The sequence below is a fragment of the Pseudomonadota bacterium genome, from assembly GCA_016719885.1.
Taxonomy (GTDB): domain Bacteria; phylum Pseudomonadota; class Gammaproteobacteria.
The window spans coordinates 113,724-170,637 of sequence record JADJYF010000013.1 but is presented as its reverse complement, the minus strand read 5'-3'; the positions used below and the strand labels follow the sequence as shown (position 1 = coordinate 170,637).

Below are 56,914 nucleotides of genomic sequence, written 5' to 3'. Positions count from 1 at the left end.
CGCTGACCAAGGCCGGCCGCGAAATTCGTGGCTGGATAGTCGACACGCCGCTGCCGGCCAAGCTGCAGAGCGCCATCGAGGCGGCCTATGCCGACATGACCGCCGGCGCCGGCGGCCAGTTCTCGGTGGCGGTGCGCTCGTCGGCGACCGCCGAGGATCTGCCGGAGGCGTCCTTTGCCGGCCAGCAGGAAACCTTCCTCAACGTCGTCGGTCTCGACGCCGTCACGCACAAGATCCGCGAAGTGTTCGCATCGCTCTTCAACGACCGCGCCATCTCCTACCGCGTGCACCAGGGCTACGATCATCACGCGGTGGCCTTGTCGGCCGGCATCCAGCGCATGGTGCGCAGTGACATCGGCGCCAGCGGCGTGATGTTCACGCTCGACACCGAGTCGGGCTTTCGCGACGTGGTGTTCATCACCTCGAGCTATGGTCTCGGTGAAATGGTGGTGCAGGGCGCGGTCAACCCCGACGAATTCTATGTCTACAAGCCGTCGCTGGCGGCCGGCAAGCGCGGCATCCTGCGGCGCAATCTCGGCAGCAAGCAGCTGCAGATGGTGTACGCGCCGCCCGGCAGCCACAAGGGCCACAGCGTGTTGACCGAGGAAGTGGCCGAAGCGCGGCGCAAGCGCTTTTCCATCAGCGACGACGAAGTCGAACAGTTGGCGCGGATCGCGATGTCCATCGAGGCCCATTACGGGCGGCCGATGGACATCGAATGGGCGCGCGACGGCAACGACGGCCAGCTCTACATCGTGCAGGCGCGTCCCGAGACCGTGCAGAGTCGCAACGGCCAGGTCATCGAACGCTTCGATCTGAAACAAGAGGGCGAGGTGCTGGCCGAAGGCCGCTCCATCGGCCAGAAGATCGGCGCCGGTCGCGCGCGTGTCATCGCCAGCGTCGAACAGATGGACAGCTTGCAGCCCGGCGACGTGCTCATCACCGACATGACCGATCCGGACTGGGAACCGGTCATGAAGCGCGCTGCCGCCATCGTCACCAACCGCGGCGGGCGCACCTGCCACGCCGCCATCGTTGCGCGCGAACTCGGTGTGCCGGCCATCGTCGGCTGCGGCGACGCCACCGAGACCGTCAGCGACGGTGAAATGGTGACGGTGTCCTGCGCCGGCGGCGACACCGGCTTCGTCTATCGCGGCGCGCTGGAATTCACGCGCGAAGAGATCTCGCTCAACGCGATGCCCGATCTCAAGGTCAAGATCATGATGAACGTCGGCAATCCCGACCGTGCGTTCGCCTTTGCCAGCCTGCCGCATCGCGGCGTAGGCCTGGCGCGGCTCGAGTTCATCATCAACCGCATGATCGGCATCCATCCGCGCGCGCTGCTCGAATTCGACACCCTGCCGGCCGATCTCAAGAACACCATCGCGCCGCTGATCGCGGCCTATCCGAGCCCGCGCGAATATTTCATCTCGCGCCTGATCGAAGGCATCGCCACCATCGGCGCCGCGTTCGCGCCGCAGCCGGTGATCGTGCGCCTGTCGGATTTCAAGTCGAACGAGTATGCCAACCTGATCGGCGGTCAGCGCTACGAACCGCACGAGGAAAACCCCATGCTGGGTTTCCGTGGCGCGTCGCGTTACGTGGCCGACTCCTTCAAGCCCTGCTTCGAAATGGAATGCGAAGCGCTGCGCTACGTGCGCGAGCAGATGGGCTTGACCAACGTCGAAGTGATGGTGCCCTTCGTGCGCACGGTCAGCGAAGCGGCGTCGGTGGTGGAACTGCTGGCGGCCAATGGTTTGAAGCGCGGCCTGCATGGGCTGCGCGTGATCATGATGTGTGAACTGCCGTCGAACGCGCTGCTTGCCGACGAGTTCCTGGTGCACTTCGACGGTTTCTCCATCGGCTCGAACGATCTGACCCAGTTGACCCTGGGCCTCGATCGCGACTCGGGCCTGGTGGCGGATCGTTTCGACGAGCGCAACGACGCGGTCAAGGCGCTCATGAAGCGCGCCATCGACGCCTGCCGCAAGGCCGACAAGTACATCGGCATCTGCGGCCAGGGCCCGTCGGACCACGAAGACCTCGCCGAGTGGCTGCTCGACCAGGGCATCGAGAGCATGTCGCTCAATCCCGATACGGTGGTGAGCACCTGGCTGGATCTGGCCAAGCGTTGAGGGGATTGGGTGGGTTGTCACCGACTTGAAGGTGCGAATTCCGCACATGAAAGGGGCGCCGTGCCTGTGAGTCAGAATTCGCACCTGACATTCGAAAAACGCGACGGGGTGCTCAGGCGCCCAGCAGCTTGAGCTGATCCTCCAGCACCGTGCGTTCCTGGGCGCTCAGGTTGTGATCGGCCAGGCGCGATTCGACCAGTGAGCGCGGGATCAGTCCCCGTATCATGAGCCGACGTTTTTCTTCCGGCAGGATGTTGTCGCGAAAGAAAATGTCGCCGACCGGGATCAGCCGGCTCTCGACGATCATCGACACCTCCCCGAGCAGCGCGCGGAAGCCGTTGTAGGGACGTGCCAGGCGCTCCTCGGCGAAATCGATCTGGGCCACGCCGTCGTTGTAGATGGCGCGCATCTCCTTCTTGTAGCGTTCAATGATCACCGAGTTGACGGTCGCCTCGATGCGATCCTCGATGGTCTGCAGGCGCTTGTTCAGCAGGTGCTGTATCACTTCCAGCAAGGGGCGTGAGCGTGGCACATGCAGGTAGATGGCAAGCAGGTCCTTGATGCCGAGCTGCTGGTAGATGTCGCTGGTGAAAGCGAGGTTGCGCTCGTGGGCGAGTGCGTCATAGCTCTCGAAGCCGAGTACGGCGAGTACGTCCGACAGGTCCTGGATGCGCGCATTGAAGCCCAGCGCGCAGATCAATTGCGGGTAGGTGAGGCCGAGACTCTTGGCCACCTGGCGCGTGCGCGCCACGCCGCCGCCGGGACGCTCCGGCTGGCCGGTCGCCGACTTGTACAGCGTTTTCAGCAAGGCTTCGCTGGGCGCGATAAGAAGTTCCTCGAACTGGCTCATCGAAGTGGCGGAAGCTCGTTGTGGGTGGACGGGTGCGGACCGGGCGATGGTAACTCAGTTCGATTCGGCGTGCGCATCGTCGAGATCGGTGGTGTGCTTATCGGCGTCGCGCAGCGCCTGCTGTAATGAGCCCATGCGACGCACCCAGGGACTGTTGGCGCGCAGCGACGCGGGCAGCGCGGCGCGCGCGCTTTCGGCGCTGGCGCGGTCGACGAAACTGCCGACGATGGCGCTGTAGGCCTGGCGCGCGCGCGGGTGTTCGTGCACACAGGCGGCGTCGCCGCTCGCGATTTCGCGCGCGAGCATGGCTTCGAGGACGGCAGCGCTGCCGCCGCTCGCAATCTGCACGGTGTAGGCGTTGGCGGGTTGGGCCATGACCCAGTCGTTGCCGCGCAGCTTCAAGGTCGACGAGGTTGCCGGGGGAGTGGCTGCGGCGGGCGCCTGGGGCAGGGCGGCGAGGGCGTCGGCCGCCGGTGCGAAGTGGGAGGCGGCTGCCGCATACCAGCGGCGCGCGGTGTCGAGAGCGCCGGCCTCGCGCGGCGCGCGTGCGTACAGCGTGGCGAGATTGTATTGCGCCGGTGCGTAGCCCTGGCTCGCCGCGCATTCCAGCCAGGCGCGCGCGGCCGCTTCATCGCGGGCGGCAAGTCGCGTGCCGAGCGCATAGCAGGCCAGCACATGGCGACCACGCGCGGCCGCTGCGAACTCGGCGTCGATGGCGGCATCGTCGGCCTTGGCCCACAGCAGCGTGAGGCCGAGATTGTAATGCGCGTCGAGGTGACCCCTGGCGGCGGCGCGCCGCCAATAGCGCTGCGCCGTGCCGACATCGCCGTCACGATAAGCCAGCACGCCGAGCTCGAAGATCGCCTGCGCGTCGCCGGAATCCGCTGTCGCCGCCTCGCCGGGTAGCAACTGCGCGAGCGGCTCGGCGCCTGGCGGCAGGCTCAAAACCAACAGTGCCATCAGCCATGGCAGGGAACGATGGGTCATGCCTGGGAGAGGGCTCGACGCGCGCTCGAGCTCAGCGCGATGCCATCATGGCTTTGGCCAGGGCATAGATCTCCGGCGCGTCGAGCACCTGGTCGTTGCTTTCGAACAGCTTCGCGATGCAGGCGCGATGCACCTCCAGCTTGAAGCCGCCGAAGCCGATGGCGCCGTAACACAGCTTGCCGTGCTTGGGCGTGGCGCGATCCATGAGGTCGATACCCTGGATGCCGAGCGGCGGCGTGGCGTTGGCGTCGATCAGGATCTCGAGCTCGGGCAGGTCTTTCCACATGTGCTCCGGCAGCAGTTGCACGCCGGCCGCGCCGGTCGCGAGCAGGATGTTGGCGCCGCGCAGCGCTTCGCGCAGGGATTCCGGTTCGCCGGCGGCGGCCGGTTGCAAAGCCACGCCGAAGCGGCGACGCATGGCCTCGCAGGCGGTGGCGGCGCGGTCGACACGTCGCGAGGTGAGCACGACATCGGCGCCTTCCTGGGCCAGCATCACCGCCGCGCGCTGACCGACAGGACCGGTGCCGGCCAATACCACCGCGCGTTTGCCGGCCAACTTCATGTGCTGGCCGATGTAGGCGACGGCTGCCGCGGCGGTGCTGTTGCTGCCGTTGGAGTCGAGCATCACCGAGACACGGAAGTCGCCGAAGAAATGGTTGCGGATGGACGCCAGCACCGCCTCGCCTTCACCCATGTTGCTGCCGGTGACAAACAACGCGGTGTTCTTCTTGTGTCGCGGCGGACGCGTGAAGACCGCGCCGTCGACCATGGTGCCGACCGTGCTCGGCTTGATGTTGCCGCGGCATGACACGTGGTCCGCGCCGCCGTCGTAGGCGACCACGGTGTCGAAAGTGTTGGGTATCGGATCGGTGTCGAGCTGAAACAGGATTTTTTTCATGGCGCGCTCCGCGTGGACCGATGGCTGGCGGCAACGTAGCGCGCGCGGCGGTGCGCGGCAAGCCGCTCGGGCCTGGTGTCAGCCATACGCCGACGCATGCCGCGTCGCGTCGAACCTCGGTCCGTCAGGCGTCTTCGATGCGCATGGAGAAGTCGATGGCGCGCACGTTCTTGGTCAAGGCGCCGACCGAGATGAAGTCCGCGCCGACCGTGCCGAGCGCCGCCAGCGCATCCAGTTCCACGCCGCCGGAAATTTCGATGAGGGCGCGACCGGCAACGTGCGCGGTGGCGGCGCGCATGGCATCGAGCGTGAAGTTGTCGAGCATGATCATTTCCACGCCGCTGGCCAAGGCTTCGTCGAGTTCCTGCATGTTCTCGACTTCAACCTCGATACGCAGCGCCGGGTGCGAGGCGCGCAAGGCGCGCACCGCCGCCGTGATCGAGCCCGCCGCGGCGATATGGTTCTCCTTGATGAGGATGGCATCGAACAGGCCCATGCGATGATTCACGCCGCCGCCGGCGCGCACCGCGTATTTCTGTGCGTTGCGCAGGCCGGGCAGGGTCTTGCGGGTATCGAGAATGCGGGTGCGGCTGGCGCCCAGCGCCGTGACATGGCGGCGCGTGACGGTGGCGGTGGCCGACAGTGTCTGCAGGAAATTGAGCGCACTGCGCTCGCCGGTGACAATGGCGCGCGCCGGTCCGCGCAGACGACACACCACGTCATCCGGCGCGAGCGTGGCGCCTTCGGTGAACAGCCAATCGACGGTCACTGCCGCATCGATATGGCGGAACACGCTGTCGAACCAGGGCGCGCCCGCCAGCACCGCCGCTTCGCGGCACACCACGCGCGCAGTGCACATGCGCGATGCGGGAATCAAGGTCGCGGTGACATCGCCGCTGCCCACGTCCTCGCGCAAGGCGAGACGCACGGTGTCGTCGATATCGTTGGGAAGCTCGAGTGCGGGCAGGGCGCTGGACATGATGTGGGCTGATCCAAATACGGGTTTGCTGGCCATCGGTGCGCGCCAACCTGGCGCGGCCACGGCGCCCGGTGGCGGTGAATATTGTGACGTCGGGTGCTAACCTTAAGGCCCATCCGCCGCGTAGAGTGGATGGCCATCGCCGGCGCGTCGACTGGCGGGTATCTTACAAGGATCCACCGTGAACACCGCAATTCGACTGCCCATCGTATGCGAAGCCGTGGCCGCTACGCGCGCCGTGCCCAGTCTGTGGGATGACGTCGCGCGCGGGCTGTTCACCACGCCGCGTCAATTGCCGGCCAAGTATTTCTACGACGAGCGCGGTTCGCAGCTGTTCGATCAGATCTGCAACCTGCCCGAATACTACCCGACGCGCACCGAGAGTGCCCTGCTGGCGGAAGTATCGGACGACATCATCGCGCGTGCGCGGCCGGCCACCATCATCGAACTGGGCAGCGGCATGTCGCGCAAGACCCATCACCTGCTGAAGGCCTGCGCGAAGCATGACTGCCATGCCAGTTACGCTCCGTTCGATGTGTGCGACGAGGTGCTGCTGCTTGCCGGCGCACGGCTGATGCACGAGTTTCCGTGGTTGAAGGTACACGCCCTGAGCGGTGACTACGGCGCCGGTCTCGATCACCTGCCGCGCCGCAGCGAGCGCAACCTGGTGGCCTTCCTCGGCGGCACCATCGGCAATTTCACCGCTGCCGAAAGCCATGCCTTCCTTACGGAACTGCGCGCGTTCATGGGGCCGGACGATCGGCTGCTGCTCGGCGCCGATCGCGTCAAGCGCCCTGACATGCTGCATGCGGCCTACAACGACTGCGCCGGCGTGACGGCCGAATTCAACCGCAACGTGCTGCGGGTCATCAATCGCGAGCTCGGCGCCGACTTCGATGTCGAACGCTACGCCCATTACGCATTGTTCAATCCGGTCGAGTCGCAGATCGAAATGCACCTGGTGGCGATGCGCGCGCAGCGCGTGAAGTTCGCCATCAACGACGCGCTGCTGGAACTCGTCGAAGGCGACTCCATCCGCACCGAGATCAGCCGCAAGTTCACCCGCGCGTCGCTGGAGGCAATGGTGCGCGATGCCGGCTTCGCCATCGAGCAGCACTACGAGTCGCGCGCGCCGGCGTTTTCGCTGGTCCTCGCCCGGCCGACGTGAGCAGCGCGGTGATGAGCGACGGCCTGCACCGCGGTTGGTTGCGCGACGCGCGCTGGGTGGCATCGCCGAACTGCGACGCGCGACCGGTTGGCATGGCGATCGATCTGGTGGTGGTGCATGCCATCAGCCTGCCGCCCGGCGAATTCGGTGGGCCGCATGTCGAACAGCTCTTCACCAACACTCTCGACGATCGCGCCCATGACTACTTCGCGGGCCTGGAAGGCCTGCGCGTATCGGCGCATTTCTTCATCACGCGCGACGGCGCGCTGACGCAGTTCGTCGATGTCTTCGCGCGCGCCTGGCATGCCGGCGTGTCGTGTTGGGAGGGGCGCAGCCGCTGTAACGATTTCTCGGTCGGCGTGGAACTCGAAGGCTGCGATGAACGGCCTTTCGAGGACGCGCAGTATGCGCGCCTCGAGGCCTTGATCGAGTCCCTCTACGAGCTGTTGCCCGCGCTCAATCGCGAGCGACTGGTCGGACACAGCGACGTCGCACCGGCGCGCAAGACCGATCCCGGTCCATATTTCGATTGGGCGCGATTGCGCGGCGGACTGTCGCGATGAACTTCCTCGTGGCCCTCGCGGCCATCATCATCGAATTCACGCTCGCCGGCGTGGTGAGCCTGCGCTCGCCGCATTGGAGTGGCGCGTGGGCGGCGCGACTTGCCGCGCTATGCGCCGATCTGCGCTGGTACCGCGGCTGGCTGGGTGCGCTGCTGCTGATTGGATTACCGGTCATGGCCGTACAGCTGGTGGGCGACTGGCTGATGGGCGTTTCGCACCTGCTATTCATTCTGGCCAGCCTTGGCCTGCTGGTGTGGATGCTCGGGCCGACCGATCTCAATCGCGAACTCGAAGAGTATCGACGGTCGCTGCTGTTGGACGCCGAGGAGCGCGCCGCCACGACGCCGGCCTTCACCACCACCACCGCGGGCATCGATTTCGGGCCGGCCACGGGTGACGCGGAGTTCGATGCGTGCCGTGCGGAGCTCGCGGCCGTGGCGCTGGCGGCGGAGCGTGCGTGGTTTGCGCCGCTGTTCTGGTTTTTCGTCGGCGGGCCCGCCGGCGTGGTGGCCTATCGGCTGGCGGCCAGTCTCGAGCGTGCGCCGCAGGTCGACTCCAGCATGGCAGCGCCCCTCGCCTTCTTGCACGAAGCCCTGGCCTTCGTGCCGGCGCGCATCACGGCCTTGAGTCTCGGCATCGCCGGTACGCTGGTGCCGGTGCTGGAAGCGGCGCCGGCGGCCGGCATGTTCCGCTGGGGCGCGAGCGCCGCGCTGGTGGCGCGATCGGCGCTGGCGGCGACCGACGATGGTCGCGTGCGCGAAGGCAGCGGCGACGATGCGCATCTTGCGCGCCTGCACCAGATGCGCGCGCTGGTGCGCCGTGCGCTCAACGTGTGGATGGTGCTGCTGGCCGTGATCGCGGTGAGTTGAAGAGCGGCGCCGCCGCGCCGTCGCTCAGCGCCGGTCAAGATAGTCGCTGACGCGCAGCGCGCGCTGACCGTCCTCGTCGCAGACCAGAACCGCGTCCTGTTCATACCAGTCGCCGAGCACGATGCGGCGCCGCCCATCCGCGTATTCGTGAAATGCCGGCCGGTGGGTGTGACCGTGGATCAGGAGTTCCAGCCCGTACTGCGCCATCACCGCCGCGACCGTCGACTCTTCTACGTCCATGATGGCGTCGTCCTTGCGGCGCATGGAGGCCACGGTGCCGCTGCGCGTGCGATGGGCGATGCGTTGACGCCAGGCCAGCGGCGTCGACAGGAAGGCGCGACGCGTCAGAGGGTGACGCACCACGCGACGGAAGAGTTGATACTTGACGTCGCGCGTGCACAGCAGGTCGCCGTGAGTGAGCAGGGTGGGCGTGCCGTACAGGTCGATCACGGCGTAGTCGCGGAGCAGCCTGGCGCCGGTGGCGGCAATGAAACGTGGGCCGTATAGAAAGTCGCGGTTACCGTGGCCGACGTGAAGTTCGACGCCAGCCGCGCCCAGGCTGGCCAGCGCGGCGACGACTTCTCGATTGGGCGCGGTGTCGTCATCGTCCCCGAGCCACACCTCGAACAGGTCGCCCAGGATGTACAGCGCCCGCGCGCGCTGCCGTGCGACACGGTCGATGAACTCGAGAAACAGCGCGAGTTGCGCCGGTCGCGCGCTGGCGAGATGCAGATCGGAAACGAACAGCGTCGTCATCGCCAGGCGCGATGCCGAATGTCAGGCGCTGACGACCTCGGCGCTCAGGATCTCGACCGTTTCCGCCGGCACGTCGCCATGCGGGCCGTGCGAGCCGGTCTTGACGCCCTTGATGGCATTGACGGTGTCCATGCCGTCGGTCACGCGCCCGAACACGCAATAGCCCCAGCCGCTCGGCGTCGGGCTCGAGTGGTTGAGGAAGTCATTGTCCTTGACGTTGATGAAGAACTGCGAAGACGCCGAATGAGGATCGGAGGTGCGCGCCATGGCGATGGTGCCGTTGTCGTTGCGCAGGCCGTTATTGGCTTCGTTCTTGATCGGCGCGAGTGTCGACTTCTGTTTCATGTCACGGTCGAAGCCACCGCCCTGGATCATGAAACCGTTGATGACGCGGTGGAAGATCGTGCCTGCGTAATGACCGCTTTCGACATAGGCGAGGAAGTTGCGGGTGGTTTCCGGTGCCGCGACGGCATCGAGTTCGAGCGTGATGTCGCCCATGTTGGTGGTGAGTTTGACAACTGGCATGCGGGTCTCCGGCGCTGGGCGCGGTCATGGGTGGCTGTGGGTGTGCCGTGCCGCGTGGGCAATGGCGTCGCGCGCGCTAGCGTGCAGGGCGCCATGGTGCCGGGAGCATGGCGAGCACGCAAGCACGCGCCGGCGCGCCGCAGGAATGATCAGTGGCGTGCATCGCAGCCCTTTGCGGGCGACGAATTGGCGCCCCGCGCATTGACCCGGTGGGGAGGCGTGCGTATCATCCCCGCTCCCGTCGGGCAGGCATGGCTTTACGACGCCGGGGCATAGCGCAGTCTGGTAGCGCACCTGCTTTGGGAGCAGGGGGTCGGGGGTTCAAATCCCTCTGCCCCGACCATGTCGACCTGGGGCAGCGGATGCGCCCACGGGTGTGCAAGGTCGGACTGGATGATTGTGCTCAGGGCTTCCCATGCGCCTGTAGCTCATTCGGATAGAGCATCGGCCTTCTAAGCCGAGGGTAGCAGGTTCGAATCCTGCCAGGCGCGCCATAACATATGAGTGGCAAGCCGAAAGGGCGAAGCGATCTGCACGGGCAGGTCGACACCGGTAAAGGTGTGTGCGGCGTCTTTTCTGCTTAGTGCTTCAATGGTGGACGTAGCTCAGTTGGTAGAGCACAGGATTGTGGCTTCTGTGGTCGTGGGTTCGATCCCCATCGTCCACCCCATTTAAGCGTTTTTCTCGGGCCGTTAGCTCAATTGGTAGAGCAGCTGACTCTTAATTAGTAGGTTGTAGGTTCGATTCCTACACGGCCCACCATTTTTTCTTACCCCCGCAGAGCGGCTGCTCAGCCTTTCGCCACGCCGCCGGTTTTCACGGTAGTGGTCGACATTGAATTCCCCACACGAACACGAATGACGGCGCCGCGCGCTGCCTGATTCGACGCCCGCGTGTCGGCACCGTCCCCGACGCCGAGTCTCACGACGCGATAGTCTTCAGGCCTCACCGGGCGCTGGTCGTGCGTCGCCATTCAAGCAGCCCCGGCGACCGGCACACTGTCCAGCAGGCGTGCGCAGCCCGCACTGGCATCGGCGCCCAGCTTGAGCAGGCGGGCATATTGGCGCGTGAGCTGCGCCGCTTCGTCCAGGTGGATGTGGAGCTGCTCGACGCTGATGCTGACGACCTGGGCCGCGCGCTCGAGCAAGTCGGTCAGCGCGGCGATGAAATCATCGGGCGTTTCCTGGGTAGCCAGCAGGCGGCTGATAGCGTTGGCGAAGGCCGCGCACAGCTGCAGGCGCTCGCTGTCGCTCGTGGCCGGCGCCAGCTTGCCTCGCGACAGGGGACGCATGCCGGCAATGATCGCGTCCGACAATTTCCAGCGCGTACCGATGCCCGCGCCGAGTTCATGGTAGGCGACGCCCAGCACCGCTCGCGATTCGGTCAATTCGTCACTATGCAGACGCTCCGCGCGCTGCACGATGGCGCTGAACTCCTCGGGGAAGTAATGGACGGTGAGCGTCCGCCCGAGTTGATTGAACAGTCCGCAGGTGAAGGCATCCGCGCGATTGGCGACCTTGAACTCGCCCGCCAGACCACGCGCGAGCACCGCGCCGTGAAATGATTGCAGCAGGGCTTCGCGCAATTCGGGTGAGCCGAGTTCGAATTCGTTTTCGAGCAGGGCACTGGTCACGCACATGCGCACCTGTTCCACGCCGAGCATCGAAACGGCGCGGGCCAGCGCCGTGATTTCGGTTTTGCCGTAGAACGCCGAATTGGCCATGGTCAGCACCCGCTGGGTGAGGGTGATGTCCTTGGCGATGATGTTGACCAGCCGGCTGGCCGGCGCGGTGGAGTCGTCGGCGGTGATCTCCAGCAGTTCATTGATGTGCTGTGAGAGCGCCGAAAAACCACGCTTGACGCTCATGCGACGCATGAGGAAATCGACCGTGCCGTGCTCGGCGTGCTCCGTATTGTCGTGGCCGGTGCGCGGCAGGCGGTATTGATCCAGCGCGTTCTTCATGGCGCGCGCATGGCGGAAACGCATTACCGGGTCGCGCGCCGAAGCTTCCTTCAGCACCTCGAGAATCTTGGCGTCGACGACCATGCCCAAGGCGTCACCGTCGATGGCCGGCTCGCTGAGGATGGCTTCGATGATGGAGCCAGGCGACGGCTGATCGAAACGGCGTCTGCCGGTCAGCATTTCAAAGAAGATGCTGGCCAGCGTGTAGACGTCGGAGTGCGAGCCGCCAGGCAGATGGGCAAACGGTTCGGGCGCCATGTAGCGCAGCGTGCCGGTAACTTCGTCGTGAGGCTGGGCCTGGCGCAGCACCGACAAGCCGAAATCGGTGACCTTGGGAACGTTGTCGCGGGTCAGCAGGATGTTGCCCGGACTCAGGTCACGGTGCACGACGTCGTTTTCGTGCAGGTAGGCAACTCCGGCCAGGATCTGGCTCATCATCACCACTGCCTCGCCGACGGGCAGCGCGCCGCCGCGGTCGATCCTGGCGCGCAGCGACTCACCGTCGATGTACTCGAACACCAGGTAGCTCATGCGGTGATAGGTGCCGATGTCGTGCAGGGTGACGATGTTCGGATGCTGCAGGCGGCTGACGATGCGCGCCTCACCCGCCAGCACGCCTTCGTTGTCGGTGGCGCTGGGTTTCAACAGCTTGATGGCGACCAGTCGGTCGAGATCGTTGTCGCGCGCAAGCAGCACCACGCCTTCGCCACCTTTGCCGAGCACGCGCTCGATCGCGTAGCGTCCAATGCTTTCCGGTAGCACTTGTTTGCGAGCTGTCGGCACAGGGTCTTCCGCCGCTGACTGGTCTGGCCAGCAGCGGCCGGGGCGGGGTAATCCTTTAGGCCGCGGTGAGCGCCGGGATCAATGTAAGCGCGGTTTGGAGGAGACCGCGACCGCTGACGCGGCGTCTTCGAGGCGCAGGTTGTGCGGTGCCACGCTGGCATGGTGCAGCACCATGCGCCAGCCAGCGGCCGAGCGGCGGTAGACGTTGGTGGCGAGCACCGGCGGGGCGACGAAGGTGGTGCCGGGCACGCGAATGTTTTCTTTTAGGAGGTGGATGCGCTGCTGCTCGTCGCCCATTATCACGCGTCCACGCAGGCTGAAGGAGCGCGGCAGGCTGTCGGTGAATATCAGGCCCCAGCTGTGGCGGATCTCGGCGAGCCCTGTCAGGCGCGGTCCGCCCGGATGGATGCACACCGCGTCGCCGTCATCAGCCCACACGCGCATCATGTCGTCGAGCCGGGCGGCGCTGAAGGCGGCGTAGAAGGCCTCTTCGGCATCTTCGGAGCGCTCGAACACGGGCGCGGCGCCGACCCGGAACTCAGCGTTTCTGCACGCCGGCCGCCGCCGGCAGCGGGTATCCGGCCTGGGTCAAGGCGTTGTCGAGCGCCGAACGGTTGTAACCCGACAGCACCGTGGCGCCCACGATCACCGAGGGAACCGTCAGGCTGCCGGCCTTGGCCTTCAGTTCGTCCTGGTTGGCGCTGTTGTCTTCGACGTTCTTTTCAGTGACCGGTATGCCGCGCGTGCTCAGGGCGTTCCTGACCAGGTCGCAAGCATCGCAGTTCGGTACGGTATAGAGGAAAACGGGGTTGGTGGCGGCCACCTCGGCGGCGGTCTTGGCCTTGTTGGGCGTCACGCCGGTCAGCTTCTTGTCGCCGGTCTTGGTGGTGCCCGGGGGGCATTTGTCACGAAAGGAACTGGTGCCGTCGGCGTCGACGCATTCCACCACTGTGACCGCCGCGAGGGCCGGCAAGGCTACCAGTGAGAGTAGCAGGGCGCACCCGGACATGAAGTTTTTCATCTTGCGTATCTCCCTCTAAGTAATGAAATTTCGTCCGCGGCCGGAGGCCGGCGAAGTATAGCAGCCGGGTTCGTCCGGTGGTCCTTTCCAGGGCTATCAAGTCGCCATGCCTGCTCCTATAATACCGACGCACAGCGATCGCCGCCGCTTCCGGCTGGGTCTGCGTGGCCCGCTTCCCCGTAGCAGAATGGCGGCAATGGCCGCAATGGACTTCCCAGTCGTGACCGTCGCCGCGACCGATGTACCAGGAAGGGCGAAAGTGGCGGAATCGGTAGACGCGCTGGTTTTAGGTGCCAGTGGGGCAACCCGTGAGAGTTCGAGTCTCTCCTTTCGCACCAATTTTGCAACGCAGTGTTTAACGCCGTCGGTGCGCATGGGCGCGCTCGCGGTATCGGCATGCTTATCGGCAGTTTGCTTCAAATGCACACATCTGTAGAAAAATCGACCACGCTCGAGCGCCGTTTGACCGTCGAGATCCCCGAAGACCGCATCGCCACCGAGGTGCAGACGCGGCTCGACAAGCTCTCGAAGAACGCTCGTATCCCCGGCTTCCGGCAGGGTAAAGCCCCGGCCAAGGTCGTCCGCCAGCAATTTGGTTCACGCGTGCGCGACGAAGTGGTGGGCGAAATCCTCCAGAGCAGCTTCGGCGAAGCGATGAACAAGGAAGACCTGCGGCCCGCCGGCCAGCCGGTCATCGACAAGGTCGAGAGCGCTGTCGGCAACGGCCTGCGCTATACCGCTGTCTTCGAAGTGTTTCCTCAGTTTGAGCTCGCGCCGCTCGAAAACCTCGCGGTGGTCCGCCGCACCTGCGAAATCGGTGACGCCGACGTCGACGCCATGATCGAGAGGCTGCGCGAACAGAACAAGGAATGGCTGGCGGTGGAGCGCGCCTCGGCCGACGGCGACCAGCTGTCCATCGACTTCCTTGGCACCATCGACGGCGTGCCCTTCGAAGGCGGCAAGGGCGAGAACTTCACCATCAACCTCGGCAGCGGCATGATGATTGAAGGCTTCGAAGCCGGCCTGACCGGCAAGACCGCCGGTGAAAAGGTGGTGCTCGATCTGCGCTTCCCCGACGAGTACCGCAACACCGAGCTGGCAGGCAAGCCGGTGCGTTTCGAAATAACGGTCAACAAGGTGTCCGAAGCCCTGCTGCCTGAGCTGACCGATGAATTCATGCAGAAGTTTGGTGTCAAGGAAGGTGGAGTGGAAGCGTTCCGCGCCGAGGTCCGTCAGAACATGGAGAAGGAGCGCGAGCGCGCCCTGCGCCAACAGTTCACGTCCGAGGTGATGGACAAGCTCGCCATCGCGAACGATTTCGAATTGCCGAGCGCCCTAGTGCAGTCCGAGGCGCAACGCCTGCGCCAGCAGGTCGCGCGCGAGATGGCGATGCGTGGCCTGAATCCCAGCAACGCCATTGCGGAATTTGAGAACTCGGTCCAGGCCCAGGCGCATAAGCGGGTCAAGCTTGGACTGGTGATGGCCGAAATCGTCAAGCAGGCGCAGCTGAAGGCCGATCCGGCCAAGGTCCACCAGACCATTGAAGGCATGGCCGCGAGTTACGAAGATCCGGCCGCGGTGGTCAAGTGGTATTACGAGAATCCGCAGCAGTTGCAGCAGATCGAAGGCATGTGTCTGGAGGACGAAGCCGTCAACTGGATCGCCGGCCGCGCGCAGCTGAGCGAGCAGGCAGTCTCGTTTGACGCTTTGATGAATCCGGTGCAGACTGACAACACGACCGAGGCAAGTACCTGATGTCGATAGAACATTCCGATTTTCGCATGCAGGCCAGCAGCCCGCGGGCGCTCAATCTCGTGCCCATGGTGGTCGAGCAATCGGCTCGCGGCGAGCGTGCGTACGACATCTACTCACGCCTGCTGAAAGAGCGCGTGATCTTCCTGGTGGGACCGGTCGAGGATTACGTCGCCAACGTCATCGTGGCGCAGTTGTTGTTCCTCGAATCGGAGAACCCCGACAAGGACATCCATCTCTATATCAATTCGCCGGGTGGCTCGGTGTCCGCGGGTCTCGCCATCTACGACACCATGCAGTTCATCAAGCCCGACGTCAGCACCATGTGCATCGGCCAGGCAGCCAGCATGGGCGCGCTGCTGCTCGCCGGCGGCGCCGCCAACAAGCGCTACTGCCTGCCGCATTCGCGCGTCATGATTCACCAACCGCTTGGCGGCTTTCAGGGCCAGGCCTCGGATTTCGATATCCACGCTCGCGAGATACTCAAGGCGCGCGACCGATTGAACGATATCCTTGCTTTCCACACCGGCCAGCCGCTGGAAAAGATTGCCGCGGATACGGATCGCGACCGTTTCATGAGCGCTGACGAAGCGGCAACTTATGGCATCATTGATGCCGTGCTGGCCAAACGGGAATCCGTGGCCGGCGACAAAGCGGACGCCAAGGGTCCATCTTCGAGGTAGTACCTGAATGAGCGATGGCAAGAACTCCAAGGGCGACGGCGACCGGCTGCTGTACTGCTCGTTCTGCGGCAAGAGCCAACACGAAGTTCGCAAACTGATCGCCGGCCCGTCGGTGTTCATCTGCGATGAATGCGTTGAACTGTGCAACGACATCATCCGCGAAGAGATCCAGGAAAAGAGCCCGGGCGGTCATGGCAGCAAGCTGCCGATCCCGCGTGAAATCAAGAATATTCTCGACGAGTACGTGATTGGTCAGCAGCACGCCAAGAAGATCCTGGCGGTTGCGGTGTACAACCACTACAAGCGCCTCGAAACGCGCGTCAAGCAGAACGACGTTGAACTGGCCAAGAGCAACGTGTTGCTGGTCGGCCCGACCGGCAGCGGCAAGACGCTGCTGGCGGAGACGCTGGCGCGTCTTCTCAACGTGCCGTTCACCATCGCCGACGCGACCACGCTGACCGAAGCCGGCTACGTGGGCGAGGACGTCGAAAACATCATCCAGAAGCTGCTGCAAAAGTGCGACTACGACGTCGAGAAGGCGCAGACGGGCATTGTCTACATCGACGAAATCGACAAGATTTCCCGCAAGTCGGACAACCCCTCGATTACGCGCGACGTGTCGGGCGAGGGTGTGCAGCAGGCGTTGCTCAAGCTCATTGAAGGCACCGTGGCTTCCGTGCCGCCGCAGGGTGGACGCAAGCATCCGCAGCAGGAATTCCTGCAGGTCGATACGTCGAACATCCTGTTCATTTGCGGCGGCGCGTTCGCCGGTCTCGACAAGATCATCCGCGACCGTTCCGAGAAGGGCGGTATCGGCTTCTCGGCCGAGGTCAAGAGCAAGGACGACAAGAAGACCGCCGGTGAACTGCTGCACCAGGTCGAACCCGAGGACTTGATTCGCTACGGCCTCATTCCTGAGTTCGTGGGTCGTTTGCCGGTGCTCGCGGTGCTGGACGAACTCGACGAAGAGCAGTTGATCCAGATCCTCACCGAGCCCAAGAACGCGTTGACCAAGCAGTACGGCAAACTCTTCGAAATGGAGTCTTGCGTGCTGGAGTTCCGCGAGGATGCACTACGGGCCGTGGCCCAGCGTGCCGTCGAGCGCAAAACCGGCGCACGTGGCTTGCGCTCGATCCTTGAACAATCGCTGCTCGACACCATGTATGAGCTTCCGTCGCTCAAGAACGCCACCAAGGTGGTGGTGGACGAGGGCGCGATCAAAGGCGAGTCCAAACCGCTTGTCATTTACGAAAGCGCAGAAATTTCCAAGGCGGCTCCAGATTAATCCTGGCGCCTCCGCCCTTGCCACCCGGGCGCACTCGCGCGCTCGTCGGGTGTTCTGCGACGCTTACCTGACCCATCCGCACGGGGCGTCATCGCTCCCGGCTCCCTTATTTTCAGTGCCTGGCCGCGGCGACCCTGCCGTGGCTGTTATGCGCAGGAGCTTTCCCTCATGACCGATTCCAACAATGTGCTGGCGGTTCTGCCGCTGCGCGATGTCGTCGTCTATCCGCACATGGTCATTCCCTTGTTCGTCGGCCGCGAAAAGTCGATTCGGGCTCTGGAACGCGCCATGGAAGACGGCAAGCAGATCCTGCTGGTCGCGCAGAAGAGCGCCGGCGATGACAACCCCCAGCCGGCCGACATTCACGCGGTAGGCACCGTCTCGAACATCCTGCAGCTGCTGAAGCTTCCCGACGGCACCATCAAGGTGCTGGTCGAGGGCGTGCAGCGCGCGCGCATCGTCGACTTCATTGAAACAGACGATCTGTACGCCGCCAACTGCGAGATGATCGAAGCGGAAGAAGTCAGTGGCCGCGAAGCAGAGGTGCTCAGCCGCTCGCTCATGACCCAGTTCGAGCAGTACGTAAAGCTCAACAAGAAGGTGCCGCCAGAGATCATTTCCTCCTTGTCGAGCATTGACGATCCGTCGCGCCTTGCCGACACCATCGCCGCGCACATGGCGATCAAGATCCAAGACAAGCAGGAAGTGCTGGAAATCATTCCGCTGCGCCAGCGCCTCGAGCACCTGATCCATCTGATGGAATCGGAGATCGATCTCCTGCAGGTTGAAAAGCGCCTGCGGGGTCGCGTCAAGAAGCAGATGGAGAAGAGCCAGCGCGAGTACTACCTGAATGAGCAGATGAAGGCCATTCAGAACGAGCTCGGTCAGAGCGAAGACGGCGTCAACGAGTTCGAAGAACTCGCCAAGAAGATCGCGCGCGCAGGCATGGCCAAGGAAGCCCGCGAAAAGGCCGAGGCCGAATTGAAGAAGCTGCGCATGATGTCGCCGATGTCCGCTGAAGCGACGGTGGTGCGCAACTACATCGACTGGATAGTGTCGGTGCCGTGGAAGAAGCGCTCCAAGACCAGCCGTGATTTAAATCGCGCCGAGGAAGTCCTCGAGTCGGATCACTACGGCCTGGAGAAGGTGAAGGAACGCATACTCGAGTATCTCGCCGTCCAGCAGCGCGTGAACAAGATGAAGGGCCCGATACTGTGCCTGGTCGGGCCACCCGGCGTCGGCAAGACTTCGCTGGGTCGCTCCATTGCCCGTGCCACCAATCGCAAGTTCGTACGCATGTCACTGGGCGGTGTACGCGACGAGGCCGAGATCCGTGGCCATCGTCGCACCTATGTCGGTTCGCTGCCCGGCAAGATCCTGCAGAACATGGCCAAGGTCGGCACGCGTAATCCGCTGTTCCTGCTCGACGAGGTCGACAAGATGGCGATGGACTTCCGTGGTGACCCGGCGTCCGCCTTGCTCGAGGTGCTCGATCCGGAGCAAAACAATTCCTTCAACGATCATTATCTCGAGGTCGACTACGATCTGTCCGAGGTGATGTTCGTGACCACCGCCAACAGTTTGAACATTCCCGCGCCCTTGCTCGATCGCATGGAAGTGATCCGGATCTCGGGTTACACGGAGGACGAAAAGGTCAGCATCGCGCAGAAATACCTGCTGCCCAAGCAGATCGAAAACGCCGGCCTCAAGCCTGCTGAAATCAAGGTCTCGGAGGCGGCGATTCGCGACGTCATCCGTTTCTATACGCGGGAAGCCGGCGTGCGCAACCTCGAGCGCGAGATGGCGACCATCTGCCGCAAAGTCGTGAAGGGCATACTGCAAAAGCCTTCCACCAAGTCCGTCGCCGTGACGCCCAAGATTCTCGACAAGTTTCTCGGCGTGAAGAAATTCCGCTACGGTCTCGCCGAGGGCGAGGATCGCGTGGGCCAGGTCACCGGTCTTGCGTGGACTGAAACCGGCGGCGACCTGTTGACCATCGAAGCGGTGACAGTGCCGGGTAAAGGCAAGGAGATCTACACGGGCCGGCTCGGCGATGTCATGCAGGAATCGATCAAGGCTGCCATGACCGTGGTGCGCAGTCGCGCTCGTTCGCTCGGTATCGAGCCCGATTTCTACGCAACCAACGACGTGCACTTCCATGTGCCAGAAGGCGCGACCCCCAAGGACGGCCCGAGCGCGGGTGTCGGCATGTGCACCGCGATGGTGTCAGCCTTGACCGCGATACCGGTCAAGGCCAGCGTTGCGATGACCGGTGAGATCACGCTGCGTGGTGAGGTGTTGCCCATCGGAGGTCTGAAGGAAAAGCTTCTGGCCGCTCTGCGTGGTGGTATCAAGCAAGTGATCATTCCGAAGGAGAATGAGCGTGAGCTCGCCGAGATCCCGGCCAACATCGCGCAGGAACTCGAGATCAAACCGGTGCGTTGGATAGACGAGGTGTTCCAGATCGCGCTGCAGCGCATGCCTGAGCCCTTGAGCGTCACGGACGCGCCCGCAACGGCCACGCCCGCCAAGGAAAAGTCTTCGAGCGAAGAGGACAGCGACGCGCTCAGAAGACACTGAGGCGCTCGTCACAGGCCGGTTCCACTCGGAACCGGCTTGCTTGACGCTCGTGATGGGCGCTTGATATAACGGCCGCGCATTCGCACGGGCACGCTCACGCAACCCACAATAATCTTCAGCGCGCAGCCGATCTGCCGCAGCTGACATTTTCACCGCGCTGGGACCAAGGGGAACGAACTCCATGAACAAAGCAGAACTTATCGACGCCGTCGCGCTAGCCGCAGACATCACCAAGGCTTCTGCAACCCGCGCCGTCGATGCGGTCTTCGACAACATCTGCGCGGCACTCAAGAAAGACGAGCAAGTCAGCCTGGTGGGCTTTGGTACCTTCGTCGTTCGCAGTCGTGCGGCGCGCTCGGGTCGCAACCCGCAGACCGGTGCGACGATTGAGATCAAGGCATCGAAAGTTCCTGGTTTCAAACCTGGCAAAGCGTTGAAGGATGCAGTAAACTAGCGCCCTTCCCAGAGCACGACTGCCTGGGTGCTTAGCTCAGCTGGGAGAGCGTCGCCCTTACAAGGCGAAGGTCGTGGGTTCGATCCCCTCAGCACCCACCAGAGTTAGCCATCGGAGTGGTAGTTCAGTTGGTTAGAATACCGGCCTGTCACGCCGGGGGTCGCGGGTTCGAGTCCCGTCCACTCCGCCAAATTCGATGGAATAGTAAACGGGCGCACCAGATGGTGCGCCCGTTGTTTTTGTAGACCCGTCCCCAGTCGTTCCCGAGCAGAGGGTCCCTGCATGCTGCAAACGATACGTGATCGAACCCAAGGGGTAATCGTCGCTGTCATCGTCGGTTTGATCTCGCTGACCTTCATCCTGTGGGGCGTTGAAAGCTATATCAATGCCGCCAAACGCGTGATCGTCGCCAAGGTGGATGGCAACGAGATCCCAATAGAAGAATTCCAGAATGCCTTGCAGCGTTTCCGGCGTCAGGCCGAGTCGATGCTGGGCGACGCCTTCAATGCCGCGGACTGGGACAAGCCCGAGGTCAAGACCAAGGCGCTCGACGAACTCATCAACGACCGCGTGCTGTCGCGCCTGGTTGACGACGCACGCGTGCGGGTGACCAACCAGCAACTGGCCCGGCAGCTCCTGGAGATTCCGGCGTTCCAGGACGAGAAGGGCGGCTTCTCCCGTGCGCTCTACGAACAGCGCGTCACGGCCATGGGCTTTTCCCAGCTTGGCTTCGAACAGCAGTTGCGCAGCGACATGGCGAAGTCGCAGCTGCGTAACGGCGTGGCGGCGTCCGAGTTCGTCACGCGCGAGGAAGCGCTGCGTATTGCCGCCTTGCGCAAGCAGAAGCGTGACATCGGCTATGCGGTGATCCCGGCGGCCGAAGTCGAAAAGCAGGTGACGGTGACCGATGCCGAGGTCAACGCCTACTTCGAAGCGCACAAGGAACAGTACCGCACGCTAGAGAAGGCCAGCGTCGAGTTTCTGGAGATTTCCGCGGCAGCCTTGGCGAGCAAGGTTGAAATCAACGACGAGAAACTCCACCAGTACTACGACGCCAACCAGGCGGCCTACACCCTGGCGGAGGAACGCAGTGCGAATCACATCCTCGTGCAGCTTGCGGCGAACGCGAATGCGGCAGACGAGGGCGCGGCGGAGAGCAAGGTCAAAGACATCTTGAAACGCGCACAGGGTGGCGAGGATTTTGAAAAGCTCGCCAAGGAACTGTCTGACGATGTCGGCTCCAAGGCCGAGGGCGGCTCAACCGGATTCTTCGCGCGTGGCGCAATGGCGCCGGAATTCGAAGAGGCGGCATTCAAGCTCAAGGTGGGCGAAATCAGTGCGCCGGTGCGCACCAAGTTCGGTTGGCACATCATCAAGTTGAAAGACATCAAGGCCGGCGGTCTGCAGCCTTTCGACAAGGTCAAGGCCGAGGTCGAAATGGCCTATCGCAACAGCGAGGCGCAGAAAGCGTTTTTCGAGCAGGCTGAGCAGTTCTCCAACCTCGTTTACGAGCATTCCGACAGCCTCGGCGTCGCGGCCGAAACCCTCGGCATCGCAACCCAGAAGACCGAGGTCATGAGCAAGGAAGAATTCGCCAAGAAATTCTCGGACAAGGCGGCCAATGCCATCTTCACCGCCGAAGTACTCAACGAGGGCATGAACAGCGAGCCAATAGAACTGCCAGACAGCCGCGTGATCGCGGTGCGCGTGCTCGAGCACGTGCCGTCGGCCATTCCGGAGCTGGCAGCGGTCAAGACCGAGGTCGAGGATGCTGTGCGCAATCAGCACCGTCGCGAATTGACCGAGGCGCTCGGCAAGGAATTGATCGAGAAGCTACGCAAGGGCGAGACCGTCACGGAACTGGTGAAAGGTCGTGGCTTCGGTTGGGAGCAGGAGGAGGGTGTCACCCGCGAGTCGGGCGACGTCAATCGTGCCGTACTGCGGGCAGCCTTCAGTGCCGAGGTCGCGGGTAACGAACCCCAATATGTAGGCATTCCCATCGGCACCACCGATTACGCGATCATTCGCGTCGCCAATGTGGTGGTGCCGGAAGAGAGTGAAATCGCGCGGGGCGATGTCGTGGCGATTCAGGGCGAAATCGTGAAAGGGCGTATGGGCGCGGCCTGGACCTCGTTCGTCGCTGCCGTACGCGGGGCCAGCGACGTGAAGGTCATCGCGAAAAATCTCTGAGTTTTGCGCGCGCCGGGCGGCTCACATGCCGCCCATGCCCATGATGTTGTAGCCGCAGTCGACGTAGGTGATCTCGCCGGTGATGGCCGAAGCTAGATCCGAACACAAGAACGCCGCGGCATTGCCGACTTCGTCGATGGTGACGTTGCGCCGCAACGGCGCGGTGTTCTCGACGTAGGTCAGGAACTTGCGCATATCCTTGATGCCGGACGCCGCCAGGGTGCGTATCGGCCCGGCCGACACCGCGTTCACCCGAATCCCTTCCGGCCCGAGACTCTCCGCCATGTAGCGCACGTTGGCTTCGAGGCTGGCCTTGGCCAGGCCCATGACGTTGTAGCTCGGCATGGTGCGCACCGCGCCGAGATAGCTCAAGGTCAGCATCGCGCCCTGGCGGCCTTTCATCAGCGGGCGCGCGGCATTGCCAAGCGCGGCGAAGCTGTAGGAACTGACCTCGTGGGCAACGCGAAATCCTTCGCGGGTGACGCTGTCCAGGTAACCGCCCTGCAGTTCCTCGCGCGGCGCGAAGGCCACGGAATGGATGAGGATGTCCAGATGGTCCCAGTAGTCGTCGAGGTGATTGAATACCGCCTGGATCTCCTCGTCGCTCTGCACTTCGCAGGGCAGGGTAATCTCGGATCCGAGTTCAGCGGCGAAGTCTTCGACGCGCGACTTCAATCGATCGTTCTGATACGTGAAGGCCAGTTCGGCGCCTTCACGATGCATGGCCTTGGCGACACCCCAAGCAATCGACTTATTGCTTGCCACACCGACGATGAGGGCGCGTTTACCTTGCAGAATTCCCATGGTCTGACTACCTTGCTGACTGATTATCGTGTGCCCCGCCTGGGGCCATCAAAGTGTACAGTGCCCGGACCGAGTTTATAATCCCGCAGCGCCTCCGAGAGCACGCGAACATGCGATTCCTGCCGCCGACCGCGCTGGCAATGGTCTGTCTGGTCATGCTGGCCGCGAGCATCGCGGGCTGCGGCGAGCAGCCGTGGAACGATCCCTATCGTGCGTCGGACTCGGGGCGCGCGGTTTTCTATGGCGCATTTGCCGAAAGACCCAAGCATCTCGACCCGGTCTCTTCCTATAGCGAGAACGAGGCGCAGTTCACCGGCCAGATTTACGAGCCAGTGGTGCAATACCATTTTCTGAAGCGCCCCTACCAACTCGTGCCCTTGACCGCGACCGCGCTGCCGGAACCGCGCTATTACGATCGTGACGGCCAGGCGCTGCCGGCCGATGCGCCCGCCGAAAGCGTCGCAGAGGCGGTGTATCGTGTCACGCTGAAGCACGGCATCCTCTATCAACCGCATCCGGCCTTTGCGCGGCGCGGCGATGGCAGCTACTACTACCATCACCTCACGCACGAGGATGTGAGGTCACGCGCCACGCTTGCCGATTTCACGCACAAGGGCAGCCGCGAGTTGACGGCTGACGACTATGTCTACCAGATCAAGCGGCTGGCCCATCCGCACTTGCATTCGCCGGTGGCGGGTTTGATGGGCAAGTACATCAAGGGACTGACAGCTCTCGGTGAACGGCTGCGCGCCGAGCAGGCCGACAATCATGGCTTCGTAGATTTGCGCAAGTACGACTTCGATGGCGCGCGCGTGATCGATCGCTACACCTTCGAGATCCGAATCACGGAGAAATACCCACAGTTCCGCTACTGGCTGGCGATGTCGTTTTTCGCGCCGGTGCCGTGGGAAGCGGACAGCTTCTACGCGCAGCCGGGCATGAAAGAGCGCAATTTCACGCTCGACTGGTACCCGGTAGGCACCGGTCCTTACATGTTGACCGAGAACAATCCCAATCGGCGCATGGTGCTGGAGCGCAATCCGAACTTTCGTGGCGAAGCCTATCCGGAGCGCGGCGCGCCCGGCGACGCGGTGGCGGGCATGCTGCGCATGGCCGGCAAGACCATGCCGTTCATCGACATCGCCTACTACAGCCTCGAGAAGGAAGAGATCCCGCAGTGGACGAAATTCCTGCAGGGCTATTACGACGTCGCCGCGGTGCTGCCGGACAGCTTTGACCAGGCCATTCAATTCGGCATGAAGGGTGAAGCGGAACTCACGCCCGGCATGCGCGAAAAGGGCGTCAAGCTCGTCACGGCGGTCGAGCAGGCTACCTCCTACATGGGTTTCAACATGGCCGACCCAGTAGTCGGCGGCGATAGCGAGCGCGCGCGCCTGCTGCGTCAGGCGATTTCCATCGCGGTCGATTTCGAGGAACTCATCTCGATTTTCGCCAACGGTCGCGGCGTGCCCGCCCATGGGCCGATTCCCCCGGAGATCTTCGGTTATCGCGCCGGCCAGTCGGGCATCAATCCCTATGTCTACGAATGGCGCTCCGGTCATGCGTCGCGACGTTCGCTCGACGACGCGCGCGCCTTGCTGCGCGAAGCCGGCTATGCCGACGGCCGCGACCCGGCGACTGGCCAGCCGCTCACCTTGTATTACGAAGCGATCAGCGGCGGGCCTAGCGGCAAGGCGCAGCTCAACTGGTACCGCAAACAGTTCGAGAAGCTCGGCATCCAACTCGTGATCCGCGTCACCGACTACAACCGCTTCCAGGAGAAGGTCCGCGAAGGCACGGCCCAGATCTTCAGCTGGGGATGGAATGCCGATTATCCCGATCCCGAGAATTTCCTGTTCCTGCTGTACGGCCCTAATGGCAAGTCCCACTTCGGCGGTGAGAACGCTTCGAACTATCACAATGAAGAATTCGACCAGCTGTACGTGCGCATGCGCGCCTTGCCGAATGGTGCGGAGAGACAGCGCCTGATCGACCGCATGGTGGAAATCGTGCGCAGGGATTCGCCGTGGCTATGGGGATTTCATCCCATGGCCTATGCGCTCAACCACGCCTGGTACGGCAATTCCAAGCCGAACCTCATGGCGCGCAACACGCTCAAGTACAAGACCGTGGACCCGTCGTTGCGCGAGCGACTGCAGCGTGAATGGAACCGGCCCTTGCTGTGGCCATTGCTGACACTACTGGCCTTGCTGGTGTTGAGCGCGGTGCCTGCGTGGCGCGGCTACCGGGCGCGGCAGCGGGCGGCGGCGCGATGAGCGCCTACATCGCGCGCCGCGTGTTGTACGCCTTGCCGATATTGCTGGGCGTCAACGTCATCACGTTCTTCCTGTTCTTCGTGGTCAATTCGCCGGACGACATGGCGCGCATGCATCTTGGCAGCAAGCATGTCACGCCGCAGGCGGTCGAGAACTGGAAAGCCGAGCGTGGCTACGACAAACCGCTGCTGTGGAATGCGGCCCGGGATGGCCTGCCGCGCGTGACCGACACCATTTTCTATCGCCATACGCTCAAGCTGTTCCTGTTCGAATTCGGGCAGTCGGACAGCGGTCGCGACATCGCCTTCGACATTTCCCAGCGCATGGTGCCGAGCCTGGTGGTGACCTTGCCGGTGTTCGTGTTGGAGCTGCTGCTCACCATCAGCCTGGCGCTGGGCATCGCACTGCTGCGCGGCACCTATTTCGACACCTGGGCGGTGATCGTGTGCGTGGCGATGATGTCCGTCTCCAGCCTGTTCTACATCATCGGCGGACAGTTCCTGTTCGGCAAAGTGCTGCGCCTGGTGCCGATTTCGGGTTTCGACGGTGACAGCGCGATGCTGAAGTTCATCGCGCTGCCGGTGGCGGTGAGCGTGATTGCCGGCCTTGGCTATGGCACCCGTTGGTATCGCACGCTGTTTCTCGAGGAGATCAATCGCGACTACGTGCGCACGGCGCGCGCCAAGGGCCTGTCGGAACGCGCGGTGTTGTTCAAGCACGTGCTGCGCAATGCCTTGATCCCGATCCTCACCGGCGTGGTGGTGATTCTGCCCACGCTGTTCATCGGCAATCTCATCATCGAGGCGTTTTTCGGCATACCGGGCCTCGGCAGCTATACCATCGAAGCCATCCAGAGCCAGGACTTCGCCATCGTGCGCGCGATGGTGTTCCTGGGGTCACTGCTTTACATCGTTGGCCTCATCCTCACCGATATTTCCTATACCTTGGCCGATCCGCGGGTGCGGCTGACATGAGTGGCATCGAACCGGTGCTGCTCAAGACCGATATGCTGTTCTTCGTGCTGCTGGCGGCCGTGGCGGCCTATGTCTGGTATGCGCGACGACACGAACACCTGCGCGCGCCGTGGCGACAGGTCGCACGACAGCCGCTCGGCATGGCGGCGGCGGTGGTGCTGGCGGCCTATCTCGCCATCGCATTGCTCGATTCGCTGCATTTTCGCGTCACCGCCGCGGGCCATGGTGGCGGCGCCTACAGCCGCGATCTCACCAGCGTGTTCGACGTGCTGGCGGGACCTCTGCGTAGCGGTGTCGAACGCACCTACTCCGCGCCCTTCGCGGCCGAAGCCTATGCCAAGGAGATCGTCGAGCTCGCCGACGGTTCCAATTCACGCGCCTTTCCGCGTCTCGAACATGGCGGTGCGCACTTGCGCGACCCGGCCAGTGAACGCGGGCCGGATATCGCCGCGCGACTCATCGGCGGCATCCTGCTCGGCCTGGGCTTGGCCGCGCTGCAGATGGCGCTGGTGGTGGGCTTATGCGCGCGGCGCGCGCGCGCGCCGTGGCAGGCGACGGCACTGTCGATGCTGCGCGGTGAGAGCCAGGTGCCGTGGCGCGCGATACTCGGCACGCTCGCGATACTGAGTCTCCTGTTCGGCTGCGTGGTCGAACTCGCGCCTTACTACCACGTGTTCGGCACCGACCAGGTCGGCAACGATGTGCTCTACCAGGCGTTGAAGAGCATACGTACGGGCCTGCTCATCGGCACGCTCACCACGCTCGTGATGCTGCCCTTCGCGCTCGTGCTGGGGCTGGTGGCGGGTTACTTCGGCGGCTGGGTGGACGATGTGATCCAGTATCTCTACACGACCTTGTCATCCATTCCCGGCGTGCTGCTGGTGGCGGCCGCGGCCTTGATGCTCGAGGTCTACATGGCGCGCCACGCGGACGCCTATGCCAGCCTCGCCGCGCGCGCCGATCTGCGCCTGCTGGCGCTGTGCATGATACTCGGCGTGACCGCCTGGACCGGCCTGTGCCGTTACCTGCGCGGCGAGGCGCTGAAGCTGCGCGCGGTCGATTTCATCGAGGCGGCGCGGGCCTTCGGCGTGTCCAACGGCAAGATCCTGGCGCGCCATATCCTGCCCAACATCATGCACATCGTGATGATTTCCATCGTGCTCGATTTCAGCGGCCTGGTGCTCGCCGAAGCGGTGTTGACCTATATCGACATCGGCGTCGACCCGAGCATGGAATCCTGGGGCAACATGATCAACGGCGCGCGCCTGGAACTCGCGCGCGAGCCGGTGGTGTGGTGGTCGCTGGGCGCCGCGTTCGTGCTGATGTTCGCACTGGTGCTGGCGGCCAACATTTTCGCCGATGCGGTGCGCGATGCGTTCGACCCGCGCCTGCGTGATCTCGAATGAGGACACCTCGCCCATGAGCAGCACCCTGCTGGAAGTCGAAGACCTGGCCATTCATTTCGGCGCCGAGCCCCATGCGGTGCGCGCGGTGGACGGGCTGTCGTTCGCGGTCGCCGCCGGCGAGACGGTGGTGCTGGTCGGCGAATCGGGCAGCGGCAAATCGATGGCCGCGCTCGCCATCACGCGACTGTTGCCGGCCACCGCCAGGATAGTCAGCGGCGCGGTGCGCCTCGCGGGACAGGATCTTTTCAAGCTGCCCGAATACCGTATGCGTGACGTGCGCGGCGCGGCGGTCGGCATGATCTTCCAGGAGCCGCAATCGTCGCTCAATCCCGTCATGCGCATCGGCGCGCAGCTGGGTGAGGCCTTGGTACGTCACCAGGGACTGCGCGGCGCGGCCTTGCGCGCACGCAGCATCGAGCTGCTGGAGGCGGTGGGCATCAGCGACGCCGCCGCGCGCCTCGACCAGTACCCGCACCAGTTTTCCGGCGGCATGAAGCAGCGCGTGATGATTGCCATTGCGCTCGCCGCCCAGCCGCGGCTGCTGATCGCCGACGAGCCGACCACCGCGCTGGACGTGACAATCCAGGCGCAAGTGCTGGATCTCATCAAGGCCGAGCAGAAGCGTCGTGGCATGGGCATCCTGTTCATCACCCACGATCTCGCCGTCGCCTACCAGATAGCTGACCGGGTGCTGGTGATGCGCCAAGGGCGGCTGGTCGAGAGCGGCACGCGCGACGCGTTCTATGCCAACCCCCAGCATGCGTATTCACGCCAGCTTTTCGACGCCTTGCCGAGCTGGGACAAGCGCGTGCGCGAAGGGTATGCACCGTCCGCGACGCCAGCCGCGCCGTTGCTGGAAGTGCGCGACCTGGCGGTCGAGTTTCCCATCCGCCGCGGCCTGTTCAAGCGCAAGGTCGGCGCCTTGCGCGCGGTCGACGGTGTGACCTTGTGCGTCGAGCAGGGTCGCACGCTGGCCATCGTCGGCGAGTCGGGCTGCGGCAAGACCACCATGGGCAAGGGCATTCTGCGCCTGGCGCCGTTGGCCGGCGGCAGCGTCGAATTCGCCGGCGTCGATCTCGCGACGCTCGATGCCGCCGCCATGCGCAGACAGCGCGCCGCGCTGCAAATAGTCTTTCAAGATCCGGTGGCGTCGATGAATCCGCGCATGGTGGTGGGCGACATCATCAAGGAAGGCATGCTTGCGCAGGGTATCGGCGCCGGCCCCGCCGAGCGCGATGCGCGCGTTGCCGAGCTGCTCGCCCAGGTGGGACTGGAGGCCGTGCATGCGCGTCGATATCCCCACGAATTTTCCGGCGGTCAGCGTCAGCGCATCTGCATTGCCCGCGCGCTCGCCGTCGAGCCGCGTCTTATCGTGTGCGACGAACCAACCTCGGCGCTCGACGTGTCGGTGCAGGCGCAGATCCTGTCATTGCTGCGAGACCTCCAGGAGCGGCTGGGCCTGAGCTACCTGTTCGTCACCCACAACATCGGCGTGGTGGCCTACCTCGCACACCATGTCGCCGTGATGCGCAATGGTCGCATCATTGAACAGGGGCCGGTGGACGACGTGCTGCACCGGCCGCAACACGCCTACACGCAACAGTTGCTGGCCGCGGTGCCGACCATCGGCAACGCGGCCTGACGCGCCGCGCGCAGTCATGGCGGGCGCGAACATGGCCATGACATGGTCAGCGCAGTTGCGCGCCGACCTGCGCTCGCTGGTCGTGATCGGCGCGCCGCTCATCATCAACAACCTGTCCAGCATCGGTGTCGGCGTGGCCGACACCATGATGGCCGCGCGCCTGGGCTCGGTGCAGCTCGCCGGCGTCGCCATCGGCAATGGCGTGTGGATAGCGTTGTTCCTGTTGGGGCTCGGCACCATCATGGCGCTGGGCCCGACGGTCGCTCAGCATTTCGGCGCGGGGCGCGATGCCGAAATAGGTCACGACACGCGCCAGGGTTTGTGGCTCGCGCTGCTGGTCTCGCTGTTGGTGATGCTGGCGATGCGCCACACCGCGCCCTTGCTGGTGGCGGTCGGTATCGAACACGAGGTGGCGCGGCTGGCGCAGGGCTATCTCGACTACCTGTCGTGGGGCGTGCCCGGCGCCTATGGCTATCACACCTTGAAGCAGATGAACGAAGGCGTCGGCCGCACGGTGCCGGTGATGACGGTCGTGACCGCGGTCTTGCCGCTCAACGTGTTGCTCAACTATGCCTTCCTGTTTGGCGCTATCGGCATGCCCGCCCTCGGCGCGCCGGGCTGCGGCCTCGGCAGCGCGCTCAGCTTCTGGGTGATGCTGGCGCTGTTGGCGGGCCATACGCTGAGCTCGCCGCACTACCGACGCTTCGGTTTGTGGCGGGCGCTGGAACGTCCGGATATCGCGGCGCTGAAACGCCTGCTGGCCTTGGGGCTGCCGATAGGCGTGTCGCTATTCCTGCAATCGGGATTGTTCACCGCCGTGGCGATGTTGATGGGCTCGCTGGGCAGCGCGGCGGTCGCGGCCCACCAGGTCGCGCTCAACTATTGCGGCATCGTGTTCATGGCGCCGCTCGGCTTTGCGATGGCGCTGACGGTGTGCGTGGGACAGGCGGTCGGTCGGCGCGATTTCAACGCCGTGCGCCGCATCGGTTACACCGGCTTCGTGCTGTGCGGCCTGTGCACCACCACGGCGGCGGTGACCACCTGGTGCTTCGCGCCTCGCATCATCGCGCTCTACACGACGGACGCAGCCGTGGTCGCGATCGCCCTGGCGCTGTTCAAGATTGGCGCCAGCTTGCAGTTGGCCGATGGCCTGCAAGTGGCGGCGGCCTTTGCGCTGCGCGGTTTGAAAGACACCCGCGTGCCGCTGGTGTTGAATGCGCTCAACTACTGGGGCGTGGGCTTTACGCTGGCCTACGCGCTGGCCCGCCATGGCGGCGCCGGCGCCGCCGGCATCTGGATAGGCCTCAGCACCGCGCTGTGGGTGGCGTCGTTTCTCCTGATCGGCCGTTTCGTGATCCTGACGCGGCGCCTGCTGCGTGCGCCCGCGCCATGATCGCTGTCCGCCTCATGCATGTTGGCGCCGCCAGTGCGCACACATACGCAGCGTCGGACACGCTCAGCGTTTCTCGACTCCGAGTGCCGCCAGCCGCGCCGCCGTGTCGGCGCCGGCCTTGACCACGCTCACGTCCTTGTCGATATAGGCAATCTTGCCGTCCTTGTCGATGTAGAACGTCCAGCGCGAGGCGAAGCCGAGCATGCCGAGCACGCCGTAGTCGGCCGCGACCTTCTTGTCCGGGTCGGCAAGTATGGGAAAATCCGCGCCGGTCTCGGCCGCGAATTTCGTATTGGTCTCGGCGTCATCCGTGCTCGCCATGAAGTAGGCGACCTTGTAGTTCTTCAACAATGCACCACTCTCACGGAGCGATTTGCACTGCGCGGTTCAGCCGCCGGTGAAAGCTTTCGGGAACCACGCGACCACCACGGCCGTGCCGCGGTAGTCGGCGAGGTGATGTTGTTTGCCGTCGGAACCGGCGAGCGTGAAGTCGGGCGCGACATCGCCGACCGCCAGATCCGCCGCCGGCAGCGGGCCGCTCGCCAGGCTGGTGACGGCGCCGCATAGCAGCACCGCCAGCGCCCGCAGTTTGGGAAAATCCATACGCTCGCTCCTCGTTGTGGCCTCGTGGCTGATACTGGTTTACGACCGCGCTACCGATGTCGGATCTCAGGCCACCGGCTCGCGCATCGTCACCCATTCCTCGGCCGAGGTCGGATGGATGCCGATGGTGCGGTCGAACAGGGTCTTGGTGGCGCCGGCCTTGATGGCGACCGCCAGGCCCTGGATGGATTCCCCTGCATCGGGGCCCACCATGTGGGCGCCGACCACGCGATCGCTGGCGGTATCGACGATGAGTTTCATCAAGGTCTTTTCCTTGGAGCCCGACAGCGTGTGCTTGAGTGGCGTGAAAGTGGATCTGAACACCGTCACCGCGCCGTACTTCTCGCGCGCCTGCGCCTCGGTATAGCCGACCGTTGCGAGGTTGGGGTGGCTGAACACCGCGCTCGGCACGAACTCGTAATCCACCGGACGTTCGTGGTCACGATACAGGTGCCAGGCCAGGGCCATGCCTTCGGCCAGCGCGACCGGCGTCAGGTTGATGCGGTCGGTGACGTCGCCGATGGCGTAGATTGACGGCACACTGGTCTGATAGTTGCCATTGACCTTCACCGCGCCATTGTCGTCCAGCGCCACACCGCAGGCTTCGAGGCCGAGCTTGGCGGTGTTGGGCTTGCGACCGGTCGCATACATCACCAGATCGCAGTCCAGCGTGCTGCCATCGTTCAGATGCAGGCGCAGCCCGTCGGTTTCACGGCTGATGCGCGTGACGTCGGTGTCGAAGCGCAGCTTGACGCCTTTCTTTTGCATCTCGTCGGCGAGGAAATGCCGGGCGTCATCGTCGAAGCCGCGCAGGAACAGCGGGCCGCGATAGAGCTGCGTGGTCTCGCAGCCGAGGCCATTGAAGATGCCGGCGAATTCAACCGCGATATAGCCGCCGCCGACCACCACCGCGCGCCTCGGCAGGCGTTCGAGGAAGAACGCGTCGTTGGAATTGATGGCGAGCTCACTGCCCGGAAAGGTCGGCACGTAGGGCCAGCCGCCGGTCGCCACCAGGATGCGTTCGGCAGTGATATCGCGACCGCCGACGGTGACGGTGTGGGCGTCCTTCAACACCGCGCGTTCGTGCATCACGGTCACACCGGCGTTGTCCATCAGGCGCTGGTAGATGCCGTTCAGGCGTTCGATTTCCTTGTTCTTGTTGGCGACCAGGGTCGGCCAGTCGAAACTGCCGTCGGCAATCTTCCAGCCGAAGCCGGCCGCATCATGGACTTCCTCGTGCACGTGGGCGGCGTAGGCGAACAACTTCTTCGGCACGCAGCCGACGTTCACGCAGGTGCCGCCCATGTAGCGCTCCTCGGCCATCGCCACGCGCGCGCCGAAGCTCGCCGACATGCGGCCGGCGCGCACGCCGCCCGAGCCGCCACCGATGATGAAGAGATCGTAATCGTAGGACGCCATGTTCACTCCTGGCCGTTAGCGTGGCCCTAGTATAGAGGCTGGCGCCTGCGCGGATTGCACGCATACGGCGCGGATTCTTCGCGCTGCCGGCCGGCGACGCCTTTGGCTACAATCGCGGTCAGGTTTTCAAAGCGGCTTCTCGACTTCGAGCGCATGCCGCATGCAGGAGTGAAGCTCATGGGTGAACGGGTCGAAATCGTCGAGGTCGGGCCACGCGACGGCCTACAGGCACAGCCGCAATTGCTCGATACCGAGACCAAGCTTGCCTTCATCGAGCGCCTGGTCGAGGCCGGCGTGCGGCGGCTCGAGGTGGCGAGCTTCGTCAATCCCAAGCGCGTGCCGCAGATGGCCGATGCCGATGCGGTCATCGCGCGCCTGCCGCGTCGCGAGGGCGTGAGCTATATCGGCTTGGTATTGAACGAACAGGGGCTCGAGCGTGCGCTGGTTTCGGGCGTCGGACAGATCAACTGCGCTGCGGTCACGACCGACAGCTTCTGCCTGCGCAACCAGGGCAAAACCTCGGCCGACATGCTGGAACTCATCGCCTCGCTGGCGCGCCGCGCGCAGGACGCCGGCCGCTATTTCGGCGTGACGATTGCCGCGTCTTTCGGCTGCCCCTTCGAGGGCGAAGTCGCGCCCGCCACCGTGGTCGCGATCGCCGAGCGCCTGCACGGCATGGGCGTCGACGAGATCGCGCTGGCCGACACCATCGGCGTGGCGGTGCCCTCGGACGTCAAGCGGCTGGTGGAAGCGGTACGGCCGCGCATCGGCGCCACACCGCTGCGCATGCATTTCCACAATACCCGTGGCACCGGCATCGGCAATGTGTACGCGGCGGTCGAGAGCGGCGTGCGCATCATCGACGCCAGCTGCGGCGGGGTGGGCGGATGTCCCTTCGCGCCCGGCGCGACCGGCAATGTCGGCACCGAGGACGTGCTCTACCTTCTGCATCGCATGGGCTACACCACCGGTATCGACATCGCCAAGGTGGTCGCCACTTCGAAATGGCTGGAAGGCCCGTTGGCGGCGCCGATGCAGGCCAGCATGACCCGCGCCAGCGTGTTTCCGCCGCCGCGTGCGGCTTGAGCGTCGCGCCGGCCTAAGGCGCGGCGCCCCATCGGCCGCGCCCGCGGGCGCTTGAGTCGTGGCCTCGGTTCTGGCCCGCTGGTGGCAGCGCCACGGCGACGTCGCGCTGGTGGTGCTCGGTGCGCTGTTGGTGTCGGGCAAGGGCATCTTTGCCAAGCTCCTGTTCCGCGATGGCGTCGCGGTCGAATCCATCCTGCTGCTGCGTTCGTGGTTCACCTTGCCCCTGGTGTGGGGCTGGGCCCTGTATCGCACTTCGTTGCGCGAGCTGGCCGCGGCCGAGCCGCGACTCATCGCCGGCGCGATGCTGGCCGGCCTTGCCAGCCATTACGCTGCCGCGTGGCTGAATTTCGTCGCGCTGACCATGATCAACGCCAGTCTCGAGCGGGTGCTGCTGTTCAGCTATCCCGCCATGGTGGTGCTGGCGCGTGCGCTCGCCGCGCGGCGCTGGCCGTCGGCACGGTTGCTGATCGCGGTGATGCTGACCTATCTCGGCGTCGCCTGCGCGGTGGGTGGGCTCGATGCGGGACTGTGGCAGGCCAATGGTCTGGGCGCGTCGCTGGTGCTCGCCTCGGCGGCCGGTTTTGCCTATTACCTCATCGCCAACGAGCGGGTCGCGACCGTGCTCGGCAGCGCGCCTTTCCTGCTCTACGCGAGTACCGCCGGCGCCATCGCGCTGACGCTGCATGCGGCCGTGATGGGAGGTACGAGTGTCGCCAGCTTCGTCGCGCTTGCACCGCGTGACTGGGCGCTGATCATCGGCATGACGGTCACCACCAGCGTGCTGCCGTTGTTCCTGTTTTCCGCCAGCATCCGCCGTATCGGCGCGCAGCGCGCTTCCATCGTCAGCACCATCGGCCCGCCGGCGACCTTTGCCTTGGCGGCCTGGATCCTCGGCGAAGCCATGCACCCCATCCAGATGCTCGGCACCGCGCTCATCATCGCCGGGATCGTGGTGCTGGAGACCCGGGCCGCGCCCGGCAAGGTTCAGGACAGCCCGGCGTAGAGCCTGGCCATGGCCTTGCGCCACAGGCGCGCGGGCTTCAAGGGCATGCCGGCATAGATGCCGGGCTCGCGGATGTCCTTGGTGATGCCGCCCTTGCCGAGCACGGTGACGTCGTCGGCCACCGTCACGTGACCCACCGTGCCGACCTGGCCGGCCAAGGTCACGCGGTTGCCGAGGCGGGTGCTGCCGGACACCCCGACCTGCGACACGATCACGCAGTTCTCGCCGGTCACCACGTTGTGCGCCAGCATCACCAGGTTGTCGACCTTGGTGCCACGACCGATGCGGGTCTCGCTGAAACGTGCGCGGTCGACGGTGGAGTTGGCGCCGATTTCGACGTCGTCCTCCAGTACCACACGGCCGAGCTGCGGGATCTTGAAGTGCTGGCCGTCGTGGTTGACGAAGCCGAAGCCGTCGCCGCCGATCGACACCCCGGGCTGCAGGATCACGCGGTTGCCGAGCAAGGTGTCCTCGCGCAGCGTGCAGTTGGGGTAGATGACGCAGTCGGCACCGAGCTCCACGCGGTCCATGATCACGACGTTGGGGAAGATTTTGCAGCGCGGCCCGATCTTGACCTGGTTACCGATTACGACATTCGGGCCGATATAGGAGTCATCGCCCAGCGCCGCGCTGATCGCGACGATGGCGCTGGGGTGCACGCCGCGCGCGTCCCCCAGCTGGCTGCGGGCGAACAGGCTGGCGATGCGCGCCATCATGTATTCGGGATTGGGGTGGAAGAGATTGGCCTTGCCGGCGACCGGATGGTCGGGATGGGCGACGAAGGCCGCAATCCGCGACGCCGCGGCATCGTCGACGTGCTTGGCGCCGCTCGCAAACGACAGGCAGCGCGGCAGATTGTCGGACAGCCCGCACACGCCTTCGATCTCGAGCGAGCTGTCGCCGCTAAGCTCGAGTTCGAAGCGCCGCGCAATCTCGGCCAGGGTGTATGACATGTTCATTCCTCGAGTCGTCCTTCGGCATGACGGCGCCGGCTGGCCGGCAAGTCTACAAGGTCGCAGACGAGGCGCCAGCCGTCAGGCGCCGGGCCATGCCCGTCAAAACTAGTGTTAAATGCGGCGCCAGCGCGCGACCGCGTAATGGGGAAATGTCGGCCCCTGGTCTATGCTCGCCACTGACGGCCACGGGGACGGGCGGCCTCGAGCTCAAGTATTTTATAGCTTGCGCTTTCTATTCCAATAACTATCATTGAGTTATAGAATATTTCAATAAATTACTTTAGATAATAATCTCGTGCCCATTCGCCATCCCATGCAAAAACGGATCTTTTTCTTCGCGCTTGGCGCGCTCCTGGTGCTGGTGCCGTTTCTGGCAGGCGCCGATATCTACAAGTATGTCGACGGCCGCGGCCACGTGCATCTGACCGACCGCCCCGACCACCCTGGCTTCCGACGGCTGGTCAAGACCTGGAAGGGTTGGTCGGAGGCGCGCGTCGATTTCAAGAACGCGTTCAAGAATCGCCAGAAATACGGCCCGACCATCGCCCAGGCCGCCAAGGTTCATCGCTTGCCGCCGGCGCTTCTGCATGCGGTCATCACCGCCGAGTCCGGCTACAACGCCGAGGCCGTGTCGACCGCCGGCGCGGTGGGACTGATGCAACTCATGCCCGGCACCGCCGAGCGTTACGGGGTGCGCAACCGGCGCGACCCGATAGCCAACGTGTCGGGCGGCACCCATTACCTGCGCGACCTGCTCAACATGTTCGACGACAACCTGGTGCTGGCGCTGGCCGCCTATAACGCCGGCGAGAACGCCGTCATCAACAATGGCCGGCGCATTCCTCCCTACAAGGAAACCGAGGTCTACGTGCAGCGGGTCCTGAAGTACTACAACGACTACAAGCGGGATATGTAGCCGCGCCACCGGCGGCCATTGCGGCCGCCGGCCTGTCAACAATGCCTATTCGTCCGTCACGCAGCCTTCCGAGGCGTTGGTCACGCGCTGGATGTACTTGAACAGTGTGCCGCGCTCGGCCTTGTAGGGCGGCGCCACCCAGCCTTGGCGCCGGCGTGCGAGTTCCGCCTCGTCGACCGCCATGGTGATGGTCTTGTGGTCGGCATCCAGCGTCACGCGGTCACCGGTTTTCACGAAGGCGATGGGGCCGCCTTCCTGCGCCTCCGGCACCACGTGCCCGACGATGAAACCGTGCGAGCCGCCGGAGAAGCGGCCGTCGGTGATGAGGGCCACCGAGTCGCCGAGACCGGCGCCCATCAAGGCCGAGGTCGGGGTCAGCATTTCCGGCATGCCCGGGCCGCCTTTCGGCCCTTCGTAGCGGATGATGATGACGTCGCCCTTCTGGATCTTCTTCTGCTCCAGGCCCGCCAGCATGTCTTCTTCCGAATCGTAGACCTTGGCCGGGCCTTCGAAGCGCAGGCCTTCCTTGCCGGTGATCTTGGCCACCGAGCCGCCGGGCGCGAGATTGCCCTTCAGGATCTGGATGTGGCCGCTGGGCTTGATGGGATTGGACAGGGCGCAGCACCTGCTGGCCCGGCGTCAGGCCCGGCAGGTCGGCGAGGTTCTCGGCCAGGGTCTTGCCGGTGACGGTCAGGCAGCTGCCGTCGATGAGGCCGGCTTCGAGCAGGAATTTCAGCACCGCCGGAATGCCGCCGACCTTGTGCAGGTCTTCCATCACGTACTGGCCGCTGGGTTTCAGGTCGGCCAGGAACGGCACACGGTCGCTGACCGCCTGGAAGTCATCGATGGTGAGCTTGACGCCGACCGCCTTGGCCATGGCGATGAGATGCAGCACCGCGTTGGTGGAGCCGCCGAGCACGGTGATCACCACCATCGCGTTCTCGAAGGCGGCGCGGGTCATGATGTCGCTGGGCTTGATGTCGCGCGCCGTGAGCACACGGATGGCGGCGCCGGCGCGGCGGCATTCTTCCAGTTTCAAGGGATCGACCGCAGGCACCGAGGACGAGTAGGGCAGGGTCATGCCCATCGCTTCGATGGCCGAGGCCATGGTGTTGGCGGTGTACATGCCGCCGCAGGCGCCGGCGCCCGGGCAGGCGTGACGCACCACGTCCTGGCGTTCTTCCTCGCTGATGGTGCCGGCGAGGTAGGAGCCGTAGCTCTGGAAGGCCGACACGATGTCCAGCACCTTGCCATGGGAATGTCCGGGCTTGATGGTGCCGCCGTAGACCATCAGCGCCGGGCGGTTCAAACGGCCCATGGCGATGAGGCAGCCGGGCATGTTCTTGTCGCAGCCCGGGATGGAGATATTGGCGTCGTACCACTGGCCGCCCATGATGGTTTCGATGGAGTCGGCGATGAGGTCGCGCGACTGCAGCGAGTAGCTCATGCCACGCGTGCCCATGGAGATGCCGTCGCTGACGCCGACGGTGTTGAAGCGCATGCCGACCATGCCGGCCTGCTGCACGCCTTTTTTCACTTCCTCGGCGAGAGACAGGAGATGCATGTTGCAGGGGTTGCCCTCGAACCACACGCTGGCGATGCCGACCTGGGCCTTGCTCAAATCCTCTTCGGTCAGGCCGGTGCCGAGCAGCATGGCTTGCGAGGCGCCCTGCGAGCGCGGTTGAGTGATACGTTCACTGATCTTGTTGATCTTGGTCGCCATGGTGTTCTCCGGCGTGCTGTCGGCTGATAGGGGTGGCTGGCCATTGGCCAGCGCGCATGATAGCGCTCCCGTCACGGTCGCCCAAGGCGCGTGGCGGGCCAAAGCCGCTAGAATGCCGCCATCACGTTGCGCGCGCCGCGCGAGGATCACGTCGCGATGACCGAATCGAGCTCGCCTCTGGAAGGGGAAGCGGTGGTCGCCTGGCTGCGCCAGGTGTCACCGTATTTTCACAAGCACCGCGCCCAGACCTTCGTGGTCTATTTCGGCGGCGAGGCGGTGGCGGACGCCGGCTTCACCAACCTAATTCGCGATCTCCTGATGCTGGCGGCGGTGGGCATACGCCTGGTGGTGGTGTTCGGTGCGCGTCCGCAGATTGAACAGCGCCTGGCGGCGCGCGGCATCACGCCACGCGTGGTCGGCGATCTGCGCGTCAGCGATGCGCGGACCATGCACGAGGTGCGCGAAGTGGTGGGCGCCATGCGTCTCGACATCGAGGCGGCGTTTTCCTTCGGCAGTCGCGGTGGACCCTTGTCTGGCGCCGGCTGCCGTATCGCGAGCGGCAACTTCGTGCTGGCGCGGCCGGCCGGCATCATCGATGGCGTCGACTTGCTGTTCACCGGCCTGGTGCGAAATGTCGATCGCAAGGCCATCGGTGCGCGGCTCGATGAAGGGGAAATCGTGCTGCTCGCGCCTCTCGGTTATTCGCCGACCGGCGAATTGTTCAATCTCAAGGCCAAGGATCTCGCCGCCACGGTGGCCGCCGAGATCGGCGCGGCCAAGCTCATACTGCTCACCGACAGGGACGGCATCACCGACGCCCACGGCGAACTGGTGCGACAGCTGACAGTGCACGAAGCGCAGCAGCTGCGCGAGACCAAGCGTGCCGATCTTGTCGACTTTGAACCGCTTGAAACCGGCATCGCGGCCTGCGAGCAGGGTGTCGAGCGCGTGCACATCGTCACGCGCCTGGTCGATGGCGCGGTGTTGCGCGAACTGTTCACCCGCGACGGCATAGGCACCATGCTGAGCAGCGCGCCCTTCGACCAACTGCGCGAGGGTCGGGTCGAAGACGTCGGCGGCATCCTGGAACTGGTGCAGCCGCTGGAAGCGCAAGGCCTCTTGGTCAAACGCTCGCGGGAAAAGCTCGAGAACGAAATCGATCATTTCGTGGTGATGGTGCGCGAGAACACCGTGGTGGCCTGTGGCGCGCTCTATCCCTACGCCGAGCAGGGCATGGCGGAAATCGCCTGCATCGCCGTGCACCCGGATTACCGCGGCGGCCAGTTCGGTGACCTGTTGCTGGAGGCGCTGGAGCGGCGCGCCCGCCATGCGAACCTGGGATCGGTGTTCGTGCTCACCACCCAGGCCACGCAATGGTTCAACGAGCGCGGCTTCCGTGCCGGCGCCATCGACTCACTGCCGATGGCCAAGCGCGAGCTGTACAACTACCAGCGGAACTCGGCGGTGTTGATCAAGGCGCTGGGTTGACGCTCGGTCTTTGTGGGTCAGACTTCAGTCTGACATTCAAAGATGTTGCGGAAACATCAGCGCCGGGCAGCAATGTCAGACTGAAGTCTGACCCACAATGAAAGCGCGAATCTGCGTTCTCTCAATACTCCACCTTGTCCTCCACCCCATGCCCACGCTTCGGAATGAGCATGTTGCGGTCGAACTCGCACACCACCGTGCCGTCGCTCTTCTTGCCCCAGGTACGCACCGTGACGATGCCGGCCGTCGGGCGTGACTGCGACTCGCGTTTGCCCAGCACTTCGGATTCGGCGTAGAGCGTGTCGCCGACGAATACCGGCGCCGGCAGCTTGATTTCCTTCCAGCCGAGGTTGGCGATCGCCTTCTGACTCACGTCGCTGACGCTCATACCCACCACCAGCGACACGGTGAAGGCGCTGTTGACCAGCACCTTGCCGAATTCCGAGGCCTTGGCGTACTCGGCATCGAAATGCAGCGGGTGCTGGTTCATGGTCAGCAGCGTGAACCAGGTGTTGTCCACTTCGCTGATGGTGCGGCCGGGACGGTGCTGGTAGACGTGCCCGACTTCGAAATCCTCGAAATATCGGCCGAAGGTTTCGCGAAATGTATTGGGGCCGACTTGCTTGACGTTCTGCACCATGGTTGTCTCCGTGAGTCACGCGTGGATATTCGCGTTTGAAAAAAGAACGGCGGCCATGGGCCGCCGTCGTAGGGTTGGCGCCGGGGCGGGTCAAGTCGCCTGTTCGGTTTCCTCTTCGAACTCAACCGCGATGTCGTCGTTCTTGATGGTGATGACCACGTGGCCGCCGTTGGCAAGACGGCCGAACAGGATGTCCTCGGCCAGGGATTTCTTGATCTTGTCCTGGATGAGGCGTGCCATCGGTCGCGCGCCCATGATCGGGTCATAACCATGCTCGGCCAGCCACAGGCGGGCGGCGGCGTCGACTTCCATGGTGACTTTCTTGGCATCGAGCTGGCTTTCCAGTTCGACCAGGAACTTGTCGACCACGTGACTGACGGTGTCCGGCGCGAGGGCGCTGAACTCGATGATGGCATCGAGGCGATTGCGAAATTCCGGGCTGAACATGCGCTTGATCTCGCCCATGGCGTCGGCGCTGTGATCCTGGCGCGTGAAACCCACCGAGGCGCGGCTCATGCGCTCGGCGCCGGCGTTGGTGGTCATGACGATGATGACGTTGCGGAAATCCGCCTTGCGCCCGTTGGTGTCGGTCAGCGTGCCGTGGTCCATGACCTGCAGCATGATGTTGAAGACATCGGGATGCGCCTTCTCCATTTCGTCCAGCAGCAGCACCGCATGCGGCTGCTTGTTGACCGCCTCGGTCAGCAAACCGCCGGTATCGAAACCGATGTAGCCGGGCGGTGCGCCGATGAGACGCGACACCGTGTGCCGCTCCATGTATTCGGACATGTCGAAGCGGATGAGCTCGATGCCCATGATGCGCGCGAGCTGGCGCGTGACTTCGGTCTTGCCGACGCCGGTGGGGCCGGCGAACAGGAAGGAACCGATGGGCTTCTCGGTGTGGCCAAGGCCGGAGCGCGACATCTTGATGGCCGCGGCCAGGCCTTCGATGGCGGCGTTCTGGCCGAACACCACCATTTTCAGATCGCGTTCCAGGTTCTTCAGCACGTCGCGGTCCGAAGTCGACACGGCCTTCGGCGGGATGCGTGCAATCTTGGCGACGATTTCCTCAATGTCGCTGACGCCGATGGTCTTGCGGCGCTTGGACGCCGGCAGCAGGCGCTGGCGCGCACCGGCTTCGTCGATGATGTCGATGGCCTTGTCGGGCAGATGCCGATCATTGATGTAGCGGTGCGTGAGTTCCACCGCCGAGCGCAAGGCCTGGTTGGTGTAGCGCACGTCGTGATGGTCTTCGAAGCGCGATTTCAGGCCCTGCAGGATCTTGACCGCTTCGTCCTCACTCGGCTCGCCGACGTCGATTTTCTGGAAGCGGCGCGCCAGCGCGCGGTCTTTCTCGAAGATGCCGCGGTATTCCTGGTAGGTGGTCGAGCCTATGCACTTCAGGTCGCCCGAGGCGAGCATGGGCTTGATGAGGTTCGATGCGTCCATCACGCCACCCGAGGCCGCGCCGGCGCCGATGATGGTATGGATTTCGTCGATGAACAGTACCGCGCCTTCTTCGCGCTTCAACTGCGCGAGCACGTTCTTCAGGCGCTTTTCGAAGTCGCCGCGGTACTTGGTGCCGGCCAGCAGCGCGCCGAGGTCCAGTGAGTAGATGGTCGAGTTGGCGATGACTTCCGGCACTTCGCCGTCGACGATCATCTTGGCCAGACCCTCGGCGATGGCGGTCTTGCCGACGCCGGCCTCGCCGACGAACAAGGGATTGTTCTTGCGCCGGCGGCACAGGATCTGAATGGTGCGCTCGACTTCTTCCTGGCGGCCGATGAGCGGGTCGATTTTGCCGGCCACGGCCTGCTCGTTGAGATTGGTGCAATAGGCGGTCAGCGCGTTGTTGGTGGCTTCTCCCTGTTCCGCTTCCTCTTCCGGCTGCTGGTTGACCTCTTCGTTGTTCTCTTCTTCGTTGACCTTGGAGATGCCGTGGGAGATGCAGTTGACGACGTCCAGGCGCGCAATGTTCTGCTGGTTGAGGAGATACACCGCGTGGGACTCGCGCTCGCCGAAGATCGCGACCAGCACGTTGGCGCCGTTGACTTCCTTCTTGCCCGAGGACTGCACGTGGAACACCGCGCGCTGCAGCACGCGCTGGAAGCCCAGGGTCGGCTGGGTATCGCGGTCTTCGTCTTCCGGCAGCAGCGGGGACGATTCGCGGATGAATTCGATGAGTTGACGGCGCAGCGCGTTGAGGTCGGCGCCGCAGGCGCGCAGCACCTTGGCGGCAGTCGGGTTGTCCAGCAGCGCCAGCAGCAGATGCTCGACGGTCATGAATTCGTGGCGCTGTTCGCGGGCCTCCTTGAAGGCCATGTTGAGCGTGACTTCGAGTTCTTTGCTAAGCACTGCGGCGTCCTCTAATGGCAGGTCACGAGTCGAGTTCGAGAGTGCACAGCAACGGGTGCTCGTTGTCGCGTGCGTAGGTGTTGACTTGCGCCACCTTGGTTTCGGCTATCTCGTGGGTGAATATACCGCACACACCTTTCCCTTGTGTATGCACTTCCAACATGACCCTCGTAGCGGTCGGTCGGTTCATTTGGAAGAACTTTTCCAGCACGTGCACCACGAATTCCATGGGCGTGTAGTCGTCGTTCAACATCACCACCCGGTACAGCGGCGGCTTCTTGAGTTTGGGTTGCGCTTCCTGGAGCGCGACGCCGGATTCACGGTGGTGTGCGGGTTGATTGGACATGGCTCATCGTCGAACACTTGCGGGCGTGGCACTGGCGTGTCGCACCGCGTCTGAATTTATACGTTCCGGGTTGCCCGCGTAAATGGTCGCAGGGCGCGAGTGCGCGCTGAAATGCCGCAATATCGTGAGGTTATGGGCGCGAGACGCGCACCATCCGCGCGCTGCTTCCATCACGCCCGGCGCGCGGCGACACCTTCGCCGAGGGCGCCTGGGATTGTCAATTTTGATCGGGGCACATTGACACTTGGTGCACTGCAACGTACCTTGCGGGCCGCTCTGCGCGACGGCTCATGCCGGGCCGTCTGGAAGACGACGGCCGGCCCTACACGAGGACAGCCGCGACCGCCTCGGTCGGGCGCGCGGAAGTCGACGTTTTCCCGCGTATTTCCTTGCTGGCACTGGCGGGGGGGATTACCATCCGCGCCCTCGGGCGCCATGCCCCCACACCCCTTGCGTCGCGCGGCGCGCCGACCGGACACCGAGCTTCGTCCCAGCGTGGCATGAGAGGCTCACGATTCTTATTTATCAGTGACATTCGCAGGAGTACACGAGCATGGCGTCATTCGAGGAACAAGCTAAGCAGCTCAAGCAGGATTGGGCCACCAATCCGCGTTGGAAGGGCGTCACCCGCCCGTATTCCGCGGAAGACGTGATTCGCCTGCGCGGCAGCGTCGTGGTCGAGCACACCTTGGCCCGCCGTGGCGCCGAAAAGCTCTGGAACCTGGTCAACACCGCCGACTTCGTGCCCTGCCTCGGCGCCCTCACCGGCGGCCAGGCCGTGCAGCAGGTCAAGGCCGGCATCCAGGCCATCTACCTGTCCGGCTGGCAGGTGGCCGCCGACGGCAACACCTCCGAGACCATGTATCCCGACCAGTCGCTGTACGCCGTCAACTCGGTGCCGACCATGGTTCGCCGCATCAACAACGCCTTCAAGCGCGCCGATGAGATCCAGTGGTCGAAGCAGAACGGCAACATCGACTACTTCATTCCGATCGTGGCCGACGCCGAAGCCGGCTTTGGTGGCGTGCTGAACGCCTTTGAACTGATGAAGAACATGATCGAAGCCGGCGCCGCCGGCGTGCACTTCGAGGACCAGCTGGCGTCCGTCAAGAAGTGCGGTCACATGGGTGGCAAGGTGCTGGTGCCGACCCAGGAAGCCGTGCAGAAGCTGGTCGCCGCGCGTCTTGCCGCCGATACCGCCAACGTGCCGACCGTGGTGCTGGCGCGTACCGACGCCAACGCCGCCAACCTCCTGACCTCCGACATCGACGAGCGCGACCACCCGTTCGTCACCGGTGAGCGCACCTCGGAAGGCTTCTACGTGACCAATGCCGGCCTCGACCAGGCCATCGCCCGCGGTCTCGCCTATGCGCCCTATGCCGATCTCCTGTGGTGCGAAACCGCGGTGCCGGACATGGACGAAGCCAAGCGCTTTGCCGAAGCGATCAAGAAGCAGTTCCCCGACCAGCTCCTGGCCTACAACTGCTCGCCGTCGTTCAACTGGAAGAAGAACCTCGACGACGCCTCCATCGCCAAGTTCCAGCGCGAGCTGGGCGCGATGGGCTACAAGTACCAGTTCATCACTTTGGCCGGCATCCACAACATGTGGTACAACATGTTCGACCTCGCGCAGAACTACGTGGAAAAGGGCATGACCGCCTACGTGGAGATGGTGCAGGAGAAGGAATTCGCGGCCGCCAAGCGTGGTTACACCTTCGCCAGCCACCAGCAGGAAGTGGGCGCCGGTTACTTCGATGACGTCACCACCGTGATCCAGGGCGGTCAGTCCTCGGTCACCGCGCTGACCGGTTCGACCGAGGAACAGCAGTTCCATTGATCCGACCCGCGGCGCGCCTGTCGCGCATGCCTACGACGCCGGCCCCGTGCCGGCGTCGTCGTTTTCGAACCCCGGCACTCAGGCGCCGAGCAATTCCGTGAGTATGCCCTGGTAGACCCGCGCGAGCTGTTCTAGCTCGTCGACGTTTACCCATTCGTCAATCTTGTGGATGCTGGCGTTGATCGGGCCGAGCTCGACCACTTCGACGCCCAGCGGCGCGATGAAGCGCCCGTCCGATGTGCCGCCGCCGGTGGAGAGCTCGGGACGCACGTCGAGTTCGGCGGCGAGCACCTTTTGCACCGCATCGACCAGCTTGCCGCCGACCGTGAGGAAGGGCGCGCCGGACAGGTGCCAGGCGAGTTGGTAGTCGAGACCGTGGCGGTCCAGCAGCTCGTGTACCGCCGCCTTCAGGCCGGCCTCGGTCTGTTCCGTGCAGTAGCGGAAGTTGAACAGCACTTCCATCACGCCCGGAATGACGTTCTCCGCGCCGGTGCCGGTGTGCACGTTGGAGATCTGGAAGGACGTCGGCGGATAGAACGCGTTGCCGGCATCCCAGCGCCGTGCCGCGAGTTCGGCCAGCGCCGGCAGCGCGCGATGGAAGGGATTGTCCGCGCGATCGGGATAGGCGACGTGACCCTGCACGCCGCGCACCGTCAGGCGGCCGTTCAGCGAACCGCGCCGGCCCACGCGCACCGTGTCGCCGAGGCGCCGGTCGCTGCTCGGCTCGCCGACGATGCACCAGTCGATCGGGATGGCATGGTCGCGCAGGTGCCGCACGATGCGCACCGTGCCGTCGGTGGCCGGGCCTTCCTCGTCGGAGGTCAGCATGAAGGCGATGCGACCGTCATGGCCTGGATGCGCGGCGACGAAGCGTTCGACCGCCACCACCATCGCCGCGAGACTGCCCTTCATGTCGGCCGCACCGCGCCCCCACAGCTTGCCGTCCACCACCTGGGGTTCGAAGGGTGGGCGCGTCCAGGCGTCCAGCGGCCCGGGCGGCACCACGTCGGTGTGGCCGGCGAAGGCCAGGCACGGGCCGTGCACGCCGCGCACTGCCCACAGGTTGTCGACGTCGTTGGACGGCAGCCGCACGCACTCGAAACCGAGCGGCGCCAGGCGCGCGGCAATCATGTCCAGGCAGCCGGCATCGGTCGGCGTCACGGACGGACAGGCGATGAGGTCGCGGGTCAGTGCCAGGGTCGGGTTCATGGGCTCTCGTCGTCGCGCGCGAGTTCAGCGGACTTCAGGCGCTTGCCGGCGAGCTTGCAGTAATTTGCGTCGATCTCGGCGCCGACGAAGCGGCGCCCCGCGCCGAGCGCGGCGACGCCGGTCGAGGCCGAACCCGCGAACGGGTCGACCACCAGGTCGCCGGCATGGGTGCTCGCCAGCAGGCAGCGTTCGATCAGCGCGAGCGGCTTCTGGGTCGGATGCTTGCCGTGGCGCTTCTCGTCGTTGCCCGGCGCGGTGAAGCGCCACACGTTCTTCATCTGGCGTCCGTCGTTCTCGGCCTTCATGTCGGCGTAATTGAAGGTGTAGCGATCACTTGCGCCCTTGGCCGACTTGGCTGCCCACAGGATCATCTCGGTGGCGTGGGTGAAGCAGCGGCAGCCGAGATTGGGCGGCGGATTGGGTTTTTCCCACACGATGTCGTTCAACAGGCGGTAGCCGAGTTCCATCATCGCCATGCCGACCGAGAGATAGACATGGTGAGTGCCGCTCACCCAGATGGTGCCGCTCGGTTTCAGCACGCGTCGGCACTCGGCCAGCCAGGCGCGGTTGAAAGCGTGGTCCGCCGCTACGCCCTGGCTCTGATCCCAGGCGCCCTTGTGCACGGCCACGCGCTTGCCGGCGTGACAGGTGGTGCCGCCGTTGGACAGGAAGTAGGGCGGGTCGGTCCAGATGCAGTCCACCGAATCCGAGGCCAGGCTGGCCAGCATGTCCAGGTGATCGCCACGCACCAGGCGCGACTCCCCATCGCGGCCGCGCCAGCTTTCCTTGAGGCCGCGCGGCTCAGGATTGTTCAGGAGCGCGGGCGTCGATGCTGAGGGCATGAATATCGCTGCTCATGAGTTCATCGACGGCGGCATAGACCATGCGGTGGCGCTTCAAGGGCGCCACGCCGGCAAAGCAGGGTGCGACGATGCGCACGCTGAAATGGCCCTTGCCGGTCAGCGCGCCGGCGTGGCCGGCATGGGCGTGGCTGTCGTCGCTGATCTCGAGTTCGGTGGGCGCGAGCGCCGCGACCAGGGCCGCGTGTATGCGCTCGACGCGCGTGTTGGGCGCCCCCGTCATGGCGCGTCCGTGCTGGTATGCCGCGCAGGAAACATGGTGGCTTCGGCTTCGATGACTGTTAGACTCGCACTGGCTTGTCGTGCTGGTCCAGTGTGCCTCATCGACGTGCTCAAGACCAGAAGGCCGGTCGCGAAAGCGCGCTCGGCGACGCGCCAACAACCCGTTCGACTCCGATGAAATCTCTGCATATCCGCGTTCATCCCACGCATCCCCAGGCGCGTTTGATCACCCAGGCGGCGGACATCATTGCCCGCGACGGCGTGGTGATCGCGCCGACTGACGCCTGCTACTCACTGATATGCGCGGCGGGCAGCAAGGCGCCCGAGGATCGGCTGCGCGCCATCCGGCGTCTCGAGCGCGATCATCACCTCACGCTGTTGTGCCGCGACGCGGCCGAAGTCGCGACCTATGCCAAGGTCAGCAACGATGCTTTCCGTCTCATGAAGACCCTGAGCCCCGGGCCTTACACCTACATCCTGCCGGCCACGCGCGAAACGCCGCGCCGCTTGCAGGACGAGAAGCGCCGCACGGTCGGTCTGCGCATCGTCGATCATCCCTTCATCCACGGTTTGCTCGAGATCCAGTCGCCGCTGCTCGCGACCACCGTCATCGATGACGAGGCCGGCCTGCCGTTCGCCGACCCCGAGGAAATCGTCGAGGTGCTGGGTCATGCGGTCGACGCGGTGTTCGACGCCGGTGCCGTCGGCATCGAGATGACCACCATCATCGACCTCACTGGTCCGGCGCCGGTGCTGGTCCGCCAAGGGCTCGGCGACGTGTCGCACGTGGCCGAACTCGCCTGACTCGGCGCAGGTTTGAACTGCCTGGATCTGGCCGTGCGAGGCAGGGATAATAGCGGCGCAGCCACCATGAGCATCCAGCCCCTTCATTTTGCCGCTGGGCGGCACACCGTCCAGCGCGGCTCTGCTGCGACTGGCCCCACGCGCTCAACCAGGAAACCCGAGCAATGACCATTGCCGCCAATAAACGCGTGCTGTCCGGCATGCGCCCGACCGGACAACTGCATCTTGGCCATTACCACGGCGTGCTCAAGAACTGGGTGCAGCTGCAGCACGAATTCGAGTGTTTCTTCTTCGTCGCCGACTGGCATGCGCTGACCACCTCCTACGAGGAGACCGGCATCATCGGCGAGTCGGTGTTCGACATCGTGGTCGACTGGCTGTCGGTGGGCATCAACCCCGGTGAAGCGACGCTGTTCGTGCAGTCGCGCGTGCCGGAACATGCGGAACTGCACCTGTTGCTGTCCATGATCACGCCCATCAGCTGGCTGGAACGCGTGCCGAGCTACAAGGATCAGCAGGAGAAGCTCAAGGAGAAGGATCTCTCCACCTACGGCTTTCTCGGTTATCCGCTGCTGCAGTCGGCCGACATCCTCATCTACAAGGCCGGCCATGTGCCGGTGGGCGAGGACCAGGTGGCGCACATCGAGCTGTCGCGCGAGGTGGCGCGGCGCTTCAATTACCTCTACGGGCGTGAGCTCGGTTTCGAGGACAAGGCCGAAGCCGCCGCCAAGAAAATGGGCAAGAAGAACGCCAAGCTCTATTTCGACATCCGCCGCACCTACCAGGAGACCGGCGATGGCGAGGCCTTGGAACGCGGCCGCGCGCTGCTCGAGTCGCAGCAGAACATCAGCATCGGCGATCGCGAACGCCTGTTGGGTTACCTGGAAGGCGGCGGCAAGGTCATCCTGCCCGAGCCGCAGGCGCTGTTGACGCCGGAATCGAAAATGCCGGGCCTCGATGGCGAGAAGATGTCGAAGTCCTACGGCAACACCATCAGTCTGCGCGAAGCGCCGGAGTCGGTGACGCAGAAACTGCGCACCATGCCGACCGATCCGGCGCGCGTGCGTCCCACCGACGCCGCCGCCCCGCGCAAGTGCCCGGTATGGAAATGGCACGAGGTCTATTCCAACGACGAAGTGCGCAACTGGGCGCGCGAGGGCTGCACCAGCGCCGGCATCGGTTGCCTGGACTGCAAGCAGCCGGTGATCGACGCGGTCATCAAGGAACAGCAGCCCATACGCGAACGCAGCCAGGAATTCCTCGCCGATCCGGACGCGGTGCGCGCCATCATCGATGAAGGCTGCGAGGCGGCCCGCAGCGTCGCGCGCGACACCCTCGATGACGTGCGCCAGGTCATGAACCTGGTGTACCGCTGACATGAACGAGAAACCGCTCGCCGACGAGCAGGCGCCGGCCGAGGCGTTTACCGCGCCCAGCCAGGCCGAGATGCCGTTCGCGGTGGTGCAGGGCGTGCCGCTCAGCGAGCCGCCGCGCGACCTCTACATCCCGCCCGAAGCGCTGGAGGTGTTTCTCGAAGCCTTCGAAGGCCCGCTCGACCTGTTGCTCTATCTCATCAAGCGCCAGAACCTCGACATCCTCGACATCCCGATCGCGCGCGTCACCGAGCAGTACATGACCTACATCGGCCTCATGCAGGAGATGAAGTTCGAACTGGCGGCGGAATACCTCTTGATGGCGGCGATGCTGGCCGAGATCAAATCGCGCATGCTGCTGCCGAGGCCCAAGACCGACACCGAGGAAGAAGGCGATCCGCGCGCCGAGCTGGTGCGGCGTCTGCAGGAATACGAGCGCTACAAGAAGGCCGCCGAGGACATCGAAATCATGCCGCGCATGGAGCGCGAGTGGTACCCGGTGGTGGTGGAATTCGAGCGCATCAGCGCCACCAAGGAACTGCCTGATTTGACGCTCGAAGCGCTGCTCGACGCGTTCCGCGACGTCCTGCACCGCGGCGAGATGTTCGCCGACCATCGCATCAAGCGCGAAGCGCTGTCGGTGCGCGAACGCATGTCGCGCGTGCTGGCGCAGGCACGCAGCGACGTGTTCACCGCCTTCCATGATTTCTTTTCCTTCGAGGAAGGGCGTGCCGGCGCGGTGGTGACCTTGATGGCGATACTCGAACTGATCAAGGAAGCCATGATCGAAATCGTGCAGAACGGCGAGCGCGAGCCCATCTACGTCAAGCTGGTAGCCTGACATGGAAGCGGAGAACCAGGCAGTGGAAGGCAGCAATCTGAAACCCGTGGTGGAAGCCATCGTGATGGCGTCCGAGTCGCCGGTCAGCCTCGAGCGACTGGCCAAGATCCTCGAGGACGAGGGCGGCAACGGCCCCGGCAAGGATGCGCTGCGCAACGTGCTGGGCGATCTCATGGGCGACTACGCCGAACGCGGCGTGGAACTTGTCGAAGTGGCGAGCGGCTTTCGTTTCCAGGCGCGCGCCGCCTATGCCGATCGCGTGTCGCGCCTGTGGGAAGAGCGCAAGCCGCGCTATTCGCGCGCCCTGCTCGAAACCCTGGCGCTGGTCGCCTACCGTCAGCCGATCACGCGCGGCGAAATCGAACACGTGCGCGGCGTCGCCGTCAGCAGCAACATCATGCGCCTGCTCCTGGAGCGCGACTGGGTGAAAGTGGTGGGCCATCGAGACGTGCCGGGGCGTCCGGCCGTGTACGCGACCACCAAGGAGTTTCTGGACTATTTCGGCCTGAAATCCCTGGCCGAATTGCCGAGCCTCGCCGAGCTCAAGGATTTCGACGCCATCAACGCCGACCTGTTCGCCAACATCGTGCTGGACGAAGAGGGCGGCACGCAGGACGAGGCCGCCGCGCCCGCCGCGGCGGGCGGCGACGAGGTCGAGCAAGCGGCCCGCGAAGTGTCCGCCGTTGGCGAGACCGAGGCGGCGACCGACCAGGCAGCGCGCGACACAGGCGAGACGCGCGATGCCGAAGCCGCGCCGGCGCTCGAAGCGCAAGCGCGGGAGGATGATCCCGCGCCGGCCCCGGACGCCGACCCGGCGTATGACCCGGCAGACGAAACGCCCGCCCACGACGACGACACGCCGGCGGCCGCGTCGTGAGCAAGGCCGACGACCAGGCCGCGACCGACGGCGGCGAGCGCATCCACAAGGTGCTGGCCCGCGCCGGCTGGGGCTCGCGGCGCGAAATCGAACGCTGGATAGAGGCCGGACGCATCCGTGTGAACGGCCGCCGCGCCGAGACCGGCGCGCGCGTCGCGCCCGGCGACCGCGTGCAATTGGACGACGGCCGCGTGCTGCGTGTCAGCGGCGCCAGCCAGGAACTGCACGTGCTCGCCTACAACAAGCCGGCCGGCGTGGTGTGCACGCGGCGCGACGAACAGAACCGCCCCAACATCTTCGAGGATCTGCCGCGTCTCGAGCGTGGCCGCTGGATCAACATCGGGCGCCTCGACATCAACACCAGCGGCCTGCTGCTGTTTACCAACCACGGTGAGCTGGCGCACCGGCTGATGCATCCGCGCTACCGGGTGGATCGTGAATACGCGGCGCGCATTTTCGGCGAGGTCGAGGACGAGATGCTCGGCCGCTTGCGCGACGGCGTCGACATCGACGGCGAGCGTTTCCACTTCGACGACATCGTCGAGGGCGAGGGTGACGGCGCCAATCGCTGGTATTACTGCGTGGTGCAGAGCGGGCGCCAGCGCGAGGTGCGGCGCCTGTGGGAATCACAGGGGGTCAAGGTCAGTCGCCTGATCCGTGTGCGCTTCGGCAACGTGATGCTGCCGGCCGATCTGCGCGGCGGTCAGACCGTCGAACTGGGTGGTGCGCTGCGCGATGAACTGTGCGCGCTGGTCGGACTCGATGCGCGCGGCGAGGAGCTGCGGAGCGCGCCCCCGGCCGGTTGAGGGCCCCCTCGGCGCTGTCCCTGCGTCACTCATCGCATTGATCTCGCAAGCCTGCGCCGCTAAGCTTGGCCGCTTTTCCAACGACCCGAACCACCTTGACTCAACAAACCGTGAGCTCTGAACGGCGCCGCCTGGTTGCCGGCAACTGGAAGATGAACGGCTCGCGCGCGATGGCCACCGCGCTCGCGCGCGCGGTCGTCGACGCCGGCCTCGACAATGCCCTGGACGTGGTGCTGTGTCCGCCGACGCCCTACCTCGACGTGGTCGGCGCGAGCGTCGCCGGCAGCGGCGTGGCGTTGGGCGCGCAGGACTGCTCCGAGCACGAGCCCGGCGCCTATACCGGCGAAGTGGCGGCCGCCATGTTGGCCGACTGCGCATGCAGCCACGTCATCGTCGGCCATTCCGAGCGCCGCCAGATGTTCGGCGACACGGATGCGCGGGTGGTGGCCAAGATCGTCGCCGCCCGCGCCCACGGCCTCACCCCGATATTCTGCGTCGGCGAGACCCTCGAAGAGCGGCGCGCCGACGCCACCGACGCGGTCATCGCCCGCCAGCTCGACGCCTTGCTCGGTCACGCCGATGCCGCGGCATTGCTGGCCGGCATCGTCATTGCGTACGAGCCGGTATGGGCCATCGGCACCGGCGAGTCGGCGACGCCGGCCCAGGCGCAGGCCGTGCACGCCGCCATCCGCGCGCGTCTCGCGCGCGTCGACGCCGCGCTGGCCGCGCGCACCCGCATCCTCTACGGCGGCAGCGTCAAGCCCGACAATGCCGCGGAACTGTTCGCCATGCCCGATATCGACGGCGGGCTCATCGGCGGCGCCGCCCTGGTCGCGGCGTCGTTCATTGCTGTGTGCCGCGCCGCGCTCGCCTGACGGCGAAGCGGCGTTTCCTGGAGATAGTTGATGATTTTCACCGTACTTCTGGCCGTGCACATCCTGCTGGCCTTGCTGCTGATCGGCGTCATCCTGCTGCAGCAGGGCAAGGGTGCGACGGCCGGCGCCGCGTTCGGCAGCGGCGCGTCGTCGACCGTGTTCGGCGCGCGCGGCTCGGCCTCGTTCCTCACCCGGCTGACGGCGATCCTGGCGGTGCTGTTCTTCTCCAACAGTCTGCTGCTGGCCTACCTCTACGGCCAGACCAGCAAGACCACGAGCCTGCTCGACCAGGTTGCCATACCCGCGCCGGGCGCGCCCGGCAAGGCCGATGTGCCGACCAAGGTCGACGTCGGTGAACTGGTCGAAAAGGCCACGCAGGGCAAACCGGTGGACGTGCCGGCGCCGCCACCCGCCGATGTCCCGGCCACGCCCGCCGCGGGCGCACCCGCGACCAGCAGCACGGCGCCGAGCACCCCCGCCAGCGATGTGCCGGCGACGGTCACGCCGCCCGCGAACGAATCGCAGTCGAGTGGCAGCACGCCATCGACGGGCAAATGACCGCGAGAGAAAAATAAGTCGCTTGAAATTGATCGCGCGCGAGTTTTTTATGGATTGCTCGTGCTGCATTTCGTATCATTGCGCGCCAGTTGATTGCATCCCGCAAAGACGCAATCGCAACCTGCTTTGCCGACGTGGTGGAATTGGTAGACACGCAGCCTTGAGGTGGCTGTGCCGAGAGGCATGACGGTTCGAGTCTGTTCGTCGGTACCATAACAAGCAGTGCCCGTGCCGCTCATCGAATGGCGCGCGGGCCGGCGATGATGACGAAGGGGATGTGCGACGCGGGGACTCGGCGCATCATGCCCTGGTGGGGACCGGGGTGTGGGCCGGATTGGGATACAATCCTTGCCAGCCGGGTTTTTCGCGCCAAATTTGCGCTGTGGAGTGTAACGGTTCGTGCTTGAACTATACCTGCCGATTCTGATCTTCATTACCATCGGCGTGGCCATCGGTGTGGTCTCGTTGGCCGCCAGCTACGGGGTCGGCGGCATCCTCGGCGTACATCGCCCGGACAGCGAGAAGTCCTCGCCCTACGAGTGCGGCTTCGAAGCGTTCGAAGACGCGCGCATGAAATTCGACGTGCGCTACTACCTCGTGGCCATCCTGTTCATCATTTTCGATCTTGAAATTGCGTTCTTCTTCCCGTGGGCCGTGGTGCTCGACAAGATCGGCGCCTACGGCTTCTGGGCCATGATGATCTTCCTCGGCATCCTTGTCGTCGGCTTCATCTACGAATGGCGCAAAGGGGCATTGGAATGGGAATGAGCGAAGTGCAGGACAAGGGCTTCGTCACCACCACCGTCGATACGGTGGTGAACTGGGCACGTACCGGTTCGATGTGGCCCATGACTTTCGGTCTCGCCTGTTGCGCGGTGGAAATGATGCACGCCGGCGCCGCGCGCTACGATCTCGACCGTTTCGGCATCGTGTTCCGCCCCAGCCCGCGCCAGTCCGACGTCATGATCGTGGCCGGCACGCTGGTCAACAAGATGGCGCCGGCGCTGCGCAAGGTCTACGACCAGATGACCGAGCCCAAGTGGGTCATTTCCATGGGCTCCTGCGCCAACGGCGGCGGTTACTACCATTACTCCTACGCGGTGACGCGCGGCTGCGATCGCATCGTGCCGGTCGACGTCTACGTGCCGGGCTGTCCGCCCACCGCCGAGGCGCTGCTGTTCGGCATCATCCAGTTGCAGAACAAGATCAAACGCACCACGACCATCAATCGTTCGTAGACCGCCGTGACCCTGCAAGCCAAATTGGAAGCCCTGTCGAGCACGCTCGACACCGTTCTCGGCGATGCCATCGTCGCGCGTCGTATCGACAGGGAAGAACTGACCATCGAGGTCGAGGCCGGCAATATCGTGCCCGTGTGCCGGTTGTTGAAAGACACCGCCAACCTCGCCTTCACCCAGCTCTCGGATCTGTCCGGTGTCGATTACCTGACCTACGGCCTCGCCGACTGGCAGACCCAGGCCACCTCGTCGGGCTTCAGCCGCGGCGTGGCGCGCAACTCGGTGAAAGTCGCCGAGGGTGACAGCCGGCGCTTCGCGGTGGTCTACCAACTGCTGTCGGTCAGCACCAACACGCGCCTGCGCGTGAAGGCCTATCTCAACGGTGAGCCGCCGCGCCTGGCCTCGGTCAGCGAGATCTGGCCGGTCGCCGACTGGTACGAGCGCGAAGTGTTCGACCTGTTCGGCATCCTGTTCGATGGCCATCCGGACCTGCGCCGCATCCTCACCGACTACGGCTTCATCGGCCATCCGTTCCGCAAGGATTTCCCGCTCGAGGGCCGCGTCGAAGTGCGCTACGACCCGGAGCGCGGGCGCGTCGTCAATCAGCCCGTGTCGATCGAGCCGCGCACCCTGGTGCCGCGCGTGATCCGCGAAGAGACCTGGGCCGAGTCCTCGAAACCCGTGAGCAAGCCCGCCGATGCCTGAGATTCGTAATCTGACGCTGAACTTCGGCCCGCAGCATCCGGCCGCGCACGGCGTGCTGCGCCTGGTGCTGGAGATGGATGGCGAAGTCATCGAACGCGCCGATCCGCACGTCGGCCTGCTCCATCGCGGCACCGAGAAGCTGGCCGAGAACAAGCCGTTCAATCAGAGCATCGGTTACATGGACCGGCTCGATTACGTCTCGATGATGTGCAACGAGCACGCCTACGTGATGGCCATCGAGAAACTGTGCGGCATCCAGGTTCCGCTCCGCGCGCAGTACATCCGCGTGATGTTCGATGAGATCACGCGCATCCTCAACCACCTCATGTGGCTCGGCGCCCACGGCCTCGACATCGGCGCCATGACCATGTTCCTGTACTGCTTCCGTGAGCGCGAAGACCTCATGGACTGCTACGAGGCGGTGTCCGGCACGCGCATGCATGCCACCTACTACCGGCCGGGCGGCGTGTACCGCGACCTGCCGGATGCGATGCCGCTCTACCAGCCGTCGAAATGGCGCAACGCCCGTGATCTCGAGCGCCTCAATGCCAACCGCAGCGGCTCGATGCTCGATTTCATCGACGATTTCTGCGATCGCTTCCCGGCCTGCGTCGACGAATACGAAACGCTGTTGACCGACAACCGCATCTGGAAGCAGCGCACCGTCGACATCGGCATCGTCACCATCGAACGCGCGCTGGAACTTGGCTTCACTGGGCCGATGCTGCGCGGTTCGGGCCTCGCCTGGGACCTGCGCAAGAAGCAGCCTTACGAAGTCTATGCCGACCTCGATTTCGACATCCCGGTCGGCGTCAATGGCGACTGCTACGACCGCTACCTCGTGCGCGTCGAGGAAATGCGTCAGTCGGCGCGCATCATGAAGCAGTGCGTCAAGTGGCTGCGCGCCAATCCCGGCCCGGTGATCGTCGACGATCACAAGCTCACGCCGCCCGACCGCGCGAGCATGAAAGGTGACATGGAATCGCTCATTCACCACTTCAAGCTCTTCACCGAGGGCTACTGCGTGCCGGCCGGCGAAGTGTATTCCGCGGTCGAGCATCCCAAGGGTGAATTCGGCATCTACCTCGTCTCGGACGGCGCCAACAAGCCTTATCGCCTCAAGGCGCGCGCCTCGGGTTTCGCGCACCTGTCGGCCATGAACGAATTGGTGAAGGGCCACATGCTGGCCGACGTGGTTGCCGTGATCGGCACCATGGACATCGTGTTTGGAGAAATCG

The 56,914-nt window shown here is 64.5% G+C and carries 50 protein-coding genes, 8 tRNA genes and 1 pseudogene (1 of these 59 running past the window's edge); 39 read left to right on the top strand and 20 right to left on the bottom strand.

Annotated features, from left to right (window positions below; all coding sequences use genetic code 11):
* The coding region (ppsA, locus tag IPM80_15125; protein ID MBK8959711.1) for a phosphoenolpyruvate synthase at positions 1-2,135 on the top strand (2,135 nt) is incomplete at its 5' end.
* A 112-nt stretch (positions 2,136-2,247) separates the two neighbouring features.
* On the opposite strand, the gene IPM80_15120 is transcribed toward ppsA, so the two are convergent.
* From IPM80_15120 to nadC, 4 genes are all read right to left on the bottom strand, one after another.
* The gene (locus IPM80_15120; protein ID MBK8959710.1) at positions 2,248-2,985 is read right to left on the bottom strand and encodes a hypothetical protein; all 738 of its coding nucleotides are present in this window, start codon (positions 2,983-2,985) and stop codon (positions 2,248-2,250) included.
* 54 nt (positions 2,986-3,039) lie between these two features.
* Complete coding sequence (locus tag IPM80_15115) at positions 3,040-3,972, bottom strand: SPOR domain-containing protein (GenBank protein ID MBK8959709.1); 933 nt, start codon at positions 3,970-3,972, stop codon at positions 3,040-3,042.
* 31 nt (positions 3,973-4,003) lie between these two features.
* Positions 4,004-4,870 (bottom strand): methylenetetrahydrofolate dehydrogenase, encoded by an 867-nt coding sequence (locus tag IPM80_15110; protein MBK8959708.1) that lies wholly within the window; start codon positions 4,868-4,870, stop codon positions 4,004-4,006.
* A 124-nt stretch (positions 4,871-4,994) separates the two neighbouring features.
* Complete coding sequence (gene nadC / locus IPM80_15105) at positions 4,995-5,849, bottom strand: carboxylating nicotinate-nucleotide diphosphorylase (protein ID MBK8959707.1); 855 nt, start codon at positions 5,847-5,849, stop codon at positions 4,995-4,997.
* Positions 5,850-6,030: 181 nt separating this feature from the next.
* On the opposite strand from nadC, the gene egtD reads away from it, so the two are divergent.
* Genes egtD through IPM80_15090 form a run of 3 tightly spaced genes read left to right on the top strand, consistent with a single transcriptional unit; the run spans position 6,031 to position 8,449 of the window.
* Positions 6,031-7,017, top strand: coding sequence for an L-histidine N(alpha)-methyltransferase (gene egtD / locus IPM80_15100; GenBank protein MBK8959706.1), 987 nt, complete (start codon positions 6,031-6,033; stop codon positions 7,015-7,017).
* Positions 7,018-7,028: 11 nt separating this feature from the next.
* Positions 7,029-7,580: a 1,6-anhydro-N-acetylmuramyl-L-alanine amidase AmpD gene (gene ampD, locus IPM80_15095; protein ID MBK8959705.1), complete on the top strand. Its 552-nt coding sequence runs from the start codon at positions 7,029-7,031 to the stop codon at positions 7,578-7,580.
* Positions 7,577-8,449, top strand: coding sequence for a hypothetical protein (locus IPM80_15090; protein MBK8959704.1), 873 nt, complete (start codon positions 7,577-7,579; stop codon positions 8,447-8,449). Before ampD ends, IPM80_15090 begins: the two co-directional genes overlap by 4 nt.
* A 24-nt stretch (positions 8,450-8,473) precedes the next feature.
* Here the strand turns inward: IPM80_15090 and IPM80_15085 are convergent, their stop codons facing one another.
* Complete coding sequence (locus IPM80_15085; protein ID MBK8959703.1) at positions 8,474-9,205, bottom strand: UDP-2,3-diacylglucosamine diphosphatase; 732 nt, start codon at positions 9,203-9,205, stop codon at positions 8,474-8,476.
* A gap of 21 nt (positions 9,206-9,226) precedes the next feature.
* Entirely contained in the window at positions 9,227-9,730 is a 504-nt protein-coding gene (locus IPM80_15080; GenBank protein MBK8959702.1) for a peptidyl-prolyl cis-trans isomerase, read from the bottom strand.
* Between the two features lie 266 nt (positions 9,731-9,996).
* Here IPM80_15080 and IPM80_15075 point away from each other — a divergent pair.
* The 4 genes from IPM80_15075 (at position 9,997) to IPM80_15060 (ending at position 10,492) form a co-directional block, all read left to right on the top strand.
* A tRNA-Pro gene (locus tag IPM80_15075) sits at positions 9,997-10,073 on the top strand.
* A 74-nt stretch (positions 10,074-10,147) separates the two neighbouring features.
* Positions 10,148-10,224 (top strand) — tRNA-Arg (locus IPM80_15070).
* A gap of 100 nt (positions 10,225-10,324) precedes the next feature.
* Positions 10,325-10,400: transfer RNA gene (locus tag IPM80_15065), tRNA-His, on the top strand.
* Between the two features lie 16 nt (positions 10,401-10,416).
* Positions 10,417-10,492: transfer RNA gene (locus tag IPM80_15060), tRNA-Lys, on the top strand.
* A gap of 211 nt (positions 10,493-10,703) precedes the next feature.
* Here the strand turns inward: IPM80_15060 and IPM80_15055 are convergent.
* The 3 genes from IPM80_15055 to IPM80_15045 all read right to left on the bottom strand — a co-directional run bounded on the left by IPM80_15055 (position 10,704) and on the right by IPM80_15045 (position 13,485).
* Positions 10,704-12,416 carry an HDOD domain-containing protein gene (locus tag IPM80_15055; GenBank protein MBK8959701.1) on the bottom strand — a complete coding sequence of 571 codons (1,713 nt, stop codon included), beginning with the start codon at positions 12,414-12,416 and terminating at the stop codon, positions 10,704-10,706.
* Between the two features lie 138 nt (positions 12,417-12,554).
* Entirely contained in the window at positions 12,555-12,992 is a 438-nt protein-coding gene (locus tag IPM80_15050) for a nuclear transport factor 2 family protein (protein MBK8959700.1), read from the bottom strand.
* Positions 12,993-13,014: 22 nt separating this feature from the next.
* The gene (locus IPM80_15045; GenBank protein MBK8959699.1) at positions 13,015-13,485 is read right to left on the bottom strand and encodes a glutaredoxin family protein; all 471 of its coding nucleotides are present in this window, start codon (positions 13,483-13,485) and stop codon (positions 13,015-13,017) included.
* 265 nt (positions 13,486-13,750) lie between these two features.
* Between IPM80_15045 and IPM80_15040 the strand changes: the two genes are divergently transcribed.
* From IPM80_15040 to IPM80_15000, 9 genes are all read left to right on the top strand, one after another.
* Positions 13,751-13,835: transfer RNA gene (locus tag IPM80_15040), tRNA-Leu, on the top strand.
* A 58-nt stretch (positions 13,836-13,893) separates the two neighbouring features.
* Positions 13,894-15,252: a trigger factor gene (locus IPM80_15035; protein MBK8959698.1), complete on the top strand. Its 1,359-nt coding sequence runs from the start codon at positions 13,894-13,896 to the stop codon at positions 15,250-15,252.
* Positions 15,252-15,932 carry an ATP-dependent Clp endopeptidase proteolytic subunit ClpP gene (gene clpP / locus IPM80_15030; GenBank protein ID MBK8959697.1) on the top strand — a complete coding sequence of 227 codons (681 nt, stop codon included), beginning with the start codon at positions 15,252-15,254 and terminating at the stop codon, positions 15,930-15,932. The genes IPM80_15035 and clpP overlap by 1 nt, the downstream gene beginning before the upstream one ends.
* Positions 15,933-15,939: 7 nt before the next feature.
* The gene (clpX, locus tag IPM80_15025) at positions 15,940-17,217 is read left to right on the top strand and encodes an ATP-dependent Clp protease ATP-binding subunit ClpX (protein MBK8959696.1); all 1,278 of its coding nucleotides are present in this window, start codon (positions 15,940-15,942) and stop codon (positions 17,215-17,217) included.
* A gap of 168 nt (positions 17,218-17,385) precedes the next feature.
* Positions 17,386-19,797 carry an endopeptidase La gene (lon, locus tag IPM80_15020; GenBank protein MBK8959695.1) on the top strand — a complete coding sequence of 804 codons (2,412 nt, stop codon included), beginning with the start codon at positions 17,386-17,388 and terminating at the stop codon, positions 19,795-19,797.
* Between the two features lie 181 nt (positions 19,798-19,978).
* Positions 19,979-20,251: an HU family DNA-binding protein gene (locus tag IPM80_15015; protein ID MBK8959694.1), complete on the top strand. Its 273-nt coding sequence runs from the start codon at positions 19,979-19,981 to the stop codon at positions 20,249-20,251.
* 25 nt (positions 20,252-20,276) lie between these two features.
* Positions 20,277-20,352: transfer RNA gene (locus IPM80_15010), tRNA-Val, on the top strand.
* A 12-nt stretch (positions 20,353-20,364) separates the two neighbouring features.
* Positions 20,365-20,441: transfer RNA gene (locus IPM80_15005), tRNA-Asp, on the top strand.
* Between the two features lie 92 nt (positions 20,442-20,533).
* Positions 20,534-22,441, top strand: a complete 1,908-nt coding sequence (locus IPM80_15000; GenBank protein MBK8959693.1) for a SurA N-terminal domain-containing protein — start codon at positions 20,534-20,536, stop codon at positions 22,439-22,441.
* Positions 22,442-22,462: 21 nt separating this feature from the next.
* Here the strand turns inward: IPM80_15000 and IPM80_14995 are convergent, their stop codons facing one another.
* Positions 22,463-23,245, bottom strand: a complete 783-nt coding sequence (locus tag IPM80_14995) for an enoyl-ACP reductase (GenBank protein MBK8959692.1) — start codon at positions 23,243-23,245, stop codon at positions 22,463-22,465.
* Positions 23,246-23,355: 110 nt separating this feature from the next.
* Between IPM80_14995 and IPM80_14990 the strand changes: the two genes are divergently transcribed.
* The 5 genes from IPM80_14990 to IPM80_14970 are packed head-to-tail and all read left to right on the top strand — an operon-like array spanning position 23,356 to position 30,936.
* A complete protein-coding gene (locus tag IPM80_14990; GenBank protein MBK8959691.1) occupies positions 23,356-25,521 on the top strand; it encodes an ABC transporter substrate-binding protein in 2,166 nt (721 codons plus the stop codon).
* Complete coding sequence (locus IPM80_14985) at positions 25,518-26,495, top strand: ABC transporter permease (GenBank protein MBK8959690.1); 978 nt, start codon at positions 25,518-25,520, stop codon at positions 26,493-26,495. Before IPM80_14990 ends, IPM80_14985 begins: the two co-directional genes overlap by 4 nt.
* A complete protein-coding gene (locus IPM80_14980) occupies positions 26,492-27,901 on the top strand; it encodes an ABC transporter permease (protein MBK8959689.1) in 1,410 nt (469 codons plus the stop codon). The genes IPM80_14985 and IPM80_14980 overlap by 4 nt, the downstream gene beginning before the upstream one ends.
* A 13-nt stretch (positions 27,902-27,914) precedes the next feature.
* Positions 27,915-29,543: an ABC transporter ATP-binding protein gene (locus tag IPM80_14975; protein MBK8959688.1), complete on the top strand. Its 1,629-nt coding sequence runs from the start codon at positions 27,915-27,917 to the stop codon at positions 29,541-29,543.
* Positions 29,544-29,580: 37 nt separating this feature from the next.
* Complete coding sequence (locus IPM80_14970) at positions 29,581-30,936, top strand: MATE family efflux transporter (protein ID MBK8959687.1); 1,356 nt, start codon at positions 29,581-29,583, stop codon at positions 30,934-30,936.
* A gap of 63 nt (positions 30,937-30,999) precedes the next feature.
* Here the strand turns inward: IPM80_14970 and IPM80_14965 are convergent, their stop codons facing one another.
* Positions 31,000-31,539: a redoxin domain-containing protein gene (locus IPM80_14965; protein MBK8959686.1), complete on the bottom strand. Its 540-nt coding sequence runs from the start codon at positions 31,537-31,539 to the stop codon at positions 31,000-31,002.
* A gap of 66 nt (positions 31,540-31,605) precedes the next feature.
* A complete protein-coding gene (gene gorA, locus IPM80_14960; GenBank protein MBK8959685.1) occupies positions 31,606-32,958 on the bottom strand; it encodes a glutathione-disulfide reductase in 1,353 nt (450 codons plus the stop codon).
* A 177-nt stretch (positions 32,959-33,135) separates the two neighbouring features.
* Between gorA and IPM80_14955 the strand changes: the two genes are divergently transcribed.
* Positions 33,136-34,044 (top strand): hydroxymethylglutaryl-CoA lyase, encoded by a 909-nt coding sequence (locus IPM80_14955; GenBank protein MBK8959684.1) that lies wholly within the window; start codon positions 33,136-33,138, stop codon positions 34,042-34,044.
* Positions 34,045-34,102: 58 nt separating this feature from the next.
* Positions 34,103-35,047, top strand: coding sequence for a DMT family transporter (locus IPM80_14950; protein ID MBK8959683.1), 945 nt, complete (start codon positions 34,103-34,105; stop codon positions 35,045-35,047).
* On the opposite strand, the gene lpxD is transcribed toward IPM80_14950, so the two are convergent.
* Positions 35,029-36,000, bottom strand: coding sequence for a UDP-3-O-(3-hydroxymyristoyl)glucosamine N-acyltransferase (lpxD, locus tag IPM80_14945; GenBank protein MBK8959682.1), 972 nt, complete (start codon positions 35,998-36,000; stop codon positions 35,029-35,031). The two genes, IPM80_14950 and lpxD, sit on opposite strands and share 19 nt — an antisense overlap.
* 316 nt (positions 36,001-36,316) lie before the next feature.
* On the opposite strand from lpxD, the gene IPM80_14940 reads away from it, so the two are divergent.
* A complete protein-coding gene (locus IPM80_14940) occupies positions 36,317-36,919 on the top strand; it encodes a lytic transglycosylase domain-containing protein (GenBank protein MBK8959681.1) in 603 nt (200 codons plus the stop codon).
* Positions 36,920-36,964: 45 nt separating this feature from the next.
* Here IPM80_14940 and ilvD read toward each other — a convergent pair.
* Positions 36,965-38,642 (bottom strand): annotated as a pseudogene (gene ilvD / locus IPM80_14935) (dihydroxy-acid dehydratase).
* A gap of 156 nt (positions 38,643-38,798) precedes the next feature.
* On the opposite strand from ilvD, the gene argA reads away from it, so the two are divergent.
* Complete coding sequence (gene argA / locus IPM80_14930) at positions 38,799-40,130, top strand: amino-acid N-acetyltransferase (GenBank protein ID MBK8959680.1); 1,332 nt, start codon at positions 38,799-38,801, stop codon at positions 40,128-40,130.
* 121 nt (positions 40,131-40,251) lie between these two features.
* Here argA and IPM80_14925 read toward each other — a convergent pair whose 3' ends face one another.
* The 3 genes from IPM80_14925 to clpS form a co-directional block, all read right to left on the bottom strand.
* On the bottom strand, positions 40,252-40,770 hold the full coding sequence (locus tag IPM80_14925) for a MaoC family dehydratase (protein MBK8959679.1): 519 nt from the start codon (positions 40,768-40,770) through the stop codon (positions 40,252-40,254).
* Positions 40,771-40,860: 90 nt separating this feature from the next.
* The gene (gene clpA, locus IPM80_14920; GenBank protein MBK8959678.1) at positions 40,861-43,125 is read right to left on the bottom strand and encodes an ATP-dependent Clp protease ATP-binding subunit ClpA; all 2,265 of its coding nucleotides are present in this window, start codon (positions 43,123-43,125) and stop codon (positions 40,861-40,863) included.
* 22 nt (positions 43,126-43,147) lie between these two features.
* On the bottom strand, positions 43,148-43,471 hold the full coding sequence (clpS, locus tag IPM80_14915; GenBank protein MBK8959677.1) for an ATP-dependent Clp protease adapter ClpS: 324 nt from the start codon (positions 43,469-43,471) through the stop codon (positions 43,148-43,150).
* A 553-nt stretch (positions 43,472-44,024) separates the two neighbouring features.
* Between clpS and aceA the strand changes: the two genes are divergently transcribed.
* Positions 44,025-45,308, top strand: coding sequence for an isocitrate lyase (gene aceA, locus IPM80_14910; protein MBK8959676.1), 1,284 nt, complete (start codon positions 44,025-44,027; stop codon positions 45,306-45,308).
* A 78-nt stretch (positions 45,309-45,386) separates the two neighbouring features.
* On the opposite strand, the gene dapE is transcribed toward aceA, so the two are convergent.
* Genes dapE through IPM80_14895 form a run of 3 tightly spaced genes read right to left on the bottom strand, consistent with a single transcriptional unit; the run spans position 45,387 to position 47,600 of the window.
* Positions 45,387-46,517: a succinyl-diaminopimelate desuccinylase gene (dapE, locus tag IPM80_14905; GenBank protein ID MBK8959675.1), complete on the bottom strand. Its 1,131-nt coding sequence runs from the start codon at positions 46,515-46,517 to the stop codon at positions 45,387-45,389.
* Positions 46,514-47,359, bottom strand: coding sequence for a site-specific DNA-methyltransferase (locus tag IPM80_14900; GenBank protein MBK8959674.1), 846 nt, complete (start codon positions 47,357-47,359; stop codon positions 46,514-46,516). The genes dapE and IPM80_14900 overlap by 4 nt, the downstream gene beginning before the upstream one ends.
* Positions 47,319-47,600: a BolA family transcriptional regulator gene (locus tag IPM80_14895; protein MBK8959673.1), complete on the bottom strand. Its 282-nt coding sequence runs from the start codon at positions 47,598-47,600 to the stop codon at positions 47,319-47,321. The genes IPM80_14900 and IPM80_14895 overlap by 41 nt, the downstream gene beginning before the upstream one ends.
* 173 nt (positions 47,601-47,773) lie before the next feature.
* On the opposite strand from IPM80_14895, the gene IPM80_14890 reads away from it, so the two are divergent.
* The 12 genes from IPM80_14890 to IPM80_14835 form a co-directional block, all read left to right on the top strand.
* The gene (locus IPM80_14890; GenBank protein MBK8959672.1) at positions 47,774-48,403 is read left to right on the top strand and encodes a threonylcarbamoyl-AMP synthase; all 630 of its coding nucleotides are present in this window, start codon (positions 47,774-47,776) and stop codon (positions 48,401-48,403) included.
* A 164-nt stretch (positions 48,404-48,567) separates the two neighbouring features.
* The gene (locus IPM80_14885; protein ID MBK8959671.1) at positions 48,568-49,779 is read left to right on the top strand and encodes a tryptophan--tRNA ligase; all 1,212 of its coding nucleotides are present in this window, start codon (positions 48,568-48,570) and stop codon (positions 49,777-49,779) included.
* A 1-nt stretch (position 49,780) separates the two neighbouring features.
* On the top strand, positions 49,781-50,617 hold the full coding sequence (locus IPM80_14880) for a segregation/condensation protein A (protein ID MBK8959670.1): 837 nt from the start codon (positions 49,781-49,783) through the stop codon (positions 50,615-50,617).
* Position 50,618: 1 nt separating this feature from the next.
* Positions 50,619-51,494 (top strand): SMC-Scp complex subunit ScpB, encoded by an 876-nt coding sequence (gene scpB / locus IPM80_14875; GenBank protein MBK8959669.1) that lies wholly within the window; start codon positions 50,619-50,621, stop codon positions 51,492-51,494.
* Positions 51,491-52,300 (top strand): rRNA pseudouridine synthase, encoded by an 810-nt coding sequence (locus tag IPM80_14870; GenBank protein ID MBK8959668.1) that lies wholly within the window; start codon positions 51,491-51,493, stop codon positions 52,298-52,300. Before scpB ends, IPM80_14870 begins: the two co-directional genes overlap by 4 nt.
* 152 nt (positions 52,301-52,452) lie before the next feature.
* Entirely contained in the window at positions 52,453-53,175 is a 723-nt protein-coding gene (locus IPM80_14865; GenBank protein MBK8959667.1) for a triose-phosphate isomerase, read from the top strand.
* A gap of 30 nt (positions 53,176-53,205) precedes the next feature.
* Entirely contained in the window at positions 53,206-53,733 is a 528-nt protein-coding gene (gene secG / locus IPM80_14860; GenBank protein MBK8959666.1) for a preprotein translocase subunit SecG, read from the top strand.
* A 128-nt stretch (positions 53,734-53,861) separates the two neighbouring features.
* Positions 53,862-53,946: transfer RNA gene (locus tag IPM80_14855), tRNA-Leu, on the top strand.
* A gap of 186 nt (positions 53,947-54,132) precedes the next feature.
* Positions 54,133-54,501, top strand: coding sequence for an NADH-quinone oxidoreductase subunit A (locus IPM80_14850; GenBank protein ID MBK8959665.1), 369 nt, complete (start codon positions 54,133-54,135; stop codon positions 54,499-54,501).
* Entirely contained in the window at positions 54,492-54,971 is a 480-nt protein-coding gene (locus IPM80_14845; GenBank protein MBK8959664.1) for an NADH-quinone oxidoreductase subunit B, read from the top strand. Before IPM80_14850 ends, IPM80_14845 begins: the two co-directional genes overlap by 10 nt.
* Positions 54,972-54,983: 12 nt before the next feature.
* Entirely contained in the window at positions 54,984-55,676 is a 693-nt protein-coding gene (locus IPM80_14840) for an NADH-quinone oxidoreductase subunit C (protein ID MBK8959663.1), read from the top strand.
* Positions 55,669-56,914, top strand: partial view of an NADH-quinone oxidoreductase subunit D gene (locus IPM80_14835; GenBank protein MBK8959662.1) — the 5' portion only. The gene runs 8 nt beyond the window's last position; the window shows 1,246 of its 1,254 coding nt (coding positions 1-1,246); it begins with the start codon at positions 55,669-55,671; its stop codon lies beyond the right edge, outside the window. Before IPM80_14840 ends, IPM80_14835 begins: the two co-directional genes overlap by 8 nt.

What these genes read in the sequence shown, in the direction of transcription:
- IPM80_14865 (MBK8959667.1), top strand. Translation starts at nt 52,453, where the DNA reads ATGAACGGCTCGCGCGCGATGGCCACCGCGCTCGCGCGCGCGGTCGTC.
- IPM80_15110 (MBK8959708.1), bottom strand. Translation starts at nt 4,870, where the DNA reads ATGAAAAAAATCCTGTTTCAGCTCGACACCGATCCGATACCCAACACT.
- IPM80_14975 (MBK8959688.1), top strand. Translation starts at nt 27,915, where the DNA reads ATGAGCAGCACCCTGCTGGAAGTCGAAGACCTGGCCATTCATTTCGGC.
- lon (MBK8959695.1), top strand. Translation starts at nt 17,386, where the DNA reads ATGACCGATTCCAACAATGTGCTGGCGGTTCTGCCGCTGCGCGATGTC.
- IPM80_15000 (MBK8959693.1), top strand. Translation starts at nt 20,534, where the DNA reads ATGCTGCAAACGATACGTGATCGAACCCAAGGGGTAATCGTCGCTGTC.
- IPM80_14895 (MBK8959673.1), bottom strand. Translation starts at nt 47,600, where the DNA reads ATGACGGGGGCGCCCAACACGCGCGTCGAGCGCATACACGCGGCCCTG.
- IPM80_14985 (MBK8959690.1), top strand. Translation starts at nt 25,518, where the DNA reads ATGAGCGCCTACATCGCGCGCCGCGTGTTGTACGCCTTGCCGATATTG.
- IPM80_15090 (MBK8959704.1), top strand. Translation starts at nt 7,577, where the DNA reads ATGAACTTCCTCGTGGCCCTCGCGGCCATCATCATCGAATTCACGCTC.
- IPM80_14980 (MBK8959689.1), top strand. Translation starts at nt 26,492, where the DNA reads ATGAGTGGCATCGAACCGGTGCTGCTCAAGACCGATATGCTGTTCTTC.
- IPM80_14940 (MBK8959681.1), top strand. Translation starts at nt 36,317, where the DNA reads ATGCAAAAACGGATCTTTTTCTTCGCGCTTGGCGCGCTCCTGGTGCTG.
- IPM80_15120 (MBK8959710.1), bottom strand. Translation starts at nt 2,985, where the DNA reads ATGAGCCAGTTCGAGGAACTTCTTATCGCGCCCAGCGAAGCCTTGCTG.
- secG (MBK8959666.1), top strand. Translation starts at nt 53,206, where the DNA reads ATGATTTTCACCGTACTTCTGGCCGTGCACATCCTGCTGGCCTTGCTG.
- lpxD (MBK8959682.1), bottom strand. Translation starts at nt 36,000, where the DNA reads ATGTCATACACCCTGGCCGAGATTGCGCGGCGCTTCGAACTCGAGCTT.
- ampD (MBK8959705.1), top strand. Translation starts at nt 7,029, where the DNA reads ATGAGCGACGGCCTGCACCGCGGTTGGTTGCGCGACGCGCGCTGGGTG.
- IPM80_15045 (MBK8959699.1), bottom strand. Translation starts at nt 13,485, where the DNA reads ATGTCCGGGTGCGCCCTGCTACTCTCACTGGTAGCCTTGCCGGCCCTC.
- clpX (MBK8959696.1), top strand. Translation starts at nt 15,940, where the DNA reads ATGAGCGATGGCAAGAACTCCAAGGGCGACGGCGACCGGCTGCTGTAC.
- IPM80_14995 (MBK8959692.1), bottom strand. Translation starts at nt 23,245, where the DNA reads ATGGGAATTCTGCAAGGTAAACGCGCCCTCATCGTCGGTGTGGCAAGC.
- dapE (MBK8959675.1), bottom strand. Translation starts at nt 46,517, where the DNA reads ATGAACCCGACCCTGGCACTGACCCGCGACCTCATCGCCTGTCCGTCC.
- nadC (MBK8959707.1), bottom strand. Translation starts at nt 5,849, where the DNA reads ATGTCCAGCGCCCTGCCCGCACTCGAGCTTCCCAACGATATCGACGAC.
- IPM80_15115 (MBK8959709.1), bottom strand. Translation starts at nt 3,972, where the DNA reads ATGACCCATCGTTCCCTGCCATGGCTGATGGCACTGTTGGTTTTGAGC.
- clpS (MBK8959677.1), bottom strand. Translation starts at nt 43,471, where the DNA reads ATGTCCAATCAACCCGCACACCACCGTGAATCCGGCGTCGCGCTCCAG.
- clpP (MBK8959697.1), top strand. Translation starts at nt 15,252, where the DNA reads ATGTCGATAGAACATTCCGATTTTCGCATGCAGGCCAGCAGCCCGCGG.
- aceA (MBK8959676.1), top strand. Translation starts at nt 44,025, where the DNA reads ATGGCGTCATTCGAGGAACAAGCTAAGCAGCTCAAGCAGGATTGGGCC.
- IPM80_15080 (MBK8959702.1), bottom strand. Translation starts at nt 9,730, where the DNA reads ATGCCAGTTGTCAAACTCACCACCAACATGGGCGACATCACGCTCGAA.
- IPM80_14955 (MBK8959684.1), top strand. Translation starts at nt 33,136, where the DNA reads ATGGGTGAACGGGTCGAAATCGTCGAGGTCGGGCCACGCGACGGCCTA.
- IPM80_14885 (MBK8959671.1), top strand. Translation starts at nt 48,568, where the DNA reads ATGACCATTGCCGCCAATAAACGCGTGCTGTCCGGCATGCGCCCGACC.
- argA (MBK8959680.1), top strand. Translation starts at nt 38,799, where the DNA reads ATGACCGAATCGAGCTCGCCTCTGGAAGGGGAAGCGGTGGTCGCCTGG.
- IPM80_14845 (MBK8959664.1), top strand. Translation starts at nt 54,492, where the DNA reads ATGGGAATGAGCGAAGTGCAGGACAAGGGCTTCGTCACCACCACCGTC.
- IPM80_15035 (MBK8959698.1), top strand. Translation starts at nt 13,894, where the DNA reads ATGCTTATCGGCAGTTTGCTTCAAATGCACACATCTGTAGAAAAATCG.
- scpB (MBK8959669.1), top strand. Translation starts at nt 50,619, where the DNA reads ATGGAAGCGGAGAACCAGGCAGTGGAAGGCAGCAATCTGAAACCCGTG.
- IPM80_15015 (MBK8959694.1), top strand. Translation starts at nt 19,979, where the DNA reads ATGAACAAAGCAGAACTTATCGACGCCGTCGCGCTAGCCGCAGACATC.
- IPM80_14925 (MBK8959679.1), bottom strand. Translation starts at nt 40,770, where the DNA reads ATGGTGCAGAACGTCAAGCAAGTCGGCCCCAATACATTTCGCGAAACC.
- IPM80_14880 (MBK8959670.1), top strand. Translation starts at nt 49,781, where the DNA reads ATGAACGAGAAACCGCTCGCCGACGAGCAGGCGCCGGCCGAGGCGTTT.
- IPM80_14900 (MBK8959674.1), bottom strand. Translation starts at nt 47,359, where the DNA reads ATGCCCTCAGCATCGACGCCCGCGCTCCTGAACAATCCTGAGCCGCGC.
- IPM80_14970 (MBK8959687.1), top strand. Translation starts at nt 29,581, where the DNA reads ATGACATGGTCAGCGCAGTTGCGCGCCGACCTGCGCTCGCTGGTCGTG.
- IPM80_15085 (MBK8959703.1), bottom strand. Translation starts at nt 9,205, where the DNA reads ATGACGACGCTGTTCGTTTCCGATCTGCATCTCGCCAGCGCGCGACCG.
- gorA (MBK8959685.1), bottom strand. Translation starts at nt 32,958, where the DNA reads ATGGCGTCCTACGATTACGATCTCTTCATCATCGGTGGCGGCTCGGGC.
- IPM80_14890 (MBK8959672.1), top strand. Translation starts at nt 47,774, where the DNA reads ATGAAATCTCTGCATATCCGCGTTCATCCCACGCATCCCCAGGCGCGT.
- IPM80_14990 (MBK8959691.1), top strand. Translation starts at nt 23,356, where the DNA reads ATGCGATTCCTGCCGCCGACCGCGCTGGCAATGGTCTGTCTGGTCATG.